Source organism: Bradyrhizobium sp. UFLA03-84 (assembly GCF_002289535.1).
Lineage (GTDB): Bacteria > Pseudomonadota > Alphaproteobacteria > Rhizobiales > Xanthobacteraceae > Bradyrhizobium > Bradyrhizobium viridifuturi.
The window spans coordinates 57672-115342 of sequence record NZ_NSJY01000012.1 but is presented as its reverse complement, the minus strand read 5'-3'; the positions used below and the strand labels follow the sequence as shown (position 1 = coordinate 115342).

The following is a 57671-nucleotide window of genomic DNA, read 5'->3' as shown; positions in this document are numbered from 1 at the left end:
GCAACGACCGGAGGCAATAGCCCTTCGAAGCGCTCGCCTGTCCCAGGCAATTCGGCCGAGACCCGCGGCGAGCCGGCATGCACCTCCGCACCTACGTGGTGCGCTACCAGGCGAACAATGCGCTCGCCGTCTGCGGCCGACAAAGTTTCGCCTGTGTCGATCAGGCCATTCGACAACCGGTCGACCCACAACCGTCCATCCGGATTGAGCATCACCTCGATGATCGCCTCGTCTTCGAGGTAGCCGGCAATCGCAGAGCCAAGCGCGCTGCGCAGCATTCGCGCGCCGCGCGAATTCGCTTCCGATTGAATGGAATGAATTGCCACCGCCGCCCCCACTAAACGAGGCGCCTACGGGGCGCCTAAGATGGGATGATTAGAAAAGGCATCGATGGACGTGGCGCAACAAGCCGCTTCAACGATCGTGGACTAGCGTAGAAAAAGAAAGTCTGAGAATTGATACTCGAGGTGACGGTTCGCTGGGAGTGGCTTGCTTACCACTCCACATCGTCATTCGCGGGCAAGAGGATGACCGAGTCCTCATACAACCCAACTGACTCGACAGCGCAGCGAGTGTCAGCCGGCCTGAAGAAGAGGATTGAACTTATCCACGAAGCGATGGATCGGCGCCAGGGCAGCGCGAACCAGACCAGCGTCGCGATCTGCAGTACTACGTTGAGACCAAAAGCGACTTGATAGGCTTGGACGGGCCTATGGCCATCGTTCCTCACCCATTGCTCTAGGATCAGGCCTGTTGCAGATTGTGCCAGAAAGGCCCAGCCAAAGTGCAAGACGTTCAAAGTGCCATTGGCACGACCAGCAAGCTCAGGCGGAAAGTAATCCGCAATTACCGCAAAACTGACCACGGTCGCCGTTCCGGCAATTGCGACAACGGACCAAGGGAAAATGGACGGCAGAGGCGCTCGCAGGATCAAGGCCAGCTCGGCTGCGATAAGCAAGACTGCAACGATCGCTAATACCGTCTCCGCCCCGATTCCCCTTCGTTTGATGTGATGGACCGTCATGCCGAACAACCAGGCACCGCCGCCAAGCATGATCGACATTATGAACAGTTGCCTGACAAGACTTGAACGGTCAAACCCCTCGACGTCTGTCAGCCACGGCGATGCCCACAATCCCTGCAGGGACCAGGACGATCCAACGCAAGTCGCCGACAACGGTGCCATTCGCCAAAAGCGCCGATCGCTGAAGACGGAGCTCAGGGAAGCGGCCGCTGTTGATGGGGCCACTCCTCGTTCAGGCACTACGACGTAGATGAGAATAGCTGTCGCACCGGTCGCGAGGGCCATGATGTCAAAGAGCTGCCGCCAGCCCATCCAGGCGAGCAGGTATTCGACGGGAGCCGTGGCGGTCACCGCTCCAAGCGATCCCAACATGATCATGTAGCCATTGAGCAACGCAACTCGCTCCCTGGGGAACCAAAGGATGATGGACTTCAGTCCTGCCGTGAGCGACGCCGCGACACCAAGCCCGATCATTGCGCGCGCGACCAAGAGGAGTAGGAAGCCGTTCGATACCGCGAATAGTCCGGCGCCGAGTGCTGCGAGCAACAGCAAAACGCTCTGTACGCGACGCGGACCAAAGCGGTCCAATAGAATACCGATGGGGATCTGAACCGCTGCGAAAACAAAAAAATAGACTGACGTAAGCAACCCGAGATCAGCAGCACCAACGCCGATATCCGAGCTGAGATGGCTGGCGATCAGAGCGTTGATCGTTCGAAACAGATAAGAGAAATAGGACCCCGCTGCAAAAGGCAGAAAGACGCGCGCGATTCGACGCCATGCTGTTAAAATTTGCATGCTGGCCCCTTTGCTCTCAGCTCGCTCGAGCCGATAGCGCGTCCAGCTTTTGTCAGTTCGGCTAAATCGCTGCGGTCGTAGGCTGGGGTAGAAAAAGAAAGACCGGCGAAATGCTCTTTCTACATGGTTCAATCAGATTTCTTCAGCCGGTTCCTGACGGCGTATATCTTCTGGAATTTCGCGCAAAAAGCTTTGCCCCTTTTGCAAACGCCGACCGAGCGCCTCGACAAATCCTTCAAAGCGCTCCCGGCCCTTTGCCTGTGCGGCCACCTGCGCGTCGTTGGGTAGCGGTGGCGTGATCGTCAGCCAGAAACGGATGAACAGGGCCAAGCTCTCGGCGGTCAAACCGACGTCGCGTTCCAGTCTCTGCATCTGACGGGAAAGCCGATCTAGGCGCCGGGTAAGCGCTGCCTCCCGCCTGTCCGCGCCGTCCGGCGATAGAAACGAGGCAACCGCCGCCTCTACGATCGCAGACCGGGAAAGCTTCTTGCGATCGGCGAGCTCCGAGATCTGTTTCAGAATCTCCGGTGGGAAGTAGACGTTCATCCGGTCGCGCATATTACCTCAGAGCTCCATACCGTCATTCGGGTCCATGGCGACTTGACGGGCGACACCGCGCATCTGCTGGCGTATGAACCGGGACTGACGGATGGCATCCTCGTCGTCGTCAAGAACGGCCGCAAATTCCTCTGCCGGCGTCGGTTCGGTCGTCTCCTTAGCGATCGCGACATGATCGGGGAGTTCGGGCTCACGACGGAGCCCGCTGTTCGCCGCATCTTCCTCGGCCTCCGCGGCTTTGTCAGTTGGACCTCGCGTCGGCTTCAGAGTTCCAAGTGTTGACCATCCGTCCATTCGCGATGACTGACCTGATGCCGCCGGATCGGGCGGTGGCAAGACACGCTCGGTAAATCGCTGATCCTCGTAGTAGCGGACCTTCTTCGCCCGGATTGGCGGCGTGCCCGCCACCATGACGATCTCGTCCATCGGTGGAAGCTGCATGACTTCGCCGGGGGTCAATAGCGGCCTCGCCGTCTCCTGGCGCGACACCATGAGGTGCCCCAGCCATGGGTTCAACCTGTGCCCGGCGTAGTTCTTCATCGCTCGCATCTCGGTCGCCGTACCCAGCGCGTCGGACACCCTTTTGGCCGTCCGCTCGTCGTTGGTCGCGAAGCTGACGCGGACGTGACAATTGTCGAGAATGGCGTTGTTGGGGCCGTAGGCCTTCTCGATCTGATTGAGCGATTGCGCGATCAAGAAACTCTTGATGCCGTATCCCGCCATGAAGGCCAGCGCGGACTCGAAGAAATCAAGCCGTCCGAGTGCCGGGAACTCGTCGAGCATCATCAGAACGCGATGCCGGCGATCGCGGGCGTGTAAGTCCTCAGTTAGGCGCCGGCCGATCTGATTCAGCACCAGACGAATCAATGGTTTGGTTCGCGAGATATCGGAAGGTGGCACCACAAGGTAAAGCGTCGCCGGTCGGCTATTTGCGATCAGATCGGCAATCCGCCAGTCGCAGCGACAGGTCACCTGGGCCACGACGGGATCGCGGTAAAGGCCGAGGAACGACATCGCGGTGGACAGGACGCCTGAACGTTCGTTCTCGGATTTGTTGAGGAGTTCGCGCGCGGTTGAAGCGACCACGGGATGGGCACCATGCTCGCCAAGGTGCCGGCTGGTCATCATCGCCTTTAGCGTGGCCTCGATCGGCCGCTTCGGATCAGATAGGAAAGCTGCGACGCCGGCCAAGGTCTTGTCTGCCTCAGCATAGAGAACATGGAGTATGGCGCCGACTAGGAGCGAATGACTGGTCTTCTCCCAGTGGTTCCGCTTGTCGAGCGAGCCTTCGGGGTCGACCAGGACGTCGGCCACGTTCTGGACGTCTCGAACCTCCCATTCCCCGCGTCGGACTTCGAGGAGCGGATTGTAAGCTGATGACTTTGGGTTGGTGGGGTCGAACAACAGGACGCGGCCATGCCGCGAGCGGAATCCGGCGGTCAGTTGCCAGTTCTCGCCCTTGATGTCGTGCACGATGGCCGAACCCGGCCATGCAAGAAGAGAGGGAACGACGAGACCGACGCCTTTGCCGGACCGGGTGGGCGCGAAACATAGCACGTGCTCCGGTCCGTCATGACGGAGGTAGTCGCGGTCGAGTTCGCCGAGTACCACACCGTCCGGACCAAGAAGTCCCGCCGCTCGAACCTCTTCCGCATCAGCCCAGCGCGCCGAGCCATAGGTCTCGACGTTCTTGGCTTCACGCGCACGCCACACGGACATGCCGATCGCCGCCGCGATCGAAACGAAGGTCCCGGACGCGGCGATGAAGGCTCCCTCGACAAAGACCTGAGGCGCATAAGCATCGTAGACGAACCACCACCAAAAGAAGATCGGTGGGTAATAGATCTTGAGGCCCAACAGTTCGAACCAGGGCCGGCCAAGCTCCGGTTGATAGGCGAGCCGCCAAGCCGTCCACTCTGTTGCTCCCCAGATAGCCAGCAGAACGATCAGGCCGACAACGATCACCTGTCCCCAGAGGATTTTGGTTCCGGACATTCCGAACGTCCCTTCCGCAACTTGATTGGAGAGATTGCTAGAGACCGAGGTCACGCTTCCGACCAAAGCCCCATTCGATGCCCCCACCGTCCTTCACGACGCCGGTGACGTGTTGGCCAAGCTTCTTTTCGAGTTCACGCGACCAGGGCACCAGCTGAAAGCCCAACCCATTATCGATCATGGCGAAGCGTCCCGAGGCTAGCGTCAGCCGCTGGCGATACGTGCCCGCCACATGCTCCCCGGAGTCAGCCTTTACTTGTGGTAGGCGGATGTCGGCCGAGACTTTTGCGCCAGCCTCGTCCAGTTCGCGCCGGCGCAACGTGTTCAGGAGGTCGCGCTGCAAGATAATGCGTTGACCCTGCCGCCGCGCTAGGCCCTCCTGGATCAGATGCTCGGTACGGGCTTCCATGGCGTCGCGGGTCTCCCGCCCAAATCCTCCCATGGCGAGCGGCATGGGGTCGCGCTCGACCAGCCGGTAGTCGAGCCAGGTTGCCCCCTTCGCGGTGACCTGCTCACCAAGATCGAGATCTGAACGGGTCGCGAGCACCAGGGTGGGACGCGGGTCGTCGGCTTGACCGAAGCGTCGGACTTCGACGATTCCGCCGATCGGGGGGGCGTGGTCGAAAGCTTCGAGCCCTCGGAAGCGCACGTGATGCGCGCGTCCGTCTATTCCATCGATCAGGGCATAGGCCTCGCCGGTCAGTTCGTCATGCAGTCCACGGTCGACCAGGCGTCCGACAAGCTGGGACGTCGGCTGTTCGCCTTCGATGACGTAGTCGGCAACGCCGCGCGCTTCCCCGCGGTTGGTAAAGACGCGGTGCATGGTCTTGATGATATCACCACGCATGCCGAGGTCGCGAAGATTGCGCTCGGCCTGGAGCCCGACCATCCACTCCCCCGGCGAGGCGGGTGCAGCAAGACCCATCTTCTCCAGGTGTTGAAGGCGGCCGACCATCAGGCGCCGGATCTCGGGATCGGACTTGCCGGAATTCTCCGGGCGAAGATCGATAGTGCCGGTCTCATCGGCCGCCAGCCGGATCTCCCGATCGAGCCGCGTCCATCGTTCCGCTGTGACTTCCCTCTCTAGCGAATTGCGGATCTCGTGCTCCGGTTTTGGACCCAATTCGCAGGCGACCAGTTCCTCGGCGCGGGAGCGCAGGCCTTGGCTGATGTAGTCGCGGGAGATCACGAGATCCGCCCCCTCCACATCTACTCCCCGAACGAGAAGGTGGACGTGAGGGTTGTCGGTGTTCCAATGATCGATAGCAACCCAATCGAGCCGCGTGCCGACATCGGTCTCCATCTGCCTGACGAGATCGCGAACAAAGGCCTTCAGGTCGGTCATGTCACCGGCATCCTCTGGCGAGACGATGAAGCGGAAATGATGCCGGTCGTCCGTGCACCGTTCTGCGAAAGCCAGGCCATCAGCACGGTCGCTGCCAGCATCAAACATCTCGGCCCGCTCACCACTCCGGGTCACGCCGTCGCGCTTCAGATACGAGAGGTGGGCGGTCAGTGGTGCTGAACGGAAGGCTCGCCCTTTGTGCCGGACCACGCGCGCTTTCACCACAACGCGCCGCGTCGAGCTGAACAATCTGGCGCGGCTAAGGGCGAGGCGACCACGGCCAAACGTCGAGCGTCCATGGGCCGCCGAACGCCTGCCGGCTACCGTCTGACCCGAGGTGTGTCCCGCTTTCTTCGCCGCCCGCAGCACCTGGTTGATGAAGCTCTTGGGCTTTGGCGCGCGTGTACTGCGAATGCGCCCAGGCCGAATTCGCAGGTCGCTGTCGCCTGCGGTCATGACCGGGCCTCGAAGAACGCAGCGACACCTACAGTGCCGAAAACATGTTTGAATGTTCTGGGGAAAGTCTTAGGCGCGGCACGCGCCCCGACCGACCGGCACGCCGGAACCCAAGCCATGTCAATGGCTTGTGGTTCGACCGGCGAGCCCCTTTTATCTCGCCTTCCTAATCGGGCGTTCAAAGTCAACTCATTCCTACGCTTTTCTTCGACTCTTCGCACTTCAGCCATGACAGACTCTCTCCATCGACAACGCACAAACGTCACCACGCCGCGCTTGTGGTTGCAGTCACCAGGCGGGGTCCATGCGTTCCTTCGCGTTCAGCACTTCGGCCGTCGCATGCTCTTCATCAGGTTCATAAGCAGTCCGGCTCCCGTCCCGAAGGGCGCGAGCAGGCAAGAGATAGCGGACATTCCCCGTTTCGCGGCCCCGCCAGGGGACGCTCACCGCGCGGATCTCTAGTTTCGTTCCTCCTCCACATGCCGGGCGCAAACCCAGCGCTAATCCGTCGTAGTCTGCACCGCGGCTACCGTGCAGGCTTCAACCGCAGCCGTTGCGTGATCTTGGCGCCGAACCGGACGTGGAAGTCGGTCTCACTGACCCACATCCGAGGCAGAATGCTCGCAAGCTTGCGCGCGACCGCGGTGATAGCGCACAGCATGCTCGACCGTTTGGCGATCCACAGGCCCCACGCCGGCAGTGCCGACCGTTTCCTGACCCGCAGCAGCAGGCTTGCGGCCGCCTCGCAAAGCGACTCGCGCACTGCGACGTCGCCCTGTTTGCTGATGCGCACTTCATGATCGATCGACATGCCGGACTGGTGCTGTCTCGGCGCCAAGCCAAAATGTGCGCCTACCGATCGCGATCGGGCAAAGCGCCGGGAATCATCGAAGCCGACATTAAACGACAGGGTCGCAACGGGGCCGACGCCCAGAACCGTCATCAGGCGCCGGCAACCTGCATCATGCTGGACCACCTGCAGCAGCACACGATGCAGCCGATCATAACGCTCAAGGATGGCGCGGAGCACATCCGACATGGCTCTAATGGTCATTACGAAGATCGGATCGCTGCGCTCGATCAGCTCGCGGACGCGGGCCTCCAAGGCGCCACGGGCGACCGCTCCAACGAGCAAACCATAGGCCCGCAGCGCACGAATGTTGTTTTCGAAGTCGATCAGTTTGCGCTTGAGCAGCCTAACCTTGACCTCGCGAACGGCGAGACCCTCGCCATCGACGATGCAAAGACTGGTCTCCACAAGACCGATGCCCGACCCAACGAAAAGCCGCATCGGAGCTCTCCTATGTGGCAACGACCAGCTAAGTCGTTGCACCGGGCTGTCGGATTCGCCCACACGGCGGCTATTCCTGTGCACCGGTTTCTCGAAGCCCGATTTGAAGGGCCGCTCTGCCATCAAGTTCCGTAGGCAATCGCAATAGTCATTTATTGCGATGACGTTGCCTGAAGGTTCACAATTGCGATGCGGTGAATCTAAAGAGGTGACGACGCGGTCTTCCCGCGATGAGTTGAATGCCAAGCTGGTCGCCGAAGCCATTGCGGTGCTTCGCGAGTTGGTCTCACGCGCGCGAGACGCCGCAGACGAGTCGTACGATGACGGCCATTCGGTTAATACCTGGAAGAGCGAGGACTTCCGCGCCGCGATCGAGTGCGCCGAAGCAGTGATCGCGAAAGCGGCATCTGCCATGGCAGGGCCCCGCACAGAGTAGGAGCTCGCCGAGTCGACGCATTGCCGGCCGAGGCCGCTAGTCTCGTCAAGACGTGACGTCCTGTGTAGCCCCCGGACGCACATGTCCTGCCTGCCCACTGCTCTCGCTCCTCCGCCGATTGATTGCTGAAGCAAGCCATTACTGGTCATCGTAATGCCCTCGAGTCCGATCGAGCTACAAAAACGCCAGTACGCCTGGGGGCCATCTGCGAAACATCGGGCGACGAGATTGCAATCGTTGCGCAGCGCGAGAGCGCGAACGATGTCGGCCTACCGCGGATTTCCATCCGCTCAGCTCGTTCAACGAACAGCGTCGCGGCTGCTGATGACCTCCAGCTCGCGGTACACGTCGGCGGCAGTTGAATGCCAAGCAAATTTGCTAGCTTTGCCACGTATGCTCGCGTCTCGTCTGGCAAAGGTGCTCCCGCGAGATGTTCTTCGTAGCGAGTTGGTCCCGCGTTGTACGCAGCAAAAGCGCCGCGCGAACCGTAGCGGTCGAGCAGTTCACGGAGATACGCCGTGCCGGCCAGAATGTTGTCACGCGGATCGTACGGATCGCTTCCTAGGTCATAGCGTTGGCGTAGTTCCGCCCAAGTCGCCGGCATGATCTGCATCAGTCCCATTGCGCCCTTGGGCGACCTAGCATGCATGTCTCCAGCTGTTTCGATGCTCAATACCGAGCATATCCACCGCGCCGGGATCGCAAAGCGTCGTGAGGCTTCTTCGATGAAGGCCGGAAGCGTGTGGTTGGTTCGACAGATCGCTGGGAGCGCGGCGGACCCGTTTTTGGCCAGAGCGGTAGTGTCCGATGCGGTCAGAGCAAGCAGCAGCGACGCGACCACCCAAACAGGCACACCTGACCGAGCCAAGTCTGCTATCGTGCTCGCGCCCGTGCGGCGTAAAGCAGCTTCGCGCTGATCATTTGGACCACCGCTGCGCCCGCCAGGCTTGCGAACGTCGGCTGGGACGGAGGAATGGTCCCGCAACCGATCCAACCGAGGAATGGCGGGATAAACACGTAGAACACGCACGGTCACTCCTCCCAGGTCCAGACCGGGAGCGCACAGCCAATCACCGCCGACGCCGGAAGAAAGCCAAAATATCGGCCGTCCATGGAGTCGTCCGACTGCCAATTCATGAGAAAGAGCTCGCCTTCGCCGACGGCGCGGCAGCCCTGCCATTTGGGCAGCGGCCGGCCGCGTCCGTCGCGGTCCTTCGCCTCGCCCACCGCAACATCATCCACCGAAATCGTGAGCCCGCTTCTGCAGACCGTCTGCCCGGGGAGTGCCAAGACCCGCTTTAGCATGGGGACCCCGACCGGTAGATAGCCATTCAAATCGAGGAAGGTCGCGAGCGGCTCCGGCGGTTGAACGGCGACCAGCTCGGTGACATGGAAGCGCTTCGTCGGTCGTAGGCTGTAGAGACCGATTGGCACGCTTGCCGATGCATTCCAAATGTAGAGTGGAAGTGGCTCCAGGACGATCGTCGCGATGAGTGCGGCAGCGGCCGCAAGCGTCGTGGTCAGCGTCATCAGGCGGCTCGTCATCGCATCACTCTGCGACGATGGAGCCAGGCCTGGTGGCGCGTTCTCGTGTATGGACGCGGGTTTTCGTTGACGGACAGACGGTTATGAACGTGATGCCAATGATCGGGAGCGACGTCAGCCGGATCGATTCCAAGCGCCTCGACGGCATCGATCGTCTGCAACACGCGCTCGACCTTCGGCCAGCCAGAGAGCCGCAGCACGATCTCTCCGCCGGGCCTCACATACGGTACGGTCGAGCAGCGCTGTCCCGGTGCGACCGCGCGCAAGATGTCAATCCGCGAGATGATCGTGCCAAAGTCGTTGGATGTCCAACGGACGAAGGCAAAGATGCTGCCCGGTGCAAATGACAAGACACGGCGGTGACGATCAACCTTTCGTTCCTTGACAACATGACCGAACCGAATGCGGTTTTCGATACGCTTCTCGAGCCACAAAACTTCCACTTCCGTGAGATCGTTCATGCCGCCGCTCCCTGACGCTCGAATCGGGAACGGTATGCCTTGGGCTTAGCGAAACGCGTGTGCCTCTTCTGAAGGTGAGCAGGCCTGGCGGCCTGACGTTGCCAGTCAGTTCCCATGAAAGTTGAGGCTTGGTTCGCCAGAAAGAAGCCCAAGTATATATGGCTAGCAGCAGTACTGAGTTGTGCCCCCTTGCATGCCACGCTACGGCGACGATGCCGCGCAACGATTCGCGGCTGGAGTGCGCCGCGCATTCCAGCCGTCGGCGACGAAGTCGAAGGATGGACTTGCACGCAGGGTACGACGTGTCGCTGGATCCGAGACGATCTAGGAAATCGACCAACGTCCGGGCCGATTTCGGATTGGCGCCACGGCGCCATCAATCCGGACAAACCGGTCGCATCGGGAGCATCACCAAATGCGGCGACGAACTGACGCGGGCTATGCAGCACAAGGCGGCCATCACGATCCTGACGAGCATTCCCGACAATTTCAAGCCGGGTCTCGGGAGCCCGTAGCTCGCCGGGAACAAGGATCTGAAGTGCGCCGCGACACCGGCGGCGGTGCGCTGAGGATTTGCCAACGGACATGGCCTAGCGCCGCTCTTTGCCCGCATAGGGAATTGGCGCACGCCGTTTTGCGGGCAGTACGGTGCCGACACCAGGATCCGAGGTTGACTTCTTCTTGCCGAGTTTGGCCCATGCTGTCAGGTCAGCTACTGAATAGACCACGCGTCCGCCAATCTTGTGATACTCGGGACCGGTTCCGTAGGTTCGGTGTTTCTCCAAGGTGCGGCCGGACAAGCTCAAGAAGCGCGCGGCTTCGGACGTGCGTAAGTAACGCGGCGGCTTATCCGTGTTCGGATCGGACATTTGAAAAGCTCCGTGCTCCTTTGGAGCGCGTACGAGGTTCGCCGCGCGTCGACTGCCACGATCGCGGAGTAGAGGTGCTTAGGGGGATGCCGAAGATGATGCGGTGATTTTCGATACCCCCATCGAAGGCACTCGCCGCAGAAGCCTTTCAATGGCCGCCGATCTGTCAGAGCGAGGCTCCGCCCCCTCGGATCGTTCGATTGCGAGGAACCATGTCTTCTGAGCGCGGTCGGAATGCGTTTTTTGCCGAGCAGCGCTCCGGCGATGATTCGATGGACGCCATCCCTCAGCAATGCGCGGCGGGCGCTCGGACATCCGCGACCCGTTGCGGAGGGCGAGCTGCCGCTATGGGAGCGTCTACCGTCTGACCGTTATTCGGCGAAGTGGACCTCGACGTGCGCTTCCAAAATCGATGGATATCCGAAAGCTCACGTTCCGTAGCACCTTTGATGCGATGAACTTGGAGCGAAATACTCACGGTCCAGAGCTTGAGGAGCGCTCCGGCGGTGCCTGAGATGATCGAGCAATATCTTCCGCGGGTCCGTGGCACGGTCATGCTCAAGCAAGAGCGAGGCTCGACGTGCGGCCACGCTCGGCTGGTATCTCTTGCTCAAAATTGAAATGATCCGCTCGGATCGAGGCTGTGCCCTGGCATGGCTTGCCAATCGATCGAATCCTGACGGAAGCAGATGGCTCAGTCGGACTGACAGAAATTGCAGCCAGTCCGCCGTGTGAAAGCCGGAGCGAGGGGCCGCCGAAGTCGGAAACTCATGGCCGGCAGCCGCGAGCGGGGTAAAATAGTACCTTATGTTATTCTGCTTCCCGGTTTGCCAGCTAGGCAAATTGTAATTGTAATCTTCCTGCTACATATTGACCAAATATGAAGCGCAAAGACGTCAAATATGCCTACGCCACACAATCCTCCCGCTGCGGTACGACGCGCGCTACGCAAGCTTGGGGCGGACATCCATGATGCCCGTCGACGCCGACGGCTGCCGATGGCGGTCGTGGCCGAGCGCGCCTTCACGTCCCGATCGACCCTGCAAAGGGTCGAAGCCGGTGACGCCAGCGTCAGCATCGGCATCTACGCCGGCGTGCTGCAGGCGCTCGGCCTGCTCGAGGGGCTGGGTCAGGTCGCCGACATCAGCAACGACAGCGTCGGCCAGGCCCTTGCCAGCGCGCAGCTTCCCAAGCACGTCCACCTCAAGCGGCGAACCGGACCATCCCACGATGGCTGACTTCGAGGTGCACATCGATCTGGACGGTCGCACGCGCCCGATAGGGTTGGCGAGGAGCAATCGCGTCAGAGGCGCGGAGACCATCCTCTTCGAGTACGACGCTGCATGGCTTGAGAATCCGGATCGCTTCTCGCTCGAGCCCGCACTTGCACTGACACGCGGCGCATTCGCTCCTCCCGCCCGATTAGCCATCTTTGGCTCCATTGGCGACTCGGCGCCGGACACCTGGGGCCGCCGCCTCATGCAGCGCGCCGAGCGCCGCCTCGCCGAACACGAGGGCCGTGCCGTTCGCACCCTTGCGGAAAGCGACTATCTGCTGGGCGTCGCCGACGAGAGCCGGCTAGGCGCGCTCCGTTTCCGCTGGATCGACGACGACGTTTTCCAGGCACCGGCCCGGGCCGGCGTTCCTGCCCTGATCGAACTCGGCCGGTTGCTCCAAATCACCGAGCGGATTCTCCGGGATGAAGAAACAGATGAGGATCTCCAACTCATCTTTGCCCCCGGCTCTTCCCTCGGCGGCGGGCGCCCGAAGGCCTCAGTCATTGACCAACATGGTCGCCTCTCCATCGCAAAATTCCCGAAGGAGACTGACGACTATAGCATGGAGACCTGGGAAGAGATCGCACTGCGGCTGGCTGGCCAGGCAGGTATCGCCACTCCGCAACACGAACTGATCGACGTCGCCGGCAAGCCGGTCATGCTGTCGCGGCGCTTCGATCGCGACGGTGCGATCCGCATCCCGTTCCTGTCGGCGATGGCGATGATGGGCGCCAAGGACGGTGAGCGCGGCAGCTATCCGGAGATCGTCGATGCCCTTGCTCAACACGGCGCACAAGGGAAAACGGATGCCCATGCCCTTTATCGGCGTGTCGTCTTCAACGTGCTGATCTCCAATGTCGACGATCACCTCCGCAACCACGGTTTCCTGTGGCTGGGAAAGGCAGGATGGTCTCTCTCGCCGGCATACGACCTCAATCCCGTTCCAACTGATCTCAAGGCCCGGGTGTTATCGACGAACATCGATCTCGACGAGGGCACCTGCTCGCTCGATCTGCTGGAGGCCGCATCGGAGTTTTTCGCGCTCACGCTGCCGCAGGCCCGCGCGATTATCAAAGACGTCGCCGTCGTGACGGCAACCTGGCGCGAAACCGCCAAAACGGTCGGCGCCCGCACGGCCGAAATCAACCGCATGGCTAGCGCCTTCGAGCACGAGGATCTAAAACGGGCGCTGGCGCAATGACGAGAACGTTCCTTCACAGCTTCGAGCCAGCGACAGCGAGCCCCATCACCGGCGGCAGACAAAGCTCGAGCCAGCCGACACCAAGCGCTCGTCGCGACCTGCAAGGGCGATGCGGCGACCGCCTCGTTAGAGGCGAGCCATGTCAGGGACCCGGAAGCCGGCCACGCCATCCCTCGCCTCGGCGCCCTTCGCAGCCTGTCTCGTGTCCACGTGCTGGCGCCAGGTGAGCGCCTCTCGACAAATGCAGTCGCCGCTGCTCGTATACTCCACCTCGGGATGCGGATGTTCACCACTATCGGCATAACGCAGCGACCGCGTCATTCAAGCGGCGGGCGTCGACCATTGCTTGTCTTGATGGAGCAGAGCGAAAATGTGATCCTCCGCGACCGGTCGACCGATGAGATATCCCTGCACTTCATCACAATTGGTTTGACGCAAATAGTCGAGTTGCTCGGTTGTTTCGACGCCTTCGGCGACCACGCCGATCCGCAGGTCCCGCGTCAGTGCGATGATCGATTTTACGATCGCCGCATTATCCGGTCGCCTCAGCATGTCCCGTATGAAAGACTGATCGATCTTGATGCGAGTGTAAGGCAGTTTCAGCAAATAAGTCAGCGACGAATATCCCGTTCCGAAATCGTCAAGTGCCACCGTCACTCCCAATTGCAGGAGTGACGTCAGGATCGATGACGCCGGCGCGTACTTCGAGATCAGCATCGACTCGGTTATTTCGATTTCGAGACGATGAGGAGCAACTCTGGCTTGGGAGAGGGCCTGCACGATTGTCTGCAGGATGCCGGTGTTATGAAATTGAGCCGCCGAAAAATTCACGGCGACCCTGAGGTCCGACGGCCAGTTCGATAGCGTCGCGCAGGCGCGTCGGAGCACCCACTCACCGATTCCGTGGATCAGTCCGGTTTCTTCGGCGATTGGGATGAACTCGGTCGGGGAAATTATTCCACGGACAGGATGCCGCCAGCGAAGCAACGCCTCAAAGCCGGTGATTCGGTTCGCGTGAATATCAAAGAACGGTTGGTAGAGGAGGAACAGTTCGTCTCTGTCGATCGCGAACTCCAGATCCCGCTGCAGCGCCCTGCGCTCGTGCGCTGATTTGTCGTCGTTGATCTCAAAGAAGCAGATCGTTCCCGGCCCCGCCTGCTTGGCACGATAGAGCGCAATGTCGGCATTCCTCAGGAGCACATGAGGTACGTCGCCGTCGCGCGGGGCCACTGCGATTCCGATGCTGGTCGCGCCCGCGATCTCGCATCTTTCGATCGCGAATGGTTCGGCGAAGGCGCCGACAAACCGCTCGGCGATTTCCAAGGCGTCCTCCACCTTGGTCAGATTGGTCATAACAAGCGCAAATTCATCACCGCCGATGCGCGCAACGGTATCGGTCTGCCGTACGCATCGCTGTAGTCTCACCGCCGCCTGCACGAGAAATTCATCGCCAGCGAGGTGGCCGAATTTGTCGTTCACGTCCTTGAAGCGATCGAGGCCGAGAAGAAGAACCGCAAATTCCTCGCCCGTGCGGGCGAGCCTATTGAGGGCACCTTCTAAGCTCTCATTGAAGGCAAAACGGTTCGGAAGTTGGGTCAGGGTATCCCGTCGGCCCCTCCTTTCGGCCTCCAGTTGAGCAATAGCGCGTCTGGTAAATTCGAAGGAATGGGCGAAAACGCCGCGCAGGAGCACGAAGCCATAGGCCACGACCAGGATAGCGACGAGCAGATAGGCGAAATCGTCGTTCTTGCCGAGGCAAATTGCCGTACCCACAAAGATCGGAGCCGTGAACGCAACTGCCGCCGCCGGAATCGTGGCGAAGGCGAATGCGCCACCTGCAAGCATTCCAGAGCAGAGACATGTAATGACGAGCTGCCCGCCATTGGATGCGTTCGCGAAGAAAGCCACCGGCACAATTGCCCAGGCGGTCCCGAGAACCAGCGCATTCCGTACCAGCCGGTGCATGGCCTGGCGCGACACGAACTGAGGCTTCGTCATCAGTCGTGATGAACGCGCTTTAAGGCCTATCGATAGCGCGCCGCAGACGACAGTCGCCGCCCAGATCAGGGCAAAGTTTCTGTCGGGCGAATGCCAAAGGGCAATTGCGAGCACGGTCGCATTGCAGGCGTTGGCCAGCATGATGCCCAGCGAATAGCCAAGCACGAGGGAGATCTGCTCGGCACGAACGTATCCTGCAACCGCTTCATCAGTGACCGGCCCGCCAAATGCCGCCAAATCTCCGGCTAGGAGCTTCGAAAGCCAGGAGTTCAGATATGCTCGCCTTGGCGCCCTTTTTGACCCTCATTCCGGGACCCTGCAGGACTGGTTGTAACGTTGGCGCCAGCTCTGGAAGGTCGCGGCAAATCTTTGACAAAAGATAAACTCTTGATTGTACCAACGCCTCGCGACACCTCCCGACGCACCGGATTCATTGCTGAAGCTTGGACCGGTTAAAATTGAAGACGAACTCCGTTCGTTTCGTACAGAACCATCGTTTTATCGGATCGCAAATCAGAGCTTACTCGCATGCGGAAAGCATCAGTACCGCCGAATAGAACGGCTGGGTGCGAGATCGATCGGGCCTGACGAAGGGATGGCGGCCGCGCGCATTCCGCGGTTGGGGCGCGTGCTCCGACGACTTTCTCTTTGCGTGCCTCGCGGATCGCTGTCCTGCTGCACGGCACGCCAGCCACTAAAAGGGGCGATCTTTCGGCAAAGGTGCCAACGATTTTCAGCGTGTCAAAATCGCACTGCAGCTCTCTTACCCTGGAGCGCAACCAGCAGGCGAACCGCAATCTGCGCTGATTGCCGCGCCGGTGTTTGGCGGGCCTCACGACTGGCATGCCAATCCTCCGCGGCTGGCGGCTTCCAGGAGTCTGCAGGCGACATGAGTTCGAGCACCATTCTCGTGACGCGACACATCTTCGCACACTTCGTCCAGAACCGCTCGCAACAGGGCAGCCAATTCGGAATCGACCAGACGAAATACCTCAATCCCTCGACAATGATCATGTTTCGGCGTGTATCGAGCGCAATCCCGTCTCGCGGCGATGGGTTTTGTTGAGCTGGATCAAGCGAACATGGTTCTTGACCCTGCCCAGCATCCCGAAAAGTGGACTAAGAATGGTGACGGTGAATGGCAGCGCGCGGATAAACCTGCACTGTATCTCTCTAAAGCTCGGGGCACCAAGGACAGCGATGCCGAGAGTGTAACAAGCATCTCGACCGATTCGTGCGACAATAACGTTGATGTAGACAAACTCACTGAAGCGCTCGACGAGCTCCTCGCTGAACAATAGGCGGTTTGTCCAATGCTCCCGGCAGCAGCCATTCTGCTTCCAGAGGTGGCGGCCATAGACCCATTGCTGAAGGTAATTGGCTTCTTTGCGAACTTTGACGAGCGCCGACCCAAATTGTGGGCGCGGCTGTAGAGAAGCCAACGTGTATCAGACTTCGTAGGGACTCCTCCTTCGGAATCGACTTCTTTGCCGAACGCATAGTCCGGCAAGTTACGAACGTTTCAGCTCGCAGTCTGAGTTGCCGCCGCCGGGCCAGCCAGTCGTTCTTGATTACGAAACGTTCTCGGTCGGACGCTTAGCCGGCCAACCTCCAGCACCGGTTGTAGGCCGATAACTTCGCATCGGTCGGTCGAGGCACAGCCGTCCTTCGGGCAGATCCATCGATCGAAGAGGTCGTTTCGTGCGCTCGATCCAGACAGAGCTGACATCAAGGACAACGCGGCGACGCCGAGTCCCGCTGAGAAGCCGGCCCAACGAAGATGCTTGCGCTGCTCTGAGTGACGCAACAAAGACGAGGACGGCGAGAGCTCCAGCTGCGTGATCCAGTCAACCTCACTCGACGTGACGTTATCAGCCCATCGCCGAAGCCTTGTCCCGCGGGTCCGGGCGCGGTCACTCGCAGAGCTCCGCATCGACAAATCCGGCCAGAGCGTGGCCACTCAAACAATGGCAGCGGCCGGGCGATCACCTGGCCGAAAACACGCAATTGCCTGCGGCCTGTGCCACGTGCGCATTCTGTCGGACAAGCGCGCTTCATGTCTGAAACCCGCCTCCGACTGTCTTCGAAAGCCACATTGCGTAAAAACGACGCGGGAGCGCCCCTTGAATAGTGCTGGCCCAAATCCTGCACCGGCTATCTGCGCCAGGAAGCTTAACGATGGCAACAAGATGGGATTCGCGTTTGGGCCTTGATCCGTCAATCGACAATGCGGTTGCCGCGCCCGAGGTCGTTTGTCTGCACCACGCTGGGAGAACGCAAGACGTTCCTGCTTGCCACGACCTCGCGCGGCATCGGTCATGCGACCGGACAATTGCGCTCAGAAGAGGGCCGGCACATGTTCACTTTCACGCGGCACGCCTTCGGTGGTGGGCGATCTCGGTGGGATTCGGAGACAGACAACCATGTCCGTGTAGATCCAAGCATTCGTCGGACGGTGCGGTGGGCCACCGTCAAGGTCGCGAAAGGGCTTGCCGGCGCACCGCTACGCTTAGTGAGCCGCGACGCCGGCATTTCGTCATCGACACCGGGCCGTACCCGGCAGATGCCGTTTAATGGCTTCATTCGAAAGCTGGATGAGGCTGCTCCATGTCAATCTGCCTGGCCTAACCCTCCTCCCGCGAGACCCCTTTCCCGCGATCAATGCGGCCTCGGTAATGATCGTCGACATGGCTCGATCAGCAACCTGGCCGCGGAACCCCCAGCACCGCCATTGCCTTCCGCGTCAAGGCTGACGGTTGCCTGCTCGCCCTGAAGCAAGGCGTCAATACATGATTGATGAACTGGATCTGCGAACCTTCACGCGACATCCGCAACGCGACGCTGTGCTCGGCGAAGTGCATGCGCGCCCTTTCACGCGCCTGGTTTCGCCCTTCAGCGTGATCCACTTCGCTTTTCTTGCACAGGGCGAAGCGGCCACGAGCGATCGCTGCCGCTTTATCGATTTTTGCCTCGAGCGCAATCTTACGCCGCCTGAGCAATCGGCGAAACTTCATCAGATTGTCATTGGTCCAGCTACGCTACGCTGGGAGCAGCATTCGGAATTCACAACATTCACCTGGATCTGGACTAACGCAAATCGTTCTGCCGCAGACCAATTTGACAAAGTTGATGGTACCGTCCGATCGCTGATCCGCGCGTTGCGTCAGACTGGACAGTTGCTGGTCGCGATCAGGCTAGAAGTGGAGCAGGACGCCTCGCCGACCAGGCGGGCCGAACAGATTTTTGACAAGAACAGCCTGGCCATGGTTGCCACAAAGAGCGGTGCAGGCGTAGCGGCCTCAGACTTCCGCGCAGACGAAAAAGGCTTTACGAAAATCCTCGTCTGCGACCTCGGGTTGACGTCGCACGATCTCGGAGCGTTGGTGCAACGGCTCCTGGAAATCGAGACCTACCGTCCGTTGGCGCTTCTTGGCTTGTCGACGGCCCTTGAGCTTGCACCATCCGTCGATCGCATCGACCGGCGTCTTGTTGAGGCACTCGAGAAAATGCAAAGCGGTGAAGGGCTGCAGTTCAACAACCATCTGCTTGCCGAGCTGACGGCGCTGGCCGCATCTTTCGAAAGAGGCGCGACCGGCAGCCTGTTTCGCTTCGGCGCCAGCAGGGCCTATAACGAGCTGGTCCAATCGCGACTGTCCATCATTGAGGGCAACGATGTCTCGGGCTATCCAACCTGGTCGTCGTTTCTGGCGCGCCGCATGGCGCCGGCGATGCGAACCTGCGCGACCGTGGAGGATCGTCAGGCGACTCTCTCGGTCAAGCTCGCGCGTACCGCCGATCTGTTGCGAACTCGGGTCGACGTCGAAATCGAACGACAGAATCGTGACCTGTTGCAGGCCATCAACGAGCGCGCGAGACAGCAACTTCGGCTGCAGTGCACGGTCGAGGGATTGTCGGTCGCGGCGATAGGATATTATGTGGTCAGCCTGTTTAGCTATCTTGCCAAGGGCGCGCATGATGTCGGACTGCGAGTAGAGCCCTCGTTCCTGACCGCAACCTTCGTGCCGATCGCGGTCGGCGTCATCTGGCTGGTGAGTTACAATGTCCGAAAGCGACACTTCAAGCACGACGACGCGCCCTCGGTTACTTACGACTAGATCTCCTCGAGGGAATCGGTGCGTCCGTCCGGGGAAGCTCGCATGGTCGTGGTGCGACGCTGCCGCAAGATCGCGGCCATCTCCCGCGCAGGGTAATGCCCCGCCCGGACCAGCCGGGCGAGGCATCGTGGATCGAGTCAGTCGCCGTTGCGACGGCTGGGGCGGGACCAGATCAGGCTGAAGCCCTCGCCTTCCTCGTCGGCGAAGAGATTGGCGAAGATCGGAGCGGTGAAGCTCGGATCGTCGAGCTTGAGGCTCAGATAGTCGCGACCCTCGTTGGAGCGCTTGGACCAGCCGGCCCCGATCTCGGCCCGGCCCACGTAGATGCGGTGGCTCGGAGCGTTGTCGTTGGAGCGGCTGGTCTCGGCGACGATACGGACGCCCTTGGCTTGCAGGCTCAGGGTGACAATCTCGCCCTGGAAATCGTTGCCCACCTTCTTGAAAGTACCGATGTTAGCCATGTCACTTCTCCTGTTGTGTTTCGAGCCCGCGACCACCGCGGCCTCGATGGCGATCTAAAGGCCGAGGACGATCGGCGACGCACCCCTTGCGGGCCGGAGCGCAGCGGAGGACGCCGTTGTGGCGACTTTCTTGGCTCGCGAGGAATGGGCGAAGCCCAGGGGAAGAAAGTCGCATCAACGGCGTTGCGGCTCAGACGATCGAGGCGGAGCCGGTCTTCGGCCAGATCAAGCCATCTAAGAGGCCACGTGCGTCCGCGGGCTGGATCGCAAGCTCGGGAGAAGACTTGGCAAATCTCGGTTGGGCTGCACAAGAGGTTGGAACGAATCGGCGAACAAAGAGAAACAACCTGCCGCAAAGGGCGATGTCGTGATGAGAGAACAATCGAGAACGACTCACCGTGCCAAGCGAAGGGATGGGTCCGGCCGAGATCCGCGCAGCCTGGTCGAAGCGCTGCGAAGGGGCTCGCGATAGCTCTCACTCCAGCCACTTGCCACCGTTCAATTACCGATCCTGCGCAACCTGTTCGATGAGGAAGGTGACGATGGATCATCATTCGCGCGTTGCGGCCACGAGAAAGGTTGAGACTGTTGCCCCACCAGTTCAGCCGGCTCCAACAGGCGGGTCTTCGCAAGCAAGAACAGTCACCTGCGTCCATGTCGCGCCGCCAACGCAAAGCGCGTCAGCAGCCCGATCCCCGCAAGCGTGAGCACCAGGTGCGACGGAAAAGGCCAGGCCGCCACTGACCGCACTAAGGCGGCGCGGCATAACGAGCCAATGCGTGGTGTGGTCAGAACAAGACCAGGCGCGAGCATGGTGGCGGCTTCATTCGGATGGATTAGGAAGGCGTCTTCCACCACCGTCGCAAGCCGCGACTTTGGAGCCAAAGCTGGACGCGCCGGAGTGACAGGCGTCCAGCTCCGCTCGATAGTTTGGAAAAGACGGCGCTCACGCGCCACCGAATTTCCAGACGGGGATGCCGAAACGCCTCGCCTTGTCGGCGAGGTTGTCCTGGATTCCCGTACCCGGAAAATGCATGACGCCGATCGGCAAGAGCTCGAGCATGGCATCATTGCGCTTGAAGGGGGCTGCCTTGGCGTGCTTCGTCCAGTCGGGCTTGAATGCGATCTGGGTCACCTTGCGGCTCGTCGCCCATTTGGAAGCGATCAGTTCGGCCCCCTTGGGTGAGCCGCCATGGAGCAGGACCATGTCGGGATGTTTGGCGTGAACCTTGTCGAGGCGATCCCAGATGAGGCGGTGGTCGTTGAAGTCGAGCCCGCCGGTGAGTGCGATCTTCGGTCCTGCCGGCAACATGACCTCGGTTTGGGAGCGGCGCTTGGCGGCGATGAAGTCGCGGGAGTCGATCATCGCTGCCGTGAGCGTGCGGTGGCTCACCAGCGAGCCCGACCGAGGACGCCAGGACGAGCCGGTGTGAACCTCAAACTGCTCCATCGCCTGGTCGCGGAAGAGTTCCAGGCAATTTCGGCGCTCGATCAGGGTGATGCCCTCCGCCGTCAGGCGCTCGAGCTCGACCGATCGCACCTCTGACCCATTCTGCTCCCGCTGGCTTTTGTGCTGCGCTTGTTCATTGTCGTCGAGCTGTCGTTCGATACGATCGACGGCCCGGTGGAACAGGTTGACTGTTGACCAGAGGAGTTCGCTGAGATCGGGTTCAAGCCGCGTATTGCTCATCGTGGCGACCAGCACGTCGAACATATCGACGATGGTACCGGCGATCATCCGGCCCTCGGGAAGAGGTCTTGGATCTGGCTGGTCGTCGAAGGGGCGATAGCCGAAGAGCTGCAATTCGGTGAGGACGTGTTCGCTCGGAGACGGGGCATGCGTCGGTTCGATGTCGTCGTGGTCGGTCATCGCAAGAGATCCTTTTGGCGGAGCGGCCGCGCCCATCGCGGCCTTCGTGGCGATCACTCAGACGGCGGGCGGAACGGGCCAGAACCCGGAGCGGCTTGTCCGCCTAGGCCCGCAGGGCGTGGGCGGAAGCGAAGGGCCGAAGCGGCAGCGGAGGATGGCGAAGACCGGCTATTTTGCTTCGCGATGCAAAGCGCGCTCGCCAAATCGCGATCGTGTCTTCTCATTGCCTGCGCGCGGCGGAAAATGGCCGGACGCAGCCATTGCCGGCCCGGGCCGCTTGCCGTCCGATCGCCCGCTAGAAGGGCCGAAGGTCGCGTCCTCTCCGCCAATTGGGTTCGGCTATGACCGATCTTTCGCCATCGGTCGAATTACCGCGACTGCCCGGCCTCGATCGTGGACGAGCGCAGGAAGCGGGCGGCATCGTCAGGAACAAGTTGAAGCCGCAATGCTGCCCGGAGAACCTCAAGGCCGAAGACATGCAGATCTTCATTGAAGTCGCCGAGCCAAGGCGATAGCGAGATCGCTTCAACGCCGGCGTCCTCCGCGCGCCGGGTAAGGATGGCTTGTACGGCGTCTCCGGCGGCATCGGCGTCACGGGCGATATAGAGCCGACGCAAGCCAGCCGGCAGCAACATGGCTGAGAGATGATTGGCCGAAAGCGCAGCAGCCATCGGCAAGGTCGGCAGGACGCAGCGCAGCGACAGCATGGTCTCGATGCCCTCGCCGGCAGCGAGCACATCATCCACCAGGCCGAAACGAACAGCGTTACCGAGCAAGTCGCCCATGGCGCGCCGTGGGGTGTCGATGGGAGCCTTGCCGAGCCGGATGCGATCAAAGCCGTCCGGATCGAGCCAGGTGCGATGCACGCCGCATATCCGCCCATCAAGATTCGTGACGCTGGCTATCATCGCTGGCCATGTTTCCATCGGCAAATGCTCGTCGGGTCGATAGTAGCAACGTGGATGGAAGCGCAAGCTGCCGCTATGGTGGATACTGACTATTCCGCGACGCCGCAAATAAGCTTCGACCACCGTACCGTCGATGGAGCTGGACATTGCAAACAGGCGACGGGCGGCTTGCGGCGAACCGGCTCGCGCCGCTGGAGCGTCGGCTTTCGGGGCGGCTTGCTGCTCGCAACGAGGTAGCGTTAGAAAGCGTCGCGCCTCCTCGGCAACCTTGCGAAAATCGCGTAAAGCCATACTTTCGCGGATGATATCGAGCAGGTCCCCATGTTCTCCGGTGGCGGCATCGGTCCACTTTCCGGCGGGCCCCTTTGTCGATTCCTGGAGCCGTACGAACAACGAGCGTCCTGGCGTATTGCGAACGTCGCCAACCACCCAGTACCGCCCCACCCGCTTGCCATTGGACAGATAGTGTCGGCATACGCCCTCGGCCTCGCGTGCGAGGCGGCGTACCAATTCTGAGACATCAAAGACCATCACGCGTCCTCCCGCTCAACGAAAGGGATCAAGTTGAGTTTGCTTAAGAGGATGTCGCGCGACGGCGACAGCTTGATCTTCCAAACGGCGCTTGCCATGTCAGCTTCTCCGAACCGGGCGGCCGGGAGCCTCTCTCGGCCTCCAACCCGTTCGCGGACAAGCCTGTCCAGCTCTCGCTCTCGCTTTCGGCGGCAAATGGCGTTCGTTGGCGTGTGCCGCGCTATCGGAAAAAACCAGGTCGCGCCGTCACATGGCGGATCGGATGAAGCTCAAATGGCCGCCGGCGGTGGCAGAGGCGATTATGTTGACTGCCCCTGAGCCAAGACGTTGGGGCGAACACGAAGCTGAACGCACGGAAATGGGTTCGTGGCAGCGATTGTATGAATCAGCCGATCGTGTCGACGCGAGAAGCCAGAGATTCCGATGTCGTCGTCGCAATCCCTGCGCGGGTCTCGATCCCGCAAGAATTCGAAACTGCCCGGACCTGGCAGTCCGCGATGGACATGACGGCGAGAGAGCAGCGCCCATCACCCCTGAACGTAAGGGTAGGCGTACCAGGCCGGAGACCAGGATCTCCGGCTTGGCTGACATTACGCCGCGCGGTCGAGCAACTTCTTGGCCTTGGTCTCCATGTCCAGGCGGACATCTTGATGCGGCTTGTCACGCGCGACGGCGGTGATGCCCTGCACGAAGTCGAAGATGCTTTCAGGCGGGCGGCCCTCCTCCGCCAGCACCGCATCTATCACCTTGCCTGTCTCGGCCTTGGAGAAGCCGCGGCGGCGCAAGAACTCGGTGCGATCCTCGTCACTGCGTGCCACGATCCGCGCGCGAGCGGCCTTGATGCCGTTGACGAACGGCATGGGTGAAGAGTCGGCGAAGCTCGACAATGCCGGGGCTGCCTCGTGAGCAAATCGCGAGGCTGCGTATTTGGAATGGCGGATTGTGATCTCCTCGAAATCTTCCACGCCCCACAGATTGCGATTCTGGCAAACCGCACGAAGATAGAAGCTCGCCATGCCGAGGGTCTTCGCGCCGACTTCCGAGTTCCAACAATAGAAGCCTCGGAAATAGAGGTCGGGCGAGCCGTCGCGAAGACGACCGGCTTCGATCGGATTCAGATCATCGACCAGAAAGATGAAAACGTCCCTGTCTGATGCATACAGGGTCGTCGTGGCCTTGGAAATGTCGACACGGGGATTGTAGATGCCGCTCGACCAGTCGAGTACACCGGGCACCTTCCATCGTGTATCGCCTGTGCCATTGCCGGCGATGCGCTGTACGGCCTCGACCAACTCGTGGTCGTAGATCCGGCCATAGTCGGGGCCGGTGACGGCGCGAAGCTCGACACGGCTCCCCTCGGTCTCGAGCGTTTTGATCTGCTCCAGACGATTGGCGTTCAAGCCATATTGCAGGTTGATGGCTGCGAGTGACGCAGGGAGCTGCCGCAGGTAAGCGGCCGGAGCGCCAACCTGGCTTGCAAGCTGACCGAAGCTCCAATGCGTCGGTGCAACCGGAGTGTCGGAGCCGGGCAACATCAAGGCCAGCCGCTCAGGGTCGGCACGGCTTGCGTTGACATGGATCAGCGCGCTTTCGACCACGCGCGTCCGGCTGCGGTTCGCCCGATCGTGCACCGTGCGGGCCAGCTCATCGAGCGACAGGTAACGCTGATCTGCTGGGCGGGAAAACCACTCCGAGGACACCCGACCGACGCGCTCGCCGCGCCTCACATCCACTTTGTATCCGCCGCTCGCAATTCGGCCGGCATCAACAATTTGCATATTCATGGCAGCAATCTCCATGACGGGCGCCGGAAGACTCTCCTCCGACCCTCAACCCGTCATGGCCAAGGCCACCCCACTCTGCCTCTCCCTTTTTACGGCCACCCCGAGGCCCAAGACATTCCGGCGCCGCCGCAGCTACCGTCAGGGATGGAAGCCCGAAGGGTGAAAACCCGGCGCAAGCCGGGGTTTCAGCGTGAGCCGACAGCCCGCTCCCGCAGGGAGACGGCAATGAACCCGAGACCTACGGTCCATGGATGCTCACGGCGTGACGATGCCAGATTGCGGCGGCGGAACATACCGATTACGGAAAAGACGAATGTCCCGTGCGCCTCCCGGCCCCCGCACGACTGTACAGGCCACACTATTGATCTCGATGGTCGTCTGTCGCTGGTTCGGCAGTAAGCCGTGCTGACGTAACTGAAGAATCAGGGAAGCAGGGGACGGTTGATCGCGATGGACCCAGTTCGGCCCGACGACAGGGCCGAAGTCCAGATGCCCGGAGCCATTCATCGGCCCTGTTGTTGCGCGATCCAGTCGCTGGTGATGGCGTGAAGGCTCGGCGGAAGACGAAGGTCCGGCGGCTTCTTGATTCTGAAAGCCGAGTCCGCGCAACGGACCCACGACAGACGGCTCGGCTTGATGGCCGCGCTGCATTGCGAATACGTGGGCGACTTCGCGTACCGTTGAGTCGTCGCTGCGTACTCTGTCTCGGGGCGGCACCGGTCGAGTCAACTCGAGGATGGCGCGCTGGCGACGCAGGTCCTCCTCTGAAGCAGTGAAACCCACACTGTCGCTGGTATCATCTCGGCTCTCGATGGAGTTATCGAAACTGTTGACGGTGTCGTGTCGACGCCGCAGGTCCTGGGCCCCTTGAGGACGCACAGGCTCGACGGGAAATGACGATGCGGCTTGCTGACCCGAGTGGTCGGTTCACGGGCGATATCATGCCGCACAAAGCGAGGGTCGTCGGACAACGCAAGCAGCAACCGCTCCGCCGAAGCTCCCTGCCTATTGGCGGCCCACCGCTCAAGGCACCACTGCCTATATTCGTTAGTATCCGCCTCGGAGGCAATACCGCCCGAGCTATCCAAAATGCCGTTGCGGTCGACAATCCCGGTAAGGCGGTCAGTAGGCCGCCCCTGCGACGGATTTCGCACAAGACGAGGACCGTCGCGCAACGCAGACTCACGATAGGGAGGATTCAAGCGAAGCTCGGGCGACGTTCCCCTATCCCGGCCAGCACCGCGCGAAACTCCTGCGACATACTGCCCAGGGAATTGTCGCCCGCGTTGGATGATCCGACTCTTCTCAGCGCGACTGGTTGCTGGCGAAACTCCGTTGGATCGGCTGATGGAGAGGCTTCCGTTCTCGGGTGCTGGATTTCTTCATCCTCGATGATTGTTGGCATAGCGTGCGTAGACAAAGCTCGTTCGATAGAAGCCATACCTAGTCTCCCGGAGAACCGCCAAAGCCGGCTTTCGATAGCGGTAGACTGCCGAGCTTAGCTTACAGGATGCTGACAAGCTCCACGACAAAGGCGGTGCCTGCCTTGAGACGACTCCAGACGTGCGAACTTAAAGCCGCCCGTCGCGCGCGTCCATCTCCCCGGCCGGGGACTTCGGCGACTTCAGCAGCGCAGATCCTGTATCGCCACAGGTAAGACAACAACTTCGCGAATTTACCCCAAATCTCCTAAACGATGACCACACAAGAGAGATTAGATGAAGCCGCGCTGCACGTTCGCTTAACGCGACGCAAGCGGCGCAGGCGGGCGGCGTGGCGTCGAGCCAAAATCGCTCCGTCAAGCAAATCGATCCAGGAGACGTGAATGAAATTGGTGAAGACCTCCGTATTCGCATGCGGCCTTGCGGCTTTCCTTGTTTACCCAGTCATTGCGCAAAGCCTTGCCGCAGATGCCAAGGCTCGCAAAGGCGAAGCATCAAGCGTACAGAGCGGGATAAGCGATGATGACGACCCGTCGCCTAAGCTCAGGGCCGCTGGCGCAAAAGCGGGCAGGAAGTCGACCAAGGGCGCAAAGAATGCAGACGACGGCAACGCGTCCGACAATGAAGCGGTTGACGACCCTGCGTCCAACAGCACGCCGATAGGCAGCAAGCGGCACTGACGCGAAGACCTGTTGGGTCAACCTCCGGTCGCCCTGCGGCCGGAGGTTCAGTTGAAGCGCAACAAGATGGATAGCAGGATTGGGATGGTTGCCAGCTTCCAAGAACACGGCGAAGGAAGGAAGGGTCCAGGCGTGAACTTCCGCGGCTGTCCCGGACGGACGCCCAGGCCCTGACCAACCGCGGCGCAACGGCGGCAATCCTCAATAGCGCGAACAGCTAGATGATCTCGAAGTACCGCCGACGTTCAAAGTCAGTCACCCGATGTTGAACGGCCTCCCACTCCCAGCGCCGGGAGCAGGAAAAGGCCTCGACAAACCTTTCTCCGAACACATCATTGGCCGCCGGCGACTGTGCAAACCGATATGTTGCCTCCGACAGGCTTTGAGGCAGCCTTCCGAAGCGCGGACACATTTCCATGCTTGCGTCACCGACGATCGAAGCCGGCAAGTCCGCATCGGTCTCGACGCCCAGCACACCCGAACCGATAGCACATGAGAGAGCGAGATATGGGTTCATGTCTGCACCAGCCAGCCTGTACTCGAGGCGATGTGAAAACGGCTCTCCCGGAATGGCCCGCACCGCGCAGGAGCGGTTGTCAATTCCCCAGCTTGGGCAGACCGGCGCCCAGTAGCCGGGGACCAATCTCTTGTAGCTATTGAAGTTCGGCGCGGCGAGGACACAGAACTCATTCATGTAATTCAGTTGTCCGCCGACAAAATGCCTCATGATCTTTGAGACGTTGCCAAACGCGTTACTATCGTAAAACGCATTCTGTCCGTCCGAGAACACCGAGATGTGAATATGGCCCGAGTGGCCGGGCCAATCCTCACGAACCTTGGCCATGAATGTTGCCATCATGCCTTTCGTCTGCGCCCAGGCTTTTATCATTGCCTTGAAGATGATGGCTCGATCCGCAGCTTCCAGGGCATCACAATGATGAAGTGATGCTTCAATCACGCCCGGCCCTGTCTCGAAGTGCAAGCCGCTGAGAGGTATTCTGGCCTTCTCACAAAGCGCCAAGATCTCGCCGAACAGCTCCTGGTGCGCGACAGAGCGCGCAATCGAGTAACCGAAAGGCCCTCGCGTGAACGGAGCCCATTGGCCGAACGGTTTGTCCTCAATCGTGTCGGCGTTCTCATTGAACAGCATGAACTCGAACTCGAACCCGGCCGTGCAGCCGTATCCGTGATCAGCTGCCCTTTTCAGGACTTTGCGCAGGATACCTCGCGGGCAGATGTCCTCATGTGCGCCCATAAACTCGGCAAGGTAGAGATCCTGATCGCCGAGATAAGACACCAAACGGCCGGTGCCAGACAGAACACGCAGATCGGCATCTCCGAATGCTGAGAGTGGCTTTTGCGTGAATCCTTCGGGAATGAGGCGGTCCGCACAATCCCACGCCAGCACCGCTTCAGAGAACTTGACGATCTTGTCTCCATTCGAGAGATCTTCACCCAGGACGTGCTTACCTCGAAGGATACCGTCAAAGTCGCTCACGCCAATCATCGCCGCACGAGCTGAGTTCGTGCGCGCCACACGGATGGCGGTCATTCGCCGCCTTCCTGCGCCATCAGATCGAACACCTGGTTCATCCGCAGCGCACGCAATTGGCGATAGTCATCCTCAAGCTGTGCCAGGTCGTTATTGACGAGGTACACGATGCCTGGTGTGGACACCAGGTCGATCGTCGGGACCAGCTTTTGGCCTATGGGAACGAATGCGATGGCATCCGCAAAGCTCGAGAGGTGACGGATTGCATCCAATCCGGAGTAACCGGCAACGACACCGCTCATATCGGAGATCAACGAGACGCACAGTGCATGAGCCTGTCGCTTGTAGGCCCCACGCAACCTCATACACTCACCAAATTCCTTGGGATTTGCGTACCGCCAGGCCGTCAGCGACATATGATTGTCACCCAACGCCATGGTCCTGGCCTTTGCCGACATGGTTCCTTGCAGTCTCGCTCCGAAATCAACCAAAACTGGTCCGCGATCATCGACGATGATCTCCGCATGCGCTGGTCCGTTGACGATCTGAAGTGCCTGCAACGCACGCACAAGATAATCGGACAACTCCAGAACGATTGGCTCCCTGGATCCGAGCAACCACTCGCGTGAGCAGACCGACGATGCGCCCTCGACGGGAACGGTCTCATAAGTCCAGGCCTCGGTGATGAACGCTTCTCCATCGATCGAGACGGCATTTACGGTATATTGCTGACCGTTTATTTTCTCCTGTGCAAGCGCCAGTTCATTGAACGCTCCGACCCGGTTCGTCTTTCCGACGATGGCAGCCAGAGCGCGCTCGACATCCGCATCAGCCGAGCAGAAGAACACGTCCTCCGTGCCTGTGCTATTTAGTGGCTTGATCACGATCTCATCGAAGTTCTCTTGACGTTTCCAGCTAGCGATTTCAACGGCATTGTCAGACACGACCTGCCTGATCGATCGCACGCCTGCTGCGGCCAACGCTTCGGACATCCGCGATTTATCACGCCGGGCGGCTGACAGAGCCGTCCCATTCGAAGGCAACCCCAGCCGTTCCGAGATGGAATCGGCGAGCTCAACTCCGGTCTCAGACCCCGCTATAACGAACTCCAGCTCCCTGCCGCGGAGGGCCTGAAGATGAAATTCGACGATCTCGTCGTGGGCCATGCATTCGTGGGGACGAATGACTTCATCGTACAGGTCCGCGTCGAAATGCGACTGGAAGATGGCTGGGATCTGTGCAGCCGACATCACGTGCACCGTTCCAATTCCGTACCGCCTGAACTCTTCAGGTAGAAATCGGCCAGTCGAATATGCATCGACGATTACACATTTGCGTTCGTTCATGCGGTCCTCCGATATTGCGAGTAGACGTTGCCGACAGCGACAATCGTGATGAGAACATTTCCAATGAACGTGTGGAGCGAAGGCACGATACGAGAATCGAAGTACTGGAACAGGAACGTGATGACAGGGGCGGTGGACAGCACCATGTTGACGGTGAAGGGCTCGACGCGGCGGATGCCCTCCTGGATCAAAAGCAACGGAACAATGATCGTGGAAAGCCCAATCGCTGCGATCGCAGGCCAATGCTGCGAGATCTCAAGCACGATGGAGGAATAGTCGACCAGTCCCAGCAATAGGAAAATCGTTCCATAGAACCGATGCGCCAACACTTGTCGACCGGAAAACCCGCAATCGAATAGTAGTTTGACCAGTATATTTGTGAGCGCCAGCGATAGGCCCGCCACGATTGCGAGGACGATGCCGAAGGACGATTGCGGTCCCCACTGCACACCCGCATTGCCGCTGACCGAGATCCAGATCATATAGCCGCCAATCATCGCAATCGTAACGCTCACGACGATGTCGGTTGCTGGCGGGATACCCTTCCGCCTGATCAGCGCATTCAACCACACCGTTGCGGCGGGTCCTATCGCCACCATGAACGCGACGACGATCGCAGGCTCGGCGTATTTCAGGCCGACAAATAATCCGATCCAGCTGACCGCGGTCACGAGATTGAGCGACACAAAAGCGACGAGCGCTGGCTTCGTCACTCGTGCCTTGCCCGTCCCGTGACCAGCGAGCAGATTGAACGACAGACATACCGCAGCAAAGGACACCAACAGAGCGACGAACAGGTCTGCCTGCTGAAAATACGATGCCGCATACACCTCTCCTGCCGCGCTCAGGACGACGTAAAGCGCCACGAAGAGAACTCCCAGAGCGAAGCGGCTTGTCGATCGTCCGCCGTTCGTTCGAGGTTGCTGCGGCGCAGCACGCAGCCCGAACCATGCCGGCGCGTCGGTTTCGACGAACTCCTTTTTCGATCTAGGCGGACCGCGTTTGGTTTGAAATGTCACTGTCCACCTCTCGTGCTTCTTTGTTCGGCGTACGCAACACACGCCTCTCCGAACGCCGTGAATAGTCGCTTGCTCAGCAGATCGGTCGAGGCGTGCCATTCGGGGTGCCATTGCACGGCGATCTGCAGCGTCGGCGCGCCCACGACCGAAACCGCTTCGACCAGGCCGTCAGGCGCCCACGCCTCCCGTCTTAGGGCGCTGGCGAGCACCTCTATGCCTTGATTGTGAAGGGAGTTGACCTGTGCTTCGACGGTGCGCGCGATCGGAAAGAGCGCACCGTCGGGACATACCCTGATACTGTGCGCGACATCGTACTGGCGATCTCTCGGGCGGTCTGTCTTCTCGGCATGCATCTGGCCACTTCCTAGACTCCACGCGCTAAGGGATGAGCGAAGCGTGCCGCCGAAATAGACGTTGAGCTCCTGCAGACCGCGGCAGATGCCCAGGATCGGCATTCCCTGCGCAATGGCGTTTCTGATCGCTACCCCGGAGAGCCTGTCCCGGGGACGATCACGGATTCCAATCTCGATGTCTTGCTGATCAGGCCCTGGACAGGACGCAGGCGCCCTCAGAATGGCAGGATCGACGTTGGATTCGTCTCCTGTCAACACGAGCCCGTCGAGAGTCCGCATGATCGCCCGTGCGGTCTCAACGGACGCATCTTCAGCGTCGATCGTCGGCAATATGACGCAGGCCACGCCCGCATGATGAAGCAGAGCCTTGACGTACTTGCGCCGCAACCAATCGCGATGCACTCCATCGACCAACAGACGGTTCGAGGTGATGCCGACCACGGCGCGGGCTTTGTCTGGCCGTTGCAACGTCACGCGGGTTGTCCGCTCGTGCTGGCACCGCGCACAGACTGCTCATACAGTCGTCGGTTTCGCTCCTTCAACTGAGTGATGACGCTCGGCTGACCTTGCGGCCCCTTGACGAAGAGCCCTCCCCAGCTTGCGGCAACCTTTGCGTAAGCCGGATCCTGCATCCTGATTTTCTGGGCTTTGTGCAACAGCCAGAACGGGATGCCAGGCGAGAGGTGATGCTCGAGGTGATATTCATCCAGGTTTTGCCCAAGGATAGCCCGCTCCAGGAAATTTCCTTTGCGATTCCTTGTCAGATAGACGTTCTGCGTCTCGGTCTCGCACATCGGTGAATGCTCGGCGAGTTCAACAAACCAGCCAAGCACCTGGAACGTGGTGAGATAGGGCACGATCCAGAACAGGATCACGATGTGGAGCAGCCCAAGGGCATATGATCCGCCCAGGATGCAGATCCAGAAGAGATAGAAGCCATATTTGTCGATAAGTATGCCTGAGCGGCTCTCGTCCTCGGCATCCCTGATCGAAAACCGGTTGGTCCAGAGATACTTCAGGTACGCCACCGTCGCACCGCCAAATATCGGCTTCCAGATCAGGTTGAACGCGTATCGCTCAGGCGGCTGCACGTCGTAAACACCGTTGGCCAGGAAGAACTTCAGGTCAGGATCCTTGTCCGGGTCGCCGAGATATGGATGATGCAAATAGACGTGTGAGATCCGGTAGGCCCAGTGGCGCTGGAACAACGGATAGGCAGCGAACAGAATCCCAAGGACGTAGTTCCAGGTGGTGTTCTTCGCGAGCGTGCGGTGAGCCGCATCATGGGCGATCGTCGTCAATCCACGCTGGTAGGCGCCGATCAGAAGGACCGCGAGCGGATACAACCACCATGAGACCGACACGGTCGCGAGCGTGCACGCCGCGATCACGACGTAGTCTTTCGCGATATAGGCAGCACCCGTTATGTTATCGGGCCTCAGCTCGGAGAGCTGCCTATTGATTTCGCGACTGAATGGAACGGCCTCATAGCGTGACGACCTCAGTTTCCAAGCTTCTGGCTGATTCATGAGAATCCCTTCCTGATCACTTTCTAGGTTGTCAGATTGCGGCAAGCGCCTTGTGCAGATCGCGGACAATGTCGTCGACGTCCTCGATGCCGACGCAAAGCCGGATCGAACCGCCAAATATGCCCGCGGCCTCGCGCTTTTCTCGTGGAACGGTTGTGTGTGTCGTGGAGACGGGATGCGTCACCAGTGTGCGCGCATCCCCAACATTCGAAACGTGATACATCAAGTCGACGTTCTGGATGAACTTGCGTCCGGCCAGCTCGTCCTCCACCTCAAACATGACCATTGCGCCGTGCCCATATGCCGGGTTGAGCGTCTGGTCGACGGTTTCCCGATCGGCGCCTTCGAAGAGCCCCGGATAGAAAACACGGCGCACCTTTGGATGCTTCTTGAGAGCGTCTGCGACGACCCTGGCGTTGGCGCAGTGCTGCTTCATGCGAAGCGGCAGCGTCTCAAGCCCCTGGATCAGTTGGAAGCTCGCAAACGGAGCGATCGCAGCCCCGGTATCGCGCAGCCAAGTCATGCGAGCCTTCAGCAGAAACTCGCTTTTTCCAAGATCGTCGACATCCTGCAGCGCGCTGCGCCAGATAATCCCGCCATGCGCCTCGTCAGGACCGTTGAACAACGGAAAGCGGGAGGCTCCGCGGTAGCTGAACTTTCCATTGTCGACAATCAGCCCGCCCAACGTGGTGCCGTGACCGCATATGTATTTCGTCGCGGAGTACGTCGTGATCGCAGCACCGAGATCTGACGGCCGGCATACCAGTGGCGTCGTGGTATTATCCACCACCACGGGAACGCCGTACTTCCGACCGATCTCCGCCAGTTGCTTGACCGGAAGCGGAATCAGACAGGGGTTCGAAATCACCTCTCCGAACAGGCATATCGTGCGATCATCGATGGCACGTTCGAACGTCTCGGGCCTTCGAGGATCCGCCGTCCTGACGCTGATGCCAAGACGCTTCAGCGTGTTATGGAGCAGGTTCCAGGTATTGCCATACAGATAGGGCGAGGCGACGACATTATCCCCGACCTGCCCGCTTGCCAGGTTGACGATGGCAAGGAAGGTTGCCGCTTGCCCTGATGCGACGGCGAGCGAATCCCTTCCCGTATCGACCGCCGCATACCTTCTTTCCAGCGCGCGGGTCGTCGGATTGATGATCCTTGTATAGGTGAACCCATCAGCCTTTACGTTGTAGACGTCGGCAATGTGGTTCAGATCGCCATCGAGTTCATAAGCCGTGTTCTGATATATCGGCACGGCCACAGCCTTCGTCACCGGGTCGCGACGGTAACCCGCGTGCAGAACGGCAGTCTCGGGGGACCATGGCACCTGCGCGCTTGCTGCCACGCGAGGCGGCACCTTGACGAGGGCCTGGGACGTCTCCTGGGCGGATATTGGTCGCGCTGCCGCACCCTGACCAGGGCGGAAGTATGTCCGGAAGGCGCAACCCAACTGCTGAATCCATCCGGATTGAATTTCCCCGATGCAGCCGATCCGGAAACTCCGCGTCGCAATGTGCAGCTTGGAGTAGATGTAGAGGTTGTGGCTCGCCAGGTGGCGATACAGCCCATCGAATGCTGCCTGATCCGCCATCCCCGACGGCGCAACGAACGCAACGCAGACCGGCGACTGCACGTTGGCGGCCAGCAGCGGGGAGACCACTCCTTCGAGTTCGTTGAGCAGATCGTCCCTGACCTTCTCATACCTGCGTCGACGGGCAGGAATGCTCTCTTCCTCCAGGATCTCCAGTGCCCTGGTCGTTGCCTGAACGATGTGGGTGGGAGGTGTCGAACGCCATTCACCTGTGCGCTCCAGCGAGAGCCATTGGTCTCTCACGTCGAGCACAAATGACCTCGGCTCTTGAACCGCTTTCTCCAACAGTTCGCGAGAGGCGATGACAAACGCTACGCCCGGAGGCCCCTCTATGCACTTGTTGCTCGACGTGACCAGGACGTCAGGGCCCCCCCTTGCTCAGGTCAATATCGATGCCGCCAAAAGAACTCATCCCGTCGACGATCGTCTTCACGCCAAGCCGCCTCGCCTCCTCCACGATCGCATCCAGCGGATTGACGATGCCGGTCGTGGTCTCGCAATGAACGAAACACAGGTGCGTAACGCCAGGATTTCGGTTCAGATGCTCGCCGATCTCCTGAGGATCCAAAGGGTCGGTCGCCCGCTTGGCAAGCGTCTGCGCTTCGACACCCCATAGCCGCAGCATCTTGTATATGCGCTCGCCATAGATGCCGTTTATGCAAACGAGTGGTTTGTGGGCTGAAGACACGAATGTTGACAGAGCGGCTTCCATCGCAAAAGAGCCGCCTCCCTGAATCGGGACCACCGAATAGTCGTCGGCATTTGCCAGCAAATCGAGGATCAGCCGCCGCATGCGGGCGGTCACTTCCTTGAACTCGCAATCGCGCGATGCAAGGTCAAGCTGCATTTGGCTCCTGACATCCAGCGATAACGACAATGGACCAGGCGTCAGCAAAGAACGCTGTCTTGTCACACTATTCCCCCTCAGTTGTATTCAACGATGCATCTGGAACAAAACCGCCCCAGCAATCGAGACGGCGAGCGCCGTTCAAGAGCTTTGCGCCCTGCGCGATAGAGCCCCGGTGCGCTCCGGATCGGCAGTCGAAGAAGCTGCCCAGGGACAACCTGCACATCCAGTCGCGGATGCGATGTGACGTCTCGCGAGGCTCTTGAGCGATGTCATTCAGATCCCCCAACTGTTCGCATTATGACCGCCCCTCGAACCCCATTTGGCGCGACGCGCCACTCCGATCCCGCCATACGCATCCCGCAGATTTGAGCGCGAGTGTCGGCTTGTCGCCGCGCGTCGACAGTTCAACCGGACGGCTTACGCGGCGCCACTCCGGCAATATTGAAGTCGGATTAGCCGTGCGCGTCCGACCGTGGCGGCCGGCCCGGATCAGCACGGCGCATTTGATGATCGCCGCTTCCTGCGTGAGCCTAAGACTTGAGACATTCTCACACTGTCGTTCGTTGGAGATTTTTGTACGCTGACGACCCTCGCCGTCTATTTTTCAGATGGTACAACTTGACGTTAGGTGCGTTTCAACCCTCTCCGGCATTTTCTCGTGTGAATTTTTCCTGACGTACGCGTCCACCTTCGGGAGACAAGACGACCTGTGCGGAGGTTCTCGGACGAGCTCCGTAGTCGCCTGGAGTTCAATGACGCTGTCGGAAATCACCTGAGCTCGATGGCCACGGACAGGTGAGCTAGCCTGCTCCGCCCGCTGTTGCGTGCGCGGCGCTTTGCCACATCGGCAAACAGATACGCCGTCTGTTTGCATTCGATGGAGCGTCCGGAAAGCGGACTTTGGAGCGAGACGATGAGCGCATAGCCGGATGGCGAAGAGTAAGCAGCTTGCGCGGGCTCGAAGGCAGGTTTCTGACAGAACGATGATGGTCTAGAACGCGCGTTGCTTAGGAAATCGCTAGATGATTAAACCTCCTGAGAGCCGCACGTTTTGATCGCAAGTCATGCGCGGTCTGTCAGCAACCGGCCGCTCGATTTCCGTCCTGTCTGCGTAGTGTTCTGTCCCGTAAGTCCGTAGCATAATTATTGCAGAGGTTTCGGGTATCCTGATCGAAGGAGATACCCGATGCGCACCGGACGGCCGAAGGCGCCGCTGACGATTTCGAATGACGAACGTACGCAACTCACGGCCATCACGCGGTCGCGCTCGTTCCCTGCGGCGCTGACGCTGCGGGCAAAGATCGTGCTGGCCTGCGAACTTGAACCGAGCAATGTCATCGTGGCGACGCGGCTTGGTGTCAGCCCCCATACGATAGGCAAAGGGCTCAATCGGTTCGTCGCAGATCGGATCGAGGGACTCTACGACGAGATGCGTACAGGCCTCGCACGGTTGAGGATGAGGCTGTGGCCGAGATGATCACCAAGACACTCGCTCGCAAGCCCAAAGCCGCAACCCATTCGAGCGTGCGCCATCGCCTAAGAGACGGGCATTGCCAAGAGCACCGTTCATCGCTTGTTCCAACTCTTCGGGCTGCAGCCTCACCGCACTCGCAGCTTCAAACTCTCGACCGATCTCTTCTTTGTCGAGAAGCTGCGCGATGTGGTCGGGCTCTATCTCAATCCGCCTGACAAGGCCGTGGTGCTTGGCGTCGATGAGAAGAGCCAAATTCAGCCCTCGAACGAACCCAGCCCATGCTTCCTATGGGGTTCGGCTACATCGAAGGCGTCACCCACGACTACGAGCGTCATGGCACAACCGCTCTGTTCGCCGCCCTTAACGTGCTCGACGGCGCAATCACCGCTCCATCGTCAACAGGAGTTCCTCGCCTTCCTGCGCCACAGCGAAGCTAAGTGCCGCCCCAACTGGACATCCATCTCGTCGTCGATAACTACGCCACCCACAAGCATCCCAGTTAGGACCTGGCTCGCCCGACGCCCGCGTGGGCACATTCACTTCACGCCAACCTACGCCTCCTGGCTCAACCAGGTCGAACGCTTCTTCGCGCTCATCACCCAACGTGCGATCCGGCGGGGATCGTTCGATTCCACCGCCGACCTCGTCAAAAACAATCGACCGCTTTATCCGCCCCCACAATGCAGATGCTCGCCCCTTCGTCTGGACCGCAACTGCCGACTCCATTCTCCAGAAACTCGCGCGACTTTGTCAGCGAATTTGCTGGACAGAACACTAGGTCGCGCGTGCCACGTTCATGTGGGGCACCTCTGCCGTTTCGAGATGGCCGCGCCTGGCTCGGCGCGTTTGAATTGTCGGACGAGGTTGATACAACAGCACTGAGCAGGGCGAGCTTCGCCTGGCTCGAGGGGTGTGCCCACTCGAGGCGAAGAGACTGTTCATACCGATCAGTGCGCGCGATATCGACAATCAACCTTGTAAGCGGCAAGGTCACGGTTGCGCTCCCATGACCTTGGCCGGTATCCGGTCCGCGCTCGCCTCGCCGCAAAGATGGGCATGCAGCGCGACCACGCATTGATCCGCGCTCCTGTTATTACGCTTTCCCGGGACGATGGTGAGATCGGCAAGTTGATAGAACGGTTCGCGATCGCGGATCAATTGCGTGATCTTGTCCTCCCGGTCCTCGGTCTGCAACAGCGGGCGGGTCGTGTCACGAGCAAGGCGCTTCCTGATCTCACCCGCGTCGGTATTGAGCCAGATCGAGACCCCTTTCTCGGCGACGCGGCGCCGCGTCTCCTCACGCATGAACGCGCCGCCACCAGTGGCGAGCACCGTGGGTCCCCGCTCGAGACACTCCGCGATCAAACTCGCCTCGAGGTCTCTGAAGTACTGCTCCCCTTTGGTCGAAAAAATGTCCGTGATCGACATGCGAGTCATCGCCTCAATCTTTTTGTCGGAGTCGATGAAAGGCAGCCCTAGTCGTCGCGCAAGATGTGGGCCAATAGTGGATTTGCCGGAGCTGGGCATGCCGACGAGCACGATCGGCCGGCCGTCGAGGGCCGCGACAACCTCCTTTGCGGTCGGTGATCGCTCGAACGTCCCTGTTTGTCGGCTAGATCGCAGCGCAAAGCCAGCGCCGACGCCAGCTGTACGCGCCTCTTCGATTGAAAAGTGGGGAATGTTTTTGACACCATCGGGTATCGCAACTTCTCTGCGGACCTCGCGCACGCGCTGCGTGAGCTGCTCTATCTTACGGTCATCCGGTGCATCGCTTCTGCGCAGTCGCTGGAGCTCCTTATAAGTATCGTGATTGGCAATTTTGGCTTTGTAGCTGGCCGGCGTATGAAACTCCGCCTCGAAGTGGTAACCATCCGGCGTGGCGAGCACAGTCTTGATGCCGACAAAGGTCGGAGCGTTCATCCTGAACCAGTTTGCTGTGCTGATTTCGGTGTAGCCTTGCTTCTCAAACGACAGAATGGCTTTCCGGAAGGCCTTTGCAAAATCCTTATCGGACACTTCGAAGACATGGCGCACGGCGTTGCTGATCAGCTGTGAGGCGCCTTCGGGGACATCATTCACAACCATAAGCTGGTCTCTGAGGGAGCTTTCTGTCTTCAATCGACGGCCGAGATGGGGCATCTTCACATCGATGCCCGTTTGTCGGAGATCCTCGGCAACCTGAAGCGCCGCTGCAGTGATCGCTTTCTCTTCGACTGCGGCGCGCGCCACCTCGGTTTGGGCGCGCTCCGAGGCCAGTTCGCGAGTTAGCGTCAATTTGACGGCAGTATCCTCGGCAGGCTGCCGGTCAAAGGGGCGAGGCAGAATCCCTTTCTCCGCAGCAAGATTGATCGAGGCCTCCATGATTGAAGCCGCCAATGTGGGATTGTCCTTCAGATCCTCCAAAGTCGTGTCGACATTGAACATCCCGTGATTAAGGGTCGCCGCCATACTCTTGACATAGGGCACCGACTTCAGGCCCGGCGCCTGCTGCAGGAGGCTCTGGAGCCGTTGGCTTTTCTTCATAAACAGCTGGACGCTGGTGTCGGATTTAAAGGCGTCCGTTCCGACCTTGATGCCGAGGCTCAAGAGGTTGCCTGCGCTTTGCACGAGGTCATCGGCAATGTACCCATCCGGCCGTGGACTGATGCGCGGAGGACAATTGTCGAGCAGGGCCTGGATACGCTCGCGCGGGTGAGTGGCAGCCGGATAGGTCTCCGCCAGGTTTGGGAAAAGCTCTGTAAGCGCCGGGCTCACCGTCAGCTTGGTATCGCGCGCGCTTTCGACCGTTTCGGGCAGCACCTGCTCATCCATGCTTGCTGCCCATGCCTCAAGCTCGGTGACGAGGAACTCGGCAATTTCGTGGGCGACTGCATGATCTGCAAGCTTGATCTCGGGCCTCGCTCTATCGAGCATGTGCTCGACATCCTGGGCGCTCACCTGCTCCTGGGTCAGCAATTGACGGATGTCGCGATGAAGTTCGTGATGAAACCCCTCGAAAGTTCCAAACACTGCGCGCTCGGCAAACCAACGCCGTGCTTGATGGGATTGCGCCAGAAAACTCCGCTGCAGGCCGCTATAAGTCTCCAAAGTATCCCGCGTCGCCGCGAGGATCTGGCTGGCACGACTGAATTTGTAATCATTGCCCTCGATTGCCGGCGTATGCGACTTTGGTGGCTTGAGCGAGCGAACCCCGCGGGCTTGCTCCTTGTCATCGAACAGGCGAACATGCTCATAAAACTGCGGCCGGTCACCGACGATCACAATCGTATCTCCGTCGAAATCGCCGTCGAGCTTTATCTGCTCACCGGTCGGGACGGCGACCAACGAACCCGGAGCAAACACCTCGGTCGCCTGCAGGATGCCGACGCAGTCGACCAGCGTGTCCGCCTTGACGCGGTCCTTGCCCTCGGTCCAGCTCGAATGGCACTTGACGTCCTCAGCCGACATCACCAGGCCACGATCGGCGTAGTCGGCCGGCCACAGCTCGTCCGGCACCACGATCAGAATGCCTTTGGCAAAGAAGCTCGGATCGTCGGCCGCCAGTTGCTCCCGCGACTTCTCAGCGACGCTGAAACTGTATTGCATGGCCACGCATCTATCGAGGAATGCCGCAGTCGGGTCCCCATCAGCGGCTGACTTGACGCGTTCGTGGGCAAGCGGGCGCAGGTTGGGATTGTCATAGGGAGACCGCCCGATCAGCACGCCCCCCGTTCCCGTCAACGTCTCGCTCTTGCGCTGTGACACATGGAGATAATCGTCACTGGACGGGACGGCAACCGCGCCGGAACCGTCGATGTGGCCTGCTGTCACCATACGAAACAGATGCTCGCCTATCAGGCTTTCTCCTCCTCTGCTCTCCAGCCAAGCCTTGGCTTTCTCGCGCGCCTCGCCTGCCACTCGCTCACTACGCGGATAATGTTGCAGCGCCGAGGCCGGTACGAACGATCTGCTTGCTTCGCCATAGGCCGGCATCCGATCGGGACCTTCCTTCGGGCCGGCACGGCGAACGGCGAGCATACGCTCGGCGAGTGAGGCCTTGATGAAGCCACAGCCGTCATGCGGTCGCAGAGCAATCGGGCCTTCCGGTCCGGTCAGTCTGAAGGGATGCGCCACGTTGGCCGGGCGGTCTGGCGCCAGCAACAGCTTGAAAGCGCCCTCGAGCGCGTAGTCGTGAGGGCCGAGATCCTTGATTGCGGGGGGCGCCGCAAATCCCCTACGCTGAGTGTACCAATAAGCCTCTTTGAAGGGCGCCCAGGCGCGCATCAGCTTCTCGAAAGACGTGCCCGGAGCTGTTTCGGCATAGGGAATGGCGAGCAGCTTTCCTCCCGAAGGTGCTATTGCCGGCTTGGCTGGAGCACGGGCGGCGATTTCGAGCACGGTCGGTTTTGGTGCCTTCAACTTGCTGCCGCCGAACAGGTCCATGCGGTAGGGCACCCCCTTATACGTGAACGTGCGCGCCAGCATGAGGGCGCTCGGCTTTGCTGGCAGCTGGACGGCGACCACCTCGATCGCCCCTGAGGTCAGCCGATGAAAGATCGAGTATCGTGTCTCGGGATCCGTGGCCAGCGGCCGTCCCTGCATGTCCACCACCGGCAACCGCATCAGACCAGCCTTGCCCTGTGGGGGCCTCGGCTCGTGATCCATGGCTCGCAATACCTCGTGAACATCGAATATGGACGCAGGATATTTGTCTTGGATCGTTGCGGCGTTCTGCTCGACGAATGCGTCCAGCGCATCGACCGGGCTCTCTGCCTCGATTTGCGCGATCAGGTTCCAGCTCATGTTGGAAAGATCGCCCTGGATGAGGTCGCGCGTCCTGGCCAGGGTCTCTTTGGTACCGTGCCGGAGCTCTTGCTGCCTCTTGCGCAAATCGGCCTTCTTGCCCTCGATATCCGGTCGCTTGAACATGTTCGCCAGGACCGCACGAGCTTTCATCATCTGATAGATCGAGAGCGCAGGACCGCGACTGGCGAGCGGCCCACGGGTTCGCTCTGCCGCGCTTGCATTGAAGTGCGCCGCAATCTTTTGCTCCACGACCGGCTGGAGATCGTTCAGCAAGTGGAGAGCCACTCTGCGGTGCCAGCGCAGGTGCGCGCTGCGCGCCAGCGGCACCAGCGCGGCACAGAGATTGCCCATGGTTTCGAGATTATTCTCAGCGGCAAAACCAGGGGCACGATGCAGTTCGTTGAGCCGATCCAACCCGGTCGGGGCGAGTGAGCCCAGATCCTCGAACAGCCGAGCCTTCGACAAGGCCTTGAAAACGCTGGCTATGGTCCGAACATCGCTCTGCTCCAGCCGATCATTGTCATAGTGAAGGTGATGGGCCAACTGATGCAAACGATCCTTCAGCAGAGCGGTCTCTGTGATCTCGCCCGCCTCCTCTCCTCTCACGATACTTCGCCCCAGGGCATTGGCGATCATGCCGAACTGAGGCGTCGTGAAGGTACCGAAGCGTTGGCCTGCCCGGCCTAGTCCGCGTGCGACATCCACCAGCGCCCGGTGACACGCTGCGTCGTCGGGCCACTTGCTGAAGCCATTTATCAGATGTGCCATCTGCTGCGGCGTGAAATCGGAGAGCGGGCGGCGACCGACCTCACCCGCGATTACGGCCGCGGCTTGGCAAGTGCCCGGGTCTTCCGACCACTTGCTGAATCCGTTCACCAGATTCGCCAGCGCCTGCTGAGTAAAATGGGAGAGTTGATCGCCACGGCGGCGGACCTCACGAGCGATCGCGATCGTCGCTTGGCCCGCAGATGCTTCCTCGGGCCATTTGCTGAAACCGTTCGCCAGGTTCGCCAGCGCCTGCGGGTCAAAACGCAAGAGCTGGGACGGCACCTGACCTGCGATTGCGACGGCAGCCTCGCGACAGTCCACCGCGTCCGGCCATTTGCTAAAGCCGTTCACAAGCTTTGCCAGCTCCTGCGGGTCAAAACGCAAGAGCTGGGACGGCACCCCACCGGCGATTGCGACGGCAGCCTCGCGACAGCCCGTCGCGTCCGGCCATTTGCTGAAACCGTTCACCAGTTGAACCAGCTGCTGCGGGGCAAAACGCAAGAGCTGAGATGGCACCCGACCTGCGATTGCGACGGCAGCCTCGCGACAGCCCACCGCGTCCGGCCATTTGCTGAAACCGTTCACCAGGTTCGCCAGGTGCTGCGGGACAAAACGCAAGAGCTTGGCCGGCACCTGACCTGCGATTGCAACGGCAGCCTCGCGACAGCCCACCACGTCCGGCCATTTGCTGAAACCGTTCACCAGATTCGCCAGCGCCTGCGGGTCAAAACGCAAGAGCTGGGACGACACCTGACCTGCGATTGCGACGGCAGCCTCGCGACACTCCACCGCGTCCGGCCATTTGCTGAAACCGTTCACCAGGTTCGCCTGCGCCTGCGGGTCAAAACGCAAGAGCTGGGACGGCACCTGACCTGCGATTGCGACGGCAGCCTCGCGACAGCCCGCCGCGTCCGGCCATTTGCTGAAACCGTTCACCAGGTCCATCAGCTCCTGCGGGGCAAAACGCAGGAGCTTTGACGGCACCTGACCTGCGATTGCGACGGCAGCCTTGCGACAGCCCGCGGCGTCCGGCCATTTGCTGAAGCCGTTCACCAGGTTCGCCAGCGCCTGCGGATCAAAACGCAAGAGCTGGGACGGCACCTGACCTGCGATTGCGACGGTAGCCTCACGACAGCCCGCCGCGTCCGGCCATTTGCTGAAACCGTTCACCAGGTTCGCAAGGTGCTGCAGGTCAAAACGCAAGAGCTTGGCCGGCACCTGACCGGCGATTGCGACGGCAGCCTCGCGACACTCCACCGCGTCCGGCCATTTGCTGAAACCGTTCACCAGATTCGCCAGGTGCTGCGGCTCAAAACGCAAGAGCTTAGACGGCACCTCACCGGCGATTGCGACGGCGGCCTCGCGACAGCTCGCCGCGTCCGGCCATTTGCTAAAACCGTTCACTAGGTTCGCCAGTTCCTGCGGGGCAAAACGAAAGAGCATTGACGGCACCTCACCGGCGATTGCGACGGCCGCCTCGCGACAGCCCGCCGCGTCCGGCCATTTGCTGAAACCGTTCACCAGGTTCGCCAGCCCCTGCGGAGCAAAACGCGAGAGCTGGGACGGCACCTCACCGGCGATTGCGGCGGCAGCCTCACGACAGTCCGCCGCGTTCGGCCATTTGCTGAAACCGTTCACCAGGTTGGCCAGCGCCTGCGGGTCAAAACGCGAGAGCTGGGACGGCACCTCACCGGCGATTGCGACGGCAGCCTCGCGACAGCTCGCCGCCGAGGAATGTCGGCCGAACGATAACGCAAACAAAGAGAGTGCGATGGGATCGATTTGCTTCATAAGCGTCTTGTCGAGGCGCGACAACCGAACCGCTAAGGCCTGGCAAGCTCTCATGCCGGCCTCACCTCCAGCTTCCCGGCTCAGCTCATTGCATGTCGTGGCGTATCCCCACGAGGACCGGATATTTTCCTCCAACAGCGGCACAAATCGAGCATCGAAGCGGGCAGCTGCGGTTTGCAGAAAGTCTGAACGATCCTGCCTTCCCAGCTGCTTGCTGTAACGTACAACTGCGCGTGAGAAAACGCCGATGTCGCGAGCGCTGGCGATTTCCCTTAAGGCGGCATTTAGTTCATCCGAACGTCTAGAACGCCTTTCCGGTGTTCCAACTTGGACAGTCTGCAGGGCAGCATTGTCGACATGCGACCTTCCGGTTCGGCCGCTTCGGTCAGAGATGGATTGGCCATGCGGCGCTAGCCTGCCTGTTTGCGGGCGGTCAGTGGTCCGATCGGCGCGTTGCCGGTCACCATCCGAAGCCGATGGAGTAATTTCCAGATTGGCTGCGCCACGATCAGGTCCATGGGCTCGCTCCGAGCTCCCAGGCTGCAATGGTTGCGCAGGCGCATCGCCGACGTACCACCTTCCTGGTCTACCACTTCCCTCAGACACGGACTGCGTATCCAGTGGGCGTCTGCTCGCGTGCGAGCTTTCAGCCTCTCGAGCGTCGCGCCATAGCTCCTCGCCACTTTGACGCGAGAAGCCTGCATCTCGCCTTGGTCTCCCACTGTGCGTTCTATAAGGTCTTTGCAGGCCCGGGGTTTGGACATTCTGGATAGGCGCATCGTGGACGCGCCCCCCTTCTGGTCCATCCGCTTCGTGCGACGGGAGAGGGCGCCCTAGCGGGCTTTCCGTCTCTGGATCATCGCGCGGCAGTTCCCCATCCGTTCGCGACGAGCCGGATTCCGGCAAGGAGCGCAAACGACGACGACTTCCACCGATTGCGGCCTGCAACGCGACCCCGAGGAGCCGATGTGCACCGGAGGAGGGAGCAGCAAATCGGCCTGCACCGCTGTCGCGCTGCATGCTGCGAGAATCCGAAGGACCTGAATCCTGAAGCTCGGACCGCATCCGATCCATAATGGAACCGAACGATGGCCCCTCTTCACCAGGAGCACAAGCCGGTTTGGCGCTAGAACCGTCAGCGCCTCGACCTTCAGCGGCATCAAATTCCGAAATGGGCGACTTGTCGCCCTCGTCAATGCGTCTCATTATCTTTATCCAATGTACCTGGATGCCCTGCCCTGACGAGTGCGACACTCACTTGTCGGCTCGACCGCTATCCTCGTGGTCTGATGAGCCACCGAATGACTTCGTCGAATCAGCGACTGCCAAACACGCGAAGCTCTTTGAATTGCATGCTCCCGTTTAGGCACAAGAGACTTCGAGCTCGCGGTGAACGCAAGCGGAGCCAAGTACGTCCCCTTCTTCGCTGCCCATGTGCTGACCGATCGCCGTGATTCCTTCGCCCTTCGATTGCCCATCGGCAACGCGACAGGCGTATTGAAGACTGCAAATGATGTGCCCATTCCGATCACCTAGAGGCTGGCTCGCGATCAGTATCGTGTATGGTGCAGTCGAGCGACGGACAGCAAGCGCAACTCCGATTAGGGCCCGCAAACCGAAAGTAGAACATAGTACAAAAGAAAATGGTTGCTTCATTCGTCAGTGCTTTCGCGGGCATGTCTGCGCGAACTGTACAACTTGACGCAGGGTCCGATTCAAGCCCTGCGCTCTATGTCGCGTGAGTGGTACTCCTGAACTTTCGTCGCTCTTCCGTCATAGGCTTTGCGGCGACGCTCACCCGAGCCAAGCTCGACTCTGTTGGATGGTCAACGGCGCTCGCAATTCGAGAAATCGACGAAAGGCCAATACCTCGGTCAAAATCAGCTATGAGCCCATCGCGATCGAAAGTTTGCGTTTGTTGACTGCCCCACCTAACGCATCCTCCATGCGTTTGCTTATGAACAGCTGACGAACTCAAGCAGGATCCAGGGAACCCACGGCGAATGCGTGATTCTCCGGTCTTAGCGCGAGTGGTCGCCGGCTTAGGCAGATGTTGTGGGAGAGCGTTGATGACTGCCGGATGATGACTCCACAGAGCAAGTTCAGGAGCACTATCGTCGTTTGCAGGATCACAGGTCGAAAGGTTTGAAAAACGAGACGCTTGCGAGATCTGATTGGCCGCGACGGACAATGCGACAACCAGCATCGTCGAAATTCTCTGTGCGGGCGCTGATCGCGTCAATGAGACAATGACCGGTTGCTATATGAGTCTATTGCGACCATTCCTTTAATCATAGATTATCGAGTTGCGCGTACTGAAAAGAATTATCGATCACGTAGGTCATTCTGCATTGGGGCATATCGACGCTGGCGCGCTCGGACATGATGACGCGATCCGCGTCCGGATCGCACTATGCGTATTTCCCCCGAAAGCTTGTTCCTGCTTTTCGTTTGCGGTAAGCACATAAGCCGCTGATCGAAAGATCAAATGCAATGGCAACGGATGTGATTTTTCGCTAGCGGTTGGTCCTTAGTGCTACTTCGAAATCCGAGATCTCGTCTTTTACAATGGCCGGCGTCCCCACCCGAGCCTTGACGGGGCCACCCCGGATCAAGCTTACTTCAGCTCGCTGCCGTTCCGCGGCAGCTTAACTAGGCAGAAGCTCCACTTATCGACGCGGAATTGCTGTTCAGACAACCGAGGCCAGCTCTGACCCCGTACCGGATCGAAGATGGTAGCTGCCGCAGATCAGTCGGTATTCGGCGTCGTCGCCATGGTGAAGGTGCCATCGAACGTCAGATTGCCGTTGGCGTTGTAGGTCGGCGTGACCGATCCAAACGCGCTGACTTCCGTGCCATTGCTTAACGAGCCACGCGTGGAGGTCCGACACGCTCGCCTGCCAATTCTGCAAGTTTTTCGTGCCGCCTTCTTGCATCATCTCCTGCGTTTCCGAGTCCTTGGCGATCCGATCGATCACTCTAACCGCCAGCTGCACGAGGTCTCTAGTGTTCTGTCCCGCAAATTCGCTGACAAAGTCGCGCGAGTTTCTGGAGAATGGAGTCGGCAGTTGCGGTCCAGACGAAGGGGCGAGCATCTGCATTGTGGGTGCGGATAAAGCGGTCGATTTTTTTTGACGAGGTCGGCGGTGGAATCGAACGATCCCCGCCGGATCGCACGTTGGGTGATGAGCGCGAAGAAGCGTTCGACCTGGTTGAGCCAGGAGGCGTAGGTTGGCGTGAAGTGAATGTGCCCACGCGGGCGTCGGGCGAGCCAGGTCCTAACCTTGGGATGCTTGTGGGTGGCGTAGTTATCGACGACGAGATGGATGTCCAGTTAGGGCGGCACTTAGCTTCGCTGTGGCGCAGGAAGGCGAGGAACTCCTGTTGACGATGGAGCAGTGATTCTCTCCAGGAAGCGCTTTACTCAGCCGATTTCGAGAAGCGAGTCTCACCTCAGAAAAATTCTCGATGACACGTTTTGTTGCTCACTTGATGGGTTCACTTAAACCTGATTCCAACTGTTTCCCTCGGGCCGTGGCAACAAACTGTCGAGAGGCAGTTTCGGGTGATCGTTGACGGACCCGGTGAGAACATCGATGGCACGGCTGCTGAAATATCGGCCGAGTTCTTACCTAGGCACACGCGGACGCCGCCGAGCACCGGCACATTGCCCGGCATCGTTGGCGTTTCACCACCCCCGACTAACTCGGCGTGCCTTTTAGACTGCCGCCATAAGCCGCAACCTCCGCCCAACAATCGGCGGTCTCATAAATCCGCACACTCGCGCAATTGGAAATGCGATCAAAGAACCAACGGGCGATGATCTCGGCGGTTGGGTTCTCCAATCCATCGACATCGTTGAGCAGTCGGTGATCGACGCGCTTCAACAGCGGCTCCAGTTCGGCATCCATCTCAGCGAAGTCCCTCACGAAGCCCCTCGCGTCCACCCCTCCGCGCATCACCACTTCCATACGATAGTTGTGGCCGTGTAGGTTCTTGCATTTATGGCCATCGGGGAGATGGGGAAGGCGATGAGCTGATTCAAAACTATAGGTGCGGCCAATCAGCGTGATCACTGCATCATCGTCGTTCATTCCGTAACTCCCTCGCGCCGACAATTTGCTCCGCAGGCAAGGGCCTACTAACCCTCGCCGGCCCTTCTTTATCAGATTGACGGAGCAATGCCAGGCCGAGCAAGGCGGAGAGAGCAGAGCCGAGGCCCGGGAGTATCAGCGTGACAGCATAACCAAACCTCGCCACGGCAAACCCACTCGCTGCGAAGCCCACCAACGCTGACGCCGACATTACCGAAGTCAGAAACGTGACATCTGTCCCTGCCTTGTCCGGCCGGGCGAGCCCGAGAAACCAGTTCGTGAATGTAACATGCTGAACAGCGAGTGCCGCGAAAACGATGCCGACGCCCACGACGGCGCTTACGCGAACGCTGACGTAGCGATCAACCATCGCAAGTGCGCCGAAACTTATCGCCATGACTGCGCAGCCCCCGATCAAGCCTCGCTGCGGTGCCATTTGGCCGATGATGGCGCTGGTCAGCGGCGCTACCACCGTATACGTCAATACGTTCGAAAGCGCTCCGATCCATCCAATGTCGGCTGCGGCGAAGCCGAGGTCAACGAGCCGTAACTGAACCGTCGCGAACGCCACAGCGATCCCGATAACTGCCGGCACGATCAATGCGGGAGTCGTCCACAGACCATGGTAGCGAAAGATCGCGGAGATCGAGAGGCGCTGCGTCGAGCTCCATCGGTCGCTGCGTTGGAGCGGTTCAGAAATAGCGAACACCCAACCAGCGAAAACGGCTAGCAGTATCGCCAAACCCAACAAAGCTGGACGCCAACCGACCATCTCGATCAATTGGAGGCAGACGGCGCCGCCGATGACATGGCCGATGGCCCGCCCCCAACCCAGCAGCGCTGCGCCGAGCGGCCGTTCGCTGGAAGTGAGAGCTTCGGCTATATAGCCCAAAGATGCGATCCGCTGCGTGGCAGCAATGGTCGCAAGTACCAGGGAAACAAGGAAAAGCGAGACAAAATCGGTTTTTGGATTCAAGAACGCCATCGCTGCCAGCACAATGGTACTGGCGACTTGGGTCAGCAAGATCCACGAACGTCTCAGCCCGAGACGATTGAGGCTCCATCGATCCACCACCGGGGCCCAAAGGAAGTTAACGGTGAATGCAAAGAAAGCGGTGCCATATAGGCCGACCAGTTCCAAGCTGGCACCGTTGCCCCGAAGGATCACGGGATGGCCGAATAGATGAACGCGATCGCCAGATACTGCTGACTAGCCAACGCAACCATCCCAATGAGTGGCACGTAACGATTTCCCATCTGCCTATTCCTCCCGAAATCGATTCCGCACGTGCCCTAAGAGAACGGTTTGAACTGATAGCGGCTAGCCGTTATCAGTTCGGATCAGGCCATACTCGATGAATGCAGACCGCACCTGCCCTTCATCTTGTTGAGCCCAATTGCCTTCCCAGTAGACGGCACTGTCGACGTCACATTGACAAGCAAGGCTCCCTGACGGACGCCAGTCGCAGCCATCGCCGACCCAGCGCGTCTCCAGTTCCTCAGGGAGGTCGACAGCGTCATCGCTGGTTAGAAATCCACGGTCCGAGGAGAAGGTGCACTTGCCCGTGGCGTTGTCCTCTCCAAGGGTCGCGCTTGTCGGCAGCAACGCCAGCGCGGCGGCGACGGCTGTGTCTGCCCACATCATCACGTCTTCACCACGCGTTCGTGCAATCGGGTAATGGCGTCGATCGCCGACAGGATCGCTCCTTCCTGCCATGGCAGCTGCGAGGCGTGCTCGCCTGCCAGCGCGATGCGGCCGTCGATCTGGCACAGATTGCGGTAGTGCTGGGCGCGGGCGGCCTCGGTCCACTGGCCGACGCAGCCGAGCGTGAACGGCACGCGATGCCAGGCCACCGCGACGCCGTGCTCGAATTCGCTTCGGTATTGCGGATGGATCGCGGCGCCGAACTCGACCGCGCTGGCGACCCGCTCGGCCGGCGTCATCGCGGTGAACTCGAACGAATTGGCGCCGCCATACATGTAGGCACCGAGCAGGAGGCCGCGGCCGCCGCGGTTGAAGCCGTAGTTCGGATAGGCGATCTGCTGGATCGGCAGGTCGGTGTAGCTGATACCGCCGTAGATCGCCTCATCCTCCTCCCAGAACCGCCGCTTGAACTGCAGCCCGACTTTCACCGAGGCGGCATAGGGCAAGGAATCGATCGCATTCTTCATCGGCGCGCCGACGTCGACCGGCAGCTGGCTCAGGATCGGCAGCGGGATGGTGCAGATGCACCAGTCGGCGGTCGCCTGCTGCACCGCCGATGGACTGGCGGTGTCGACATAGCTCACGGTGACGCCCGAGCCGTTCTGCTGGATCTGCGTCACCTTGGAATTGTAGCGGATGAGATCGCCGACCTCGCGCGCGAACGCCTTGCCGATCATGTCCATGCCGCCGATCGGCTGGAACATCGTCATCTGGAAATCGTAGCGTGCAAAACTTTGCAGATAGCGCCACATCCGCGACCGCAAGAGCTCCTGGAGCGGGATCGGGTCGCTCGGCAGCGGATCGCCCATCAAGCCGCCGCCGGGATCGCGCGCATAACCGCGGAACTCGGCGGAGCCGAGGTTGGCATTGTACTTGTAGTCGCGATCCAGCGCACCCCAGTCGCGCAGCGCCTGGAGCAGGATCTCCTGATCTTCCTTGGTGACGAACTCGTCGAGCCTGCCCTGCTGGCTGATCTTCGCCAGCAGCTCCGCCACCCCGCCCTGGAAATCGGCCTTGATGCTGCGAAAGCGTTGCGGCTTGCCGCCGAATGCACGCGTCGCGTGCAGATAGGCGTTGTGGTTGAGCTGGATGAAGGGTTCCAGCGTCACGTTGAGGCGGCGGCAGTAGTCGAGCAGCGCGCGGTGATGATAGGGAATCCGCCACGGGCCGGGATTGAGATAGAGCCCCTGCTCGAACTGGCAGGTCTGCTTGAAGCCGCCGAGCTCGGTAAAGCTGTCGCCGCCGCGGATCGACCAGTTGCGGCCGCCTGAACGGCTGTTGAATTCGAGGATCTGGACCTTGTAGCCGGCCTTGCGCAGCTCCAGCGCCGCCGTCATGCCGGCAAGTCCCGCGCCGAGGATCAGCACCGAAGCGCCCTTCACGTCGCCCGCGAGCTTGAGCGGCCCCTTATAGGCGGACTCGGATGCGAAGCCGAGGCTCGTCATCGCGTGATACATCGCCGAACTGCCGGCGATGGTCCCGATCAGCGCCAGCAAATCCCGCCGCCTGATCACAGATTCGTTCTGCACCTGCGATCATCCCTCGGCTCGTTCCGACGAAGACGAACGGCTCGTGCGATCGGTTTCAAGAAGCGCGCACATTGCAGTGCAGACTGGTCGCACTGCCGCGGTGCGCCTGCGAGACCGTCTTCGATCATGTCATTTTCGATCATGTCATTCCCACATTGGTCCTGTACCGCGTCGTTCCTGGTCGATAAACCAAACATAGCTATCTAACCGGCATTCTGAGGTCGCTAGCCCGATCCGCGGTCGCTTCAGGGGCAGGAGCTGGTCAGTACACTTGAGTTGATGAACCAACGACCGGTCACCTCTGGCGGCTATTAGCGAGCGGTCGATTAGGGCTCGATGCATCGAAGACGCAGATGTTTCATTCCTGGAGGCGTCGCTTGCCGTCCGATGGAAAGCGACGCAGTTGATCACGCGACAGGAAGAACTTGGGCGGCTTCTTAAGCACTCGACTGACCCTGTTGTGCACCAGCAAGAGCGATGCCAACATTTCATGACATCGAAAGGCGGAGAAGCGGACTACCCAGATGTGAAGTAGGCCGGACGATGACTAATATCGTCATAGGGTGTTGCCGATATTCCATGGTGACTTTCGAACTCAATATCGGAGGCTGTTCTAGCCGCACGACCAAGCCGCTTTGCCGGCTATTACCGACGCAGCGAACCAGTGGAACTCAGGAACTCCGTGCGCTTGGCCATAGAGCGGCAAAACTATTCACGCTTCTGAACGCTTGCGATCGGCTATTTCGTATCGCTTGTGTGCCGGTGGTATTGAACCCGACATTGTTCGATGTCAGACCCTCGAAGCGGATGACGCTGAAAAGTGCGGTGATTGGATTGATCTTGTCATCATGTGCAACGATAGTCGCCTCAGCCGACCGCGAACCGTCTCAGTTGCTCCTCTCGATCGAACAGCTGAGGATTGCAGCATTAGCATGCCCGCCTTCCTGGTCAGCCCACAGCTTGGGTCGCGCCGGCGACACTAGTCACGCAGCTTGTGTGATCGAAGCCGCTTGTGGTCGGCATTTTTCTTGATGACAACCGTCACGATCCAACTATCTACCTTGCTGTGCTTCAGAACGCGTATCCGCCCGATGTCGGTTTGCACCAGTGTCCCTGCAGGCGCGAGGTACCAGATATGACGTCTGCTATCAACGATAGCGGAACAGCTCCACAAAACTGTCAAGTGTGAGACTAGGGGGATCAATCATGCAGGAAATCCCCATGCTGCATCACAACGAGCGGGAACTCCCCGACCGAGATGCGTTCGCGCATCGAGTCGCGCTTAAGCTTGGAGGCTTCCGGAGCCGAAGTTTATCCGATCGTATGAGCTCACCCCGGCTTGAGCGGCTTTTCGAGTCCTTGCCAGCGATAGATCGCAAATGACAGCACCCAACTGACCAGGAAGATGCCAACTACGAGATAGCCGAAATTGGCCAAGCTGGCGTTGAGATCGTCCACCGCGCTCCAGAAGGTGCCTTCAAGGGCCAATTTATTGGCGAGCAGGCCAAGTGTTTCGATGCCGCCGATCAGCAACGCCACGACGACTGAGATTGCCGTAATGGTCAGATTGTACCAGATCTTGCGGATCGGATTGAGGAAAGCCCAGCCATACGCCCCGACCATCAAGACGCTGTCGGTCGTATCGAGAAGCATCATGCCGGCGGCGAAGAGAGCCGGAAATATCATCACCGTGCTGAAGTCCAGCCCTCCCGAAGCTTGACCGGCTGCGACGGTGAAAAGGCTGATTTCCGTCGCGGTATCGAATCCGAGGCCGAACAACAGACCGACCGCGAACATCTGCCAGCTCGCCGTCACCATGCGAAACAGAGGGCGCAAGAGCCGGGACAGCAAGCCACGACCGGACAGAAGCAGATCGAACTCATGCTCTCCAATTCGTTCGCCACGCCGCGCACGCTGAAAGCTCCGCCAGACATCCCGTAGGATCACAAGATTGATGGCAGCAATCGTCAGCAAGAAGAAGGCTGATGCACCGGTGCCGATGATGCTGCCGACCGCCCGGAACTCCTGGAAACCGCTTTGCAGGGCGAGCGCCGCAGCAGCGATCGCGGCGACCGCTACTGCAACCGACAAGGAATGGCCAAAGGCGAAGAAAAGTCCGACCGCGAGAGGGTGCCTGCCATCCTGCATCAGCTTGCGAACGACATTGTCGATGGTCGCAATATGATCTGCATCGACGGCGTGCCGAAGGCCGAGCACATAGGCCAGCAAGGCTGTCGCCAGCAGCGTCGGCCTGTCGGACAGCGCTACGATGGCCCAGGTCCAGGCCAAGCAATTGATAACCAACAAGAAGGCATAGAGCGAGATGATACGACTACGCGAGGCCGCCGATGCGTCGTCTAAGGCAAGCTTTAGATATGTGAACATGATCTTGCTTCGGTAGCGCGTCTAGGCATGAGTTTGATTACGAACGTTTCCTGTTGCATAAGCGCCGCGCACGCCAAAGCTGGTCCGTTCAGACTGAATACGAACCGACGGATACAGCATCGGATGATCATGGCCATTCGCAGCGCGAGGTGGACAATTGCGCTGGTCGCAACGGCAGTGGAGTTGGGTGGCATTTCCTACTTATCAGGGTTGGTGCCCCCTCGCGGTGCAGGTTTCATGCCGCTCTGCTGGGCTAACGTGCTTGACCGCTTCGTGCGGCTTCTATCCTGGCGTCAGCTCGTGTCGCGCGATTGCGCCGCCGCGTTGACGCTGCAATCTGGATCTGCGCCGTGGTGAAGTTTAACGGGCCAACCAGTGCCTCAGGTCACCCCGTCCGACGCATTGCGCATGACCAAAGCTGGCAGCAGGTTTCCTGGCTCCGGTTCGCCGCTCTTACCGCCCCGTCTCAGGATTGCGACTACCGGTTGCATGAAATGGTCATCGCCTCGCCGCTTACAGTTACGTAGGGCAGCTCCGGCATTGTCCTGATAGAACCCAGCCAACGCCCTCAATAGCCTTTCGAACACTACCGATGATAAAGTGAAATGGCCTGAGGGCGCGTCAAGTAGTCGCCGGCGGACAGCGTGAGACGCCGTGGCTGAGGAAAAAGCGGTAACCTAGCCCCTCAGTCTCGGAGTTGCGGACGAGATCGAGGCTCCAGGACACTGCGGCTCTGCCTGCACAGCAGCTCAGAGCGGCGCTGGCCCCACGCAGAAAAAAGGACGCTTGAAAACACTTAGACTGGAAGGCTGACTTCCTCTCTGTCCTTCGTCATGGCGTCGTACACTCTGACCTGGAGCATGGGACGGCGCCTCTTAAGTTCTTGCGCTCCTGCCCAGGCGCCGTCTCTTGTCGCAAACTCGGTTTTCAATTGACCATCGACTTCGAGCACATAACCCGAAGCCGGCAATCGACGAGTGGATGCAACCATCTTAATCCCTTAGCATCGACGAATCCGATCGATGCTCCCACTTAATCCGAGTCGCCCTTGCCAGACCAGTAGCCTGGTGAGCGGCATCCACGACGACGAGGCGACAGGCTTATCGCCGCTCATCGCAGAGGAGCGTACGCGCCATCACGGCGGCGATGACGACTTCCGCTGCTTGCTCTGGCGTCTGCTCCGTCGTCCTGAGATGAATTTCCGGCCTTATCGGCGCTTCGTAGGACGCATCGATGCCTGTGAAATTCTTGATCTCACCGGCTTTCACCTTCGAGTAGAGACCTTTTGGATCCCGCCTTGCGCATTCCTCGATTGGCGTATCGACAAAGACTTCGACGAACTCGTCCTTGCCAATCAGGCTGCGAACCATGTCTCGTTCGGACCTGTAGGGGGAGATGAACGAGCAGATCACGATCAAGCCGCTATCCAGCATCAACTTGGCAACCTGTCCGGCGCGCCTAATGTTCTCCACCCGCTCAGCTTTCGAGAAGCCCAGGTCCGCGTTCAATCCGTTCCGGAGGTCGTCACCATCCAGCAGCATGGCATGCCGCGACATCGCGAGCAGCTTCTGATCAACCAAATTTGCGATTGTCGACTTTCCCGCGCCAGACAGACCGGTGAACCAGACGACGCAAGGCCTCTGATGCTTGAGCGCGGCGCGTTCACTCCTGCCCACCGAAGGCGCCCGCCAGGAAACATTGGTGGCCCGCCGCAGCGGAAACGCAATCATGCCGGCGCCGACCGTACGATTAGTGAAACGATCAATGACGATGAATGATCCGGTTTTCCGGTTGACGTCGTAAGGATCGAATGCGGCGGGCAGTGCGGTCGCAACATTGCAGAACGCGATCTCATTGAGAGAAAGCGTCTCGGCCGCCAGGTGCTCACACGTGTTGACATCGATCCGATACCTGATTGCGGTAACGCTGCCGGCAACCGTCTGCGAGCCAATTCGCAGGATGTAGTTTCGTCCGGGAGCGAGCGGGTCGCTGTCCATCCAGATCAGATAAGCGGCGAATTGGTCGGCGACACTGGGGCGTTCGGTTGGCCGCGACAGAAGATCGCCACGGCCGATATCGATCTGGTCTTCAAGCGTAATGGTAACGGCATCGCCGGCTTCGGCATGGACAAGGTCGCCGTCCTGGGTCACGATCCGCTTGATACGGGTGGTGCGTCCGGATGCGGCGACAACGACATCGTCGCCTGCCGAGATCCTGCCGGAAGCCACCGATCCGGCATAGCCGCGAAAGTCCGGGTCGGGCCGGTTCACCCATTGGACTGGAAAGCGGAATGCCTGGCTTGCGGTGTCGGACTGGATATCGACGCTCTCCAAATGCTCGATCAGGCATGGACCATTATACCACTTGGTATGAGCGGACCGATCAACGACGTTGTCGCCATGGCGGGCGGAGATCGGGATCGGAACAATCGAGCTAAAGCCAAGGCCGGCGGCAAAGGCCAGATAGCTGGCGACGCTCCGATCGAAAGCAACCTTGCTGTATGCGACAAGGTCGATCTTGTTCACTGCCAGCACAACATGGCGAATGCCAAGCAGCGAACAGATAAAGGAGTGGCGGCGGGTCTGAACCAACGCACCCTTGCGGGCGTCGATCAGGATGATTGCGAGCTGCGCATTCGAGGCACCGGTTGCCATGTTGCGGGTGTACTGCTCGTGGCCGGGAGTGTCAGCCACCATGAAAGAGCGCCGCGACGTCGTGAAGAAGCGGTAGGCTACGTCGATCGTGATGCCCTGCTCCCGTTCGGCCTCGAGCCCATCCACGAGCAGCGCGAAGTCGATGTCGGCGCTGCCGTGCCTGATGCTGTCGCGTTTCACTGCCGCAAGCTGGTCTTGGTAGATCATCTTGCTGTCGTGCAGCAACCGGCCGATCAGGGTCGATTTTCCATCGTCAACCGAGCCGCACGTTATGAATCGCAGCTGGTCCCTTGCACGAGGGTGGACAGGTTTCGATATTGCTATGGAAGTCATCAGAAGTAACCTTCCCGCTTCTTCTTCTCCATAGAAGCGGCTTCATCGGTATCAATCAGGCGACCCTGACGCTCCGACACCGATGCAGTCTGCATTTCTGCGACGACGTCTTCGATCGTCGTCGCATCGGATTCAATGGCCCCGCTCAAGGGATAACATCCCAGCGTGCGAAAGCGGATCATGCGCATTTGCGGCGTCTCATCGCAGTTGAGCGGCAATCGCCTGTCGTCGACCATGATCGTCGCGCCGTTTCGGCGCACCGTCGGTCTTTGCTTCGCGAAGTAGAGCGGGACGACCGGGATTTTTTCAAGCATGATATATTCCCATACGTCGAGCTCGGTCCAGTTTGACATCGCAAACACGCGCATGCTTTCGCCCGTCCGTATCCGCGTGTTGAACAGGCTCCAGAGCTCCGGCCGCTGGTTGCGGGGGTCCCATACGTGTCCGGCCGAACGGAAGGACAGTATCCGTTCCTTGGCGCGGCTCTTTTCCTCGTCACGCCTGGCTCCGCCAAGCGCGGCATCAAATCCGTAAAGCTCGAGCGCCTGCTTCAGGGCGTCGGTCTTCATCACCTGGGTATGAAGCGCCGAGCCGGAGTCGATCGGATTGATGCCGCGCGCAATACCCTCCTCATTCACATGGACGATCAGCTCGACGCCGAGCCGCTTGGCCGTCGCGTCCCGGAAGCTGATCATCTCGCGGAACTTCCAGGTCGTGTCGACGTGAAGCAGGGGGAAAGGCAATTTTGCTGGATAGAACGCCTTGATTGCGATGTGCAGCAAAACGCTCGAGTCCTTTCCGATCGAGTAAAGCATGACCGGCCTTTTGAACTCGGCGGCCACCTCACGCATGATTTCGATCGATTCAGCTTCAAGACGGCGCAGATGTTTTGGCAGCATATGTGTTCTTTTCGATGCAGGAT

Annotated in this window: 38 protein-coding genes and 2 pseudogenes (2 of these 40 cut by a window edge); 7 read left to right on the top strand and 33 right to left on the bottom strand. The window is 60.0% G+C overall.

Annotated elements, in window-relative coordinates:
* The 6 genes from trbB to CK489_RS13945 all read right to left on the bottom strand — a co-directional run.
* On the bottom strand, nt 1–278 hold the beginning of the coding sequence (gene trbB, locus CK489_RS13970) for a P-type conjugative transfer ATPase TrbB (protein ID WP_050401239.1). 637 nt of this gene lie to the left of the window's left edge; only the first 278 of its 915 coding nucleotides appear in the window; its start codon is at nt 276–278; its stop codon lies off the left edge, out of view.
* Between the two features lie 215 nt (nt 279–493).
* Nucleotides 494–1822: an MFS transporter gene (locus tag CK489_RS13965; protein ID WP_050401238.1), complete on the bottom strand. Its 1329-nt coding sequence runs from the start codon at nt 1820–1822 to the stop codon at nt 494–496.
* Nucleotides 1823–1954: 132 nt separating this feature from the next.
* On the bottom strand, nt 1955–2380 hold the full coding sequence (locus tag CK489_RS13960; protein WP_095732675.1) for a ribbon-helix-helix domain-containing protein: 426 nt from the start codon (nt 2378–2380) through the stop codon (nt 1955–1957).
* 6 nt (nt 2381–2386) lie between these two features.
* Nucleotides 2387–4375 (bottom strand): conjugal transfer protein TraG, encoded by a 1989-nt coding sequence (locus tag CK489_RS13955; protein ID WP_050401236.1) that lies wholly within the window; start codon nt 4373–4375, stop codon nt 2387–2389.
* Between the two features lie 37 nt (nt 4376–4412).
* Nucleotides 4413–6176 (bottom strand): relaxase/mobilization nuclease domain-containing protein, encoded by a 1764-nt coding sequence (locus tag CK489_RS13950; protein WP_095732674.1) that lies wholly within the window; start codon nt 6174–6176, stop codon nt 4413–4415.
* Between the two features lie 526 nt (nt 6177–6702).
* The gene (locus tag CK489_RS13945; RefSeq protein ID WP_050401234.1) at nt 6703–7467 is read right to left on the bottom strand and encodes an IS110 family transposase; all 765 of its coding nucleotides are present in this window, start codon (nt 7465–7467) and stop codon (nt 6703–6705) included.
* A 160-nt stretch (nt 7468–7627) separates the two neighbouring features.
* On the opposite strand from CK489_RS13945, the gene CK489_RS40805 reads away from it, so the two are divergent.
* On the top strand, nt 7628–7903 hold the full coding sequence (locus CK489_RS40805) for a hypothetical protein (protein ID WP_143278154.1): 276 nt from the start codon (nt 7628–7630) through the stop codon (nt 7901–7903).
* A 145-nt stretch (nt 7904–8048) separates the two neighbouring features.
* Here CK489_RS40805 and CK489_RS13940 read toward each other — a convergent pair whose 3' ends face one another.
* The 3 genes from CK489_RS13940 to CK489_RS13930 all read right to left on the bottom strand — a co-directional run bounded on the left by CK489_RS13940 (nt 8049) and on the right by CK489_RS13930 (nt 9909).
* Nucleotides 8049–8744 carry a lytic transglycosylase domain-containing protein gene (locus tag CK489_RS13940; protein WP_244486410.1) on the bottom strand — a complete coding sequence of 232 codons (696 nt, stop codon included), beginning with the start codon at nt 8742–8744 and terminating at the stop codon, nt 8049–8051.
* Between the two features lie 191 nt (nt 8745–8935).
* Nucleotides 8936–9448 carry a S26 family signal peptidase gene (locus tag CK489_RS13935; RefSeq protein WP_083992260.1) on the bottom strand — a complete coding sequence of 171 codons (513 nt, stop codon included), beginning with the start codon at nt 9446–9448 and terminating at the stop codon, nt 8936–8938.
* A complete protein-coding gene (locus CK489_RS13930) occupies nt 9445–9909 on the bottom strand; it encodes a DUF2840 domain-containing protein (RefSeq protein WP_050401232.1) in 465 nt (154 codons plus the stop codon). Before CK489_RS13930 ends, CK489_RS13935 begins: the two co-directional genes overlap by 4 nt.
* A 158-nt stretch (nt 9910–10067) precedes the next feature.
* On the opposite strand from CK489_RS13930, the gene CK489_RS42915 reads away from it, so the two are divergent.
* Nucleotides 10068–10424, top strand: coding sequence for a transposase (locus CK489_RS42915; protein WP_094194326.1), 357 nt, complete (start codon nt 10068–10070; stop codon nt 10422–10424).
* A 75-nt stretch (nt 10425–10499) separates the two neighbouring features.
* On the opposite strand, the gene CK489_RS13920 is transcribed toward CK489_RS42915, so the two are convergent.
* Nucleotides 10500–10778 carry a helix-turn-helix transcriptional regulator gene (locus CK489_RS13920; protein WP_083992262.1) on the bottom strand — a complete coding sequence of 93 codons (279 nt, stop codon included), beginning with the start codon at nt 10776–10778 and terminating at the stop codon, nt 10500–10502.
* A gap of 902 nt (nt 10779–11680) precedes the next feature.
* Here CK489_RS13920 and CK489_RS13915 point away from each other — a divergent pair.
* Entirely contained in the window at nt 11681–12016 is a 336-nt protein-coding gene (locus CK489_RS13915; RefSeq protein ID WP_050401231.1) for a helix-turn-helix domain-containing protein, read from the top strand.
* On the top strand, nt 12009–13256 hold the full coding sequence (locus CK489_RS13910) for a type II toxin-antitoxin system HipA family toxin (RefSeq protein ID WP_095732672.1): 1248 nt from the start codon (nt 12009–12011) through the stop codon (nt 13254–13256). The genes CK489_RS13915 and CK489_RS13910 overlap by 8 nt, the downstream gene beginning before the upstream one ends.
* A gap of 321 nt (nt 13257–13577) precedes the next feature.
* Here CK489_RS13910 and CK489_RS13900 read toward each other — a convergent pair whose 3' ends face one another.
* Nucleotides 13578–15491: a putative bifunctional diguanylate cyclase/phosphodiesterase gene (locus CK489_RS13900; RefSeq protein ID WP_245350369.1), complete on the bottom strand. Its 1914-nt coding sequence runs from the start codon at nt 15489–15491 to the stop codon at nt 13578–13580.
* Nucleotides 15492–16264: 773 nt separating this feature from the next.
* Entirely contained in the window at nt 16265–16696 is a 432-nt protein-coding gene (locus tag CK489_RS42620; protein ID WP_158226443.1) for a hypothetical protein, read from the bottom strand.
* A gap of 1347 nt (nt 16697–18043) precedes the next feature.
* On the opposite strand from CK489_RS42620, the gene CK489_RS13890 reads away from it, so the two are divergent.
* The gene (locus tag CK489_RS13890) at nt 18044–19369 is read left to right on the top strand and encodes a DUF3422 family protein (protein ID WP_095732669.1); all 1326 of its coding nucleotides are present in this window, start codon (nt 18044–18046) and stop codon (nt 19367–19369) included.
* Nucleotides 19370–19506: 137 nt separating this feature from the next.
* Here CK489_RS13890 and CK489_RS13885 read toward each other — a convergent pair whose 3' ends face one another.
* The 5 genes from CK489_RS13885 to CK489_RS40795 all read right to left on the bottom strand — a co-directional run bounded on the left by CK489_RS13885 (nt 19507) and on the right by CK489_RS40795 (nt 26364).
* Nucleotides 19507–19830 (bottom strand): DUF736 domain-containing protein, encoded by a 324-nt coding sequence (locus CK489_RS13885; RefSeq protein WP_095732668.1) that lies wholly within the window; start codon nt 19828–19830, stop codon nt 19507–19509.
* Between the two features lie 946 nt (nt 19831–20776).
* Nucleotides 20777–21700, bottom strand: a complete 924-nt coding sequence (locus tag CK489_RS13875) for a DUF2493 domain-containing protein (RefSeq protein ID WP_050631384.1) — start codon at nt 21698–21700, stop codon at nt 20777–20779.
* Between the two features lie 368 nt (nt 21701–22068).
* Nucleotides 22069–23139 carry a DUF7146 domain-containing protein gene (locus CK489_RS13870; protein WP_095732667.1) on the bottom strand — a complete coding sequence of 357 codons (1071 nt, stop codon included), beginning with the start codon at nt 23137–23139 and terminating at the stop codon, nt 22069–22071.
* A gap of 590 nt (nt 23140–23729) precedes the next feature.
* Nucleotides 23730–24923 carry a DUF932 domain-containing protein gene (locus CK489_RS13865; protein ID WP_095732666.1) on the bottom strand — a complete coding sequence of 398 codons (1194 nt, stop codon included), beginning with the start codon at nt 24921–24923 and terminating at the stop codon, nt 23730–23732.
* Between the two features lie 1198 nt (nt 24924–26121).
* Entirely contained in the window at nt 26122–26364 is a 243-nt protein-coding gene (locus CK489_RS40795; RefSeq protein ID WP_128089675.1) for a hypothetical protein, read from the bottom strand.
* Between the two features lie 384 nt (nt 26365–26748).
* On the opposite strand from CK489_RS40795, the gene CK489_RS13860 reads away from it, so the two are divergent.
* Nucleotides 26749–27045: a hypothetical protein gene (locus tag CK489_RS13860; RefSeq protein WP_050401222.1), complete on the top strand. Its 297-nt coding sequence runs from the start codon at nt 26749–26751 to the stop codon at nt 27043–27045.
* Nucleotides 27046–27262: 217 nt separating this feature from the next.
* Here the strand turns inward: CK489_RS13860 and CK489_RS13855 are convergent, their stop codons facing one another.
* The 7 genes from CK489_RS13855 to CK489_RS42250 form a co-directional block, all read right to left on the bottom strand.
* Nucleotides 27263–28597: a glutamine synthetase family protein gene (locus CK489_RS13855; RefSeq protein ID WP_095732665.1), complete on the bottom strand. Its 1335-nt coding sequence runs from the start codon at nt 28595–28597 to the stop codon at nt 27263–27265.
* A complete protein-coding gene (locus tag CK489_RS13850; RefSeq protein ID WP_050401220.1) occupies nt 28594–29883 on the bottom strand; it encodes an ATP-grasp domain-containing protein in 1290 nt (429 codons plus the stop codon). The genes CK489_RS13855 and CK489_RS13850 overlap by 4 nt, the downstream gene beginning before the upstream one ends.
* A complete protein-coding gene (locus tag CK489_RS13845; protein WP_244486411.1) occupies nt 29880–30902 on the bottom strand; it encodes an EamA family transporter in 1023 nt (340 codons plus the stop codon). The genes CK489_RS13850 and CK489_RS13845 overlap by 4 nt, the downstream gene beginning before the upstream one ends.
* Nucleotides 30899–31729, bottom strand: a complete 831-nt coding sequence (locus tag CK489_RS13840) for a gamma-glutamyl-gamma-aminobutyrate hydrolase family protein (protein ID WP_050401219.1) — start codon at nt 31727–31729, stop codon at nt 30899–30901. Before CK489_RS13840 ends, CK489_RS13845 begins: the two co-directional genes overlap by 4 nt.
* Nucleotides 31726–32784, bottom strand: coding sequence for a dhydrorhizobitoxine desaturase (gene rtxC, locus CK489_RS13835; protein WP_050631388.1), 1059 nt, complete (start codon nt 32782–32784; stop codon nt 31726–31728). Before rtxC ends, CK489_RS13840 begins: the two co-directional genes overlap by 4 nt.
* 31 nt (nt 32785–32815) lie before the next feature.
* Nucleotides 32816–34633, bottom strand: a complete 1818-nt coding sequence (locus CK489_RS42255; RefSeq protein WP_349626931.1) for a PLP-dependent transferase — start codon at nt 34631–34633, stop codon at nt 32816–32818.
* A 109-nt stretch (nt 34634–34742) separates the two neighbouring features.
* Nucleotides 34743–35228 (bottom strand): aminotransferase class V-fold PLP-dependent enzyme, encoded by a 486-nt coding sequence (locus tag CK489_RS42250; RefSeq protein WP_095732664.1) that lies wholly within the window; start codon nt 35226–35228, stop codon nt 34743–34745.
* A gap of 1189 nt (nt 35229–36417) precedes the next feature.
* On the opposite strand from CK489_RS42250, the pseudogene CK489_RS13820 reads away from it, so the two are divergent.
* Nucleotides 36418–37483: pseudogene (locus tag CK489_RS13820) on the top strand (IS630 family transposase).
* A 212-nt stretch (nt 37484–37695) separates the two neighbouring features.
* On the opposite strand, the gene CK489_RS13815 reads toward CK489_RS13820, so the two are convergent.
* The 9 genes and pseudogenes from CK489_RS13815 to cysD form a co-directional block, all read right to left on the bottom strand.
* On the bottom strand, nt 37696–44049 hold the full coding sequence (locus tag CK489_RS13815; RefSeq protein WP_245350368.1) for a shikimate kinase: 6354 nt from the start codon (nt 44047–44049) through the stop codon (nt 37696–37698).
* Between the two features lie 3003 nt (nt 44050–47052).
* Nucleotides 47053–47442 (bottom strand): annotated as a pseudogene (locus CK489_RS13810) (transposase); the annotation flags it as partial.
* A 308-nt stretch (nt 47443–47750) separates the two neighbouring features.
* Nucleotides 47751–48143: a 6-carboxytetrahydropterin synthase QueD gene (queD, locus tag CK489_RS13805; RefSeq protein WP_050404855.1), complete on the bottom strand. Its 393-nt coding sequence runs from the start codon at nt 48141–48143 to the stop codon at nt 47751–47753.
* A complete protein-coding gene (locus CK489_RS13800) occupies nt 48130–49311 on the bottom strand; it encodes an MFS transporter (RefSeq protein WP_095732662.1) in 1182 nt (393 codons plus the stop codon). The genes queD and CK489_RS13800 overlap by 14 nt, the downstream gene beginning before the upstream one ends.
* Before the next feature lie 153 nt (nt 49312–49464).
* Entirely contained in the window at nt 49465–49788 is a 324-nt protein-coding gene (locus CK489_RS13795) for a hypothetical protein (protein ID WP_095732661.1), read from the bottom strand.
* On the bottom strand, nt 49788–51377 hold the full coding sequence (locus CK489_RS13790) for an NAD(P)/FAD-dependent oxidoreductase (protein WP_095732660.1): 1590 nt from the start codon (nt 51375–51377) through the stop codon (nt 49788–49790). Before CK489_RS13790 ends, CK489_RS13795 begins: the two co-directional genes overlap by 1 nt.
* A 1329-nt stretch (nt 51378–52706) precedes the next feature.
* Nucleotides 52707–53762, bottom strand: a complete 1056-nt coding sequence (locus CK489_RS13785; RefSeq protein ID WP_050626549.1) for a HoxN/HupN/NixA family nickel/cobalt transporter — start codon at nt 53760–53762, stop codon at nt 52707–52709.
* Nucleotides 53763–54862: 1100 nt separating this feature from the next.
* A complete protein-coding gene (cysN, locus tag CK489_RS13775; RefSeq protein WP_095732659.1) occupies nt 54863–56749 on the bottom strand; it encodes a sulfate adenylyltransferase subunit CysN in 1887 nt (628 codons plus the stop codon).
* Nucleotides 56749–57671, bottom strand: partial view of a sulfate adenylyltransferase subunit CysD gene (gene cysD, locus CK489_RS13770; RefSeq protein ID WP_283807272.1) — the 3' portion only. 13 nt of this gene lie beyond the right edge of the window; only the last 923 of its 936 coding nucleotides appear in the window; the start codon falls outside the window, past its right edge — the gene reads right to left on this strand; its stop codon occupies nt 56749–56751. The genes cysN and cysD overlap by 1 nt, the downstream gene beginning before the upstream one ends.

Bases quoted from the DNA above. Each gene is read 5' to 3' on its own strand.
- CK489_RS13860 (WP_050401222.1), top strand. From the start codon at position 26,749: ATGAAATTGGTGAAGACCTCCGTATTCGCATGCGGCCTTGCGGCTTTC.
- CK489_RS13935 (WP_083992260.1), bottom strand. From the start codon at position 9,448: ATGACGAGCCGCCTGATGACGCTGACCACGACGCTTGCGGCCGCTGCC.
- CK489_RS13795 (WP_095732661.1), bottom strand. From the start codon at position 49,788: ATGATGTGGGCAGACACAGCCGTCGCCGCCGCGCTGGCGTTGCTGCCG.
- CK489_RS13955 (WP_050401236.1), bottom strand. From the start codon at position 4,375: ATGTCCGGAACCAAAATCCTCTGGGGACAGGTGATCGTTGTCGGCCTG.
- CK489_RS13855 (WP_095732665.1), bottom strand. From the start codon at position 28,597: ATGACCGCCATCCGTGTGGCGCGCACGAACTCAGCTCGTGCGGCGATG.
- CK489_RS13950 (WP_095732674.1), bottom strand. From the start codon at position 6,176: ATGACCGCAGGCGACAGCGACCTGCGAATTCGGCCTGGGCGCATTCGC.
- CK489_RS13965 (WP_050401238.1), bottom strand. From the start codon at position 1,822: ATGCAAATTTTAACAGCATGGCGTCGAATCGCGCGCGTCTTTCTGCCT.
- CK489_RS42250 (WP_095732664.1), bottom strand. From the start codon at position 35,228: ATGCAGCTTGACCTTGCATCGCGCGATTGCGAGTTCAAGGAAGTGACC.
- CK489_RS13885 (WP_095732668.1), bottom strand. From the start codon at position 19,830: ATGGCTAACATCGGTACTTTCAAGAAGGTGGGCAACGATTTCCAGGGC.
- rtxC (WP_050631388.1), bottom strand. From the start codon at position 32,784: ATGAATCAGCCAGAAGCTTGGAAACTGAGGTCGTCACGCTATGAGGCC.
- CK489_RS40805 (WP_143278154.1), top strand. From the start codon at position 7,628: ATGACGTTGCCTGAAGGTTCACAATTGCGATGCGGTGAATCTAAAGAG.
- CK489_RS13785 (WP_050626549.1), bottom strand. From the start codon at position 53,762: ATGTTCACATATCTAAAGCTTGCCTTAGACGACGCATCGGCGGCCTCG.
- queD (WP_050404855.1), bottom strand. From the start codon at position 48,143: ATGAACGACGATGATGCAGTGATCACGCTGATTGGCCGCACCTATAGT.
- CK489_RS13930 (WP_050401232.1), bottom strand. From the start codon at position 9,909: ATGAACGATCTCACGGAAGTGGAAGTTTTGTGGCTCGAGAAGCGTATC.
- cysN (WP_095732659.1), bottom strand. From the start codon at position 56,749: ATGACTTCCATAGCAATATCGAAACCTGTCCACCCTCGTGCAAGGGAC.
- CK489_RS13915 (WP_050401231.1), top strand. From the start codon at position 11,681: ATGCCTACGCCACACAATCCTCCCGCTGCGGTACGACGCGCGCTACGC.
- CK489_RS13865 (WP_095732666.1), bottom strand. From the start codon at position 24,923: ATGAATATGCAAATTGTTGATGCCGGCCGAATTGCGAGCGGCGGATAC.
- CK489_RS13920 (WP_083992262.1), bottom strand. From the start codon at position 10,778: ATGTCCGATCCGAACACGGATAAGCCGCCGCGTTACTTACGCACGTCC.
- CK489_RS13815 (WP_245350368.1), bottom strand. From the start codon at position 44,049: ATGAAGCAAATCGATCCCATCGCACTCTCTTTGTTTGCGTTATCGTTC.
- CK489_RS40795 (WP_128089675.1), bottom strand. From the start codon at position 26,364: ATGGCTTCTATCGAACGAGCTTTGTCTACGCACGCTATGCCAACAATC.
- CK489_RS13890 (WP_095732669.1), top strand. From the start codon at position 18,044: ATGATTGATGAACTGGATCTGCGAACCTTCACGCGACATCCGCAACGC.
- CK489_RS13945 (WP_050401234.1), bottom strand. From the start codon at position 7,467: ATGCGGCTTTTCGTTGGGTCGGGCATCGGTCTTGTGGAGACCAGTCTT.
- CK489_RS42915 (WP_094194326.1), top strand. From the start codon at position 10,068: ATGGCTAGCAGCAGTACTGAGTTGTGCCCCCTTGCATGCCACGCTACG.
- CK489_RS13870 (WP_095732667.1), bottom strand. From the start codon at position 23,139: ATGGTCTTTGATGTCTCAGAATTGGTACGCCGCCTCGCACGCGAGGCC.
- CK489_RS13875 (WP_050631384.1), bottom strand. From the start codon at position 21,700: ATGACCGACCACGACGACATCGAACCGACGCATGCCCCGTCTCCGAGC.
- CK489_RS13910 (WP_095732672.1), top strand. From the start codon at position 12,009: ATGGCTGACTTCGAGGTGCACATCGATCTGGACGGTCGCACGCGCCCG.
- CK489_RS13850 (WP_050401220.1), bottom strand. From the start codon at position 29,883: ATGAACGAACGCAAATGTGTAATCGTCGATGCATATTCGACTGGCCGA.
- CK489_RS13960 (WP_095732675.1), bottom strand. From the start codon at position 2,380: ATGCGCGACCGGATGAACGTCTACTTCCCACCGGAGATTCTGAAACAG.